This window comes from Verticiella alkaliphila, from assembly GCF_018904615.1.
Classification (GTDB): Bacteria; Pseudomonadota; Gammaproteobacteria; order Burkholderiales; family Burkholderiaceae_B; genus Verticiella; species Verticiella alkaliphila.
Window position 1 is genome coordinate 1 of sequence record NZ_JADCNH010000036.1, and the last position, 42,476, is coordinate 42,476.

The following is a 42,476-nucleotide window of genomic DNA, read 5'->3' on the forward strand; positions in this document are numbered from 1 at the left end:
GGCGCGGCGCCCAGGATCGCCACGCCGGGCGACGTGCCGCCCGAGTCCGTGGCCATCCGGTGCGGCACCGTGCAGGTGATGCCGCGACGTCAGGCCCGCGATGCCGACAGCGCGGCGGCCTGGCGGGCGGGCATCGCCGCCCGGGGCTGGCCACGCGCCTGGCTGCACCTCGTGGACGCAGCCGAGGCTGCGGCGCTCGCCGGGCAGCCGGTCGGGCGCGATGGCCTGTATTTTCCGGGTGGGTTGCAGGTGCTGCCCCCCGCGCTGTGTGCCTACCTGCTGGCGCACCCCGCCATTGAGCGGCAGACGGCCCAGGTGACGCGCCTCGTGGCGCACGGGGCGCGCTGGCAGGCCCACGACGCGGCCGGCGCCGTGCTGGGTGAAGCCGACATCGTCGTCCTGGCGGCAGCCGGCGCCGTGCCCGGGCTGCTCGCGGCCAGCGGGCTCGACTGGCCGCTGGGCGCCGGCTTGCAGCAGGTGGCCGGGCAAGTCTCGCTGCTGCCGGTGTCTGCCAGACTGCCGCCACGCTGCATCGTGGCGGGGGATGGTTATGTGCTGCCCGCCGTCGCGGGCCATGCCGTAGTGGGCAGCACCTACGATCACGTCACTCCGCCTGGCTCGGCGCCACCGGTCACGGCGGCCGGGCACGCGGTCAACCTCGCGCATTGGCAGACCCTGCTGCCCGCATCGAGCGTGGCGCAGTTGCCTGCGGGCACCGGCGGCTGGGCGGGATGGCGCGCGGTGCTGCCTGGGCGGCTGCCGGCGGTGGGCGCGCTGCCCGGTGCCGCCGGTATCTTTCTCACGGCGGCGCATGCCTCGCGCGGCATGAGCTGGAGCGCACTGGGGGGGCAGATGCTGGCCGATGCCTTGCAGGGCGCACCGGCAACTGTCGAGCGCGAGCTTGCCGCCTGTGTGGACCCGGCACGCGGGTCAGCCGGCGCCTGAGACGCCGCGTCCGGGCGTATCTCGGCCTAGCATAGGGGACAGTGGTTTATTTACGACGGCAAATCCGTCAAAATAGCGGTTTTACACGAATTGGCGGATATGCGCGACTCGACGAACTTCCAGCGATCCCGCTACCAGAATCTCGGGCCGCTCAGCCACACCAGCGCAACTTCCACCACGTTCGAGTTCACGACCGGCGCGGGTGGCACGCTGACCATCGAAGCGCATGCCCCTGGCGTGTTTCGCCTGCAGGTCGCTCACGGCCCGACGGCGGCGGATCGCGCGAGCGAGCTTGCCGCGCTGCTTGCGCGCGACGAGCCGGTGGGCGAGGGCGTGCTGGAAGTCGTCGAGGGTGGCTGGCGTATCCAGCAGGGCGACGACGTCCTCACGCTGAATGCCGATCCCGTGCGCCTGCGCCTGGAGCGCCATGGCCAGCTGCTGCTGGACACCGGCGAGCCGGCCGACGCCGGCCTGGGCATGGCCACCGCGCAGGACGACGCGGGCGCCTGGCTCTTTGCCGTGGCGCTGCACGAGGATGACGTCATTCACGGGCTTGGCGAAAGTCTGACCACCCTGGATCGTCGCGGCGAAACCCTGGTGTCCGACGATCCCGCCGCCCGCATGCTGCCGCTGGCCTGGAGCCCGCGCGGCTGGGGCGTGCACGTCAATGCCCTGGGGCGCATCGTGCACCGCGTCGATGCCGAGGCACTGCCCGGGCATCACGTTATCGAAGTCGCCGATCGCCGCCTGGACATCTTCTTCTACACCGGCGAGCCCGGCGAAATCCTGAGCCAGTACAGTCAGCTCACGGGCCGCGCGGGCCAGCCCCCGCTCTGGAGCCTGGGCCCCTGGCTGCGCCAGCCGCCGGAATCCTCCGCGGAAGCCCTGGTGAGTCTCGCTGCCGAGCTGCGCGAAGGCCAGTTCCCGATCGAAGTCATCAGCCTGGATGCCCCTATCGCCTGGGACATCCGCGGCAAACAGGCCTTCGAGTGGGATGCCGCGCGCTTTCCGGACGTGAAGGGCATGCTCGCCCATGGCAAGGCGACGGATCTGCGCATCTGCGCCCACGGCATGCGGCCGTGCTGCAATCGAGCCCCATGTTCGAGGAACTCGAAGACCGCGGCTGGCTGCTCGAAGCCGAAGCGGGCGGGGCGCACGTGTTCGACGGCGTGCCCGCCACGGGCGGCGCGGCCTTCGGTCTGCTCGATCTCACGCACAAGGACGTCTACAACTTCTGGTGCGAACGCAATCGCCAGCTCTTCGATGATGGCGTCGACGCCATCGCCTGCGATGCGCAGCTGGACATCCCCGATACGGTCAACGCGCGCAACGGCGCGAGCCATGCCCGTCTGCGCACGCTGTATCCGCTGCTCACGGCGCGCAATCTCTTCGAGGCCGCGGCCTGGAACAAGGTGCCGCCCGAGGGCGTGGTGCTGCATCGGGACACCTTCCCGGCCGGGCAGCGCCTGCCCTTCATGGCCGGCCCTGCCGTGCCCAACACCTGGGATGGCCTCGCGGCCACGCTGCGCGCCGCGCTCACCACCGGGTCGAGTGGGGTGCCGATCCTCTTTCACGAGCTCGGCAACCAGAACGCTCCCCTGGATGGCATGACGCCCGAGCTTTATCAGCGCTGGCTGATGCTCGGTGTCTTCAGTGCCAATGTGCGTCTGCAGGGCCTGCCGGCGCTGCTGCCGACGGCGCTGGACGAGGCTGCGCAAGCCCGCGCACGCACGTGGCTGCAGTGGCGCTATCGCCTCGTGCCCTATGTGCTGGGCGCGATCGAGGATTCCGCGCGCAACGGGCTGCCCGTGCAGCGCAGCATGGCGCTGGCCTTTCCGAACGATCCCGAGGCGCAAGCCTACGAGTCGCAGTATCTGCTGGGCCCGGCGCTGCTCGTGACCCCGTTGCTCGCCTCGGGCGATGAAGTCACGGTGTATTTCCCGGCGGGCGAAGCCTGGTGGGATCTGGCCACCGGCTGGCGCTACGAGGGCGGTACGGCCTGGACGTTCCCCTGCCCGAACGGCCACGTGCCAGTGTTCGGCCGCGAAGGCCACATCCTGTGCCTGGGCACGGGTGGGCGGCACACGGGCGAGTTCAATTCCGCGCGCCTGCTCGAAGAAGTCTGGCTCTTTGGCATGCCGCAGGTGAGCCCGACCGTGATGCGCAACAAGATCCGAGTCATGCAGATGCAGGGCTCGAGCTACATCAAGGGCCTCGAAGGCCTGCGCATCCTGCCCTCCGAAGGCCTCGAAGTGAAACGCCGCGGCGCTGAAGTGCGCATCTCGCGCGCGCGCTAGCGTCCACCAGGGCGGTGCATCTGGCCTGCGGGCCCGGTGCGCCGCCGGGAGATCCCGCATGAGCCCATCCCCAACGCCGCGCCGGCTGCTCGTCACCGGCCATCGCGGTTTCGTCGGCCAGAATCTGCAGGCCTGGCTACCCGCCTCGGCCTATGCCGATCATTACACCCTGGTCCTGCCCGAAGCGCCGTACGACGTCTGCGATGCCGAGGCCGTGTGCGCCATGGTACGCACCGCGCGCCCGGATGCCGTCCTGCACTTGGCGGCCCAGAGTTTCGTGCCGCAGGCGTTTCGCGATCCCGCAGGCACCTTCGCCGTGAACGTGGGCGGCACGCTGCATCTGCTGCAGGCGCTGCGTGACGAAGGCTTCGCTGGCCGGCTGCTGTACGTGAGCAGTGCGGACGTCTATGGTGCAGTCGAGCCCGAAGCACTGCCCGTCTCGGAGGCCCGCTTGCCCGCGCCGCGCAATCCGTACGCGGTAAGCAAGCTCGCGGCCGAGGCGCTGTGCCGCCAGTGGCATTTCACGGAAGGCCTGGATGTGGTGATCGCCCGCCCCTTCAACCACACGGGCCCTGGGCAGGACGAACGCTTTGCGGTGTCCGGTTTCGCCCGTCGGGTGGCTCGCATCATGATGGGCATGGAATCCCCGCGCCTGGTGACCGGCAATCTGGCTGTCACGCGCGACTTTACCGACGTGCGCGACGTGCTTGCGGCATACTTCTGCCTGTTTTCCGCCGGCCGGGCGGGCGAGATCTACAACGTCTGCTCGGGCGTGGAGACGCAGTTGTCGGATCTGCTCGCGCGCATGCTGGAGACGGTCGGGCTGCAAGTCACGCTCGAGACCGATCCGGCGTTGCTGCGCCCAAACGAGCAGGTGCGCATGGTAGGCAGCAGCGACAAGCTGCGTGCCGATACGGGCTGGACACCGGCCTGCGATTTTGACGAAACGCTGGCCACTCTCGTGGAGTGGTGGCGCCAACAGGAATACGCGATATGACCAAGAGCGCTTTGATCACCGGCATCAGCGGCCAGGACGGCGCCTATCTGGCGCGTCTGCTGCTCGACAAGGGCTATGACGTCTGGGGCTTTCAGCCGCGACGCTCCACGGACACCCTGTGGCGCCTGCGCGAGGTCCAGGCCGAAGACGACGTGCGCCTGATCAACGGCGACCTGACGGACTTGTCCTCGGTGCTGCGCGCCGTGGAGAAGAGTCGCCCGGACGAGGTGTACAACCTCGGCGCGCAGAGCTTCGTGGGCAGCTCGTGGGACCAGCCGCTGCTCACGGGGCAGGCCACGGGTATCGGTGCGGTCAACGTGCTCGAGGCCGTGCGACTGGCCGCCCCCGAGGCGCGCTTCTATCAGGCCTCCACGAGCGAGATGTTCGGCCTCATCCAGGCCGAGCGCCAGGACGAGAACACGCCGTTCTATCCGCGCAGCCCGTACGGCGTGGCCAAGCTCTATGCCCACTGGATGACGGTGAATTACCGCGAGAGCTTCGGTCTGCATACCTCCAGCGGCATTCTCTTCAATCATGAATCGCCGCTGCGCGGGCTCGAGTTCGTCACGCGCAAGGTGACCGACGCCGTGGCGCGCATCAAGCTCGGCCTGCAGAACGAACTTCGCCTGGGCAACCTGGACGCCCAGCGCGACTGGGGCTTTGCGGGGGACTACGTCGACGCGATGTGGCGCATGCTGCAACAGCCCCAGGGCGGCGACTACGTCATCGCCACGGGTCGCACCGTGAGCGTGCGCCGCTTCTGCGAGCTCGCCTTCAGCCATGTTGGGCTGAACTACGAGGATTACGTGAAGGTCGATCCGGCCTTCTATCGCCCGGCTGAAGTCGACATCCTGCTCGGCAATCCGGCCAAGGCGCAGCGCGTGCTGGGCTGGCAGGCCACGACAGCGCTCGAGGATCTTGTGGCCATGATGCTGGAAACCGACCTCGCCCGCGTCCAGCGTGGCGCCCGGAACTGATTTTTCCGAGACCCCGACGTGCATTCCTATCTGCTCGGCTTTGCGTTCGCCGTCCTGGGCGCCTGCCTTCTCACCGTCCTCGTGAGCGGCATCGTGCTGTTCTTCCTCAACTGGCGTCGCATCAACGAGGCATTCGCGCATCCGATGCTCAAGCAGCGCGCCTTCCAGCACCAGCCGTTCTCGATCCAGGCGGCGATCACGCTGGATTACTTCTTCCGCATGATCTTCACTGGCAGCAAGCGGCCCGGGTTGATCGGCAACGCGAACCGCCTGCTCGCGCACGTGGACCCCAAAACGCTGCCCCTGGGTGTGCGCTGGCCCGTGGCGGGCTTCTGGGGCGGCTGCTTCCTCGGCATCATCGCCATGGTGGTGGTGTGGGCTTTCGTGCTGCTGGGTATCTGACGGGTTATCCCCGCGCGCTGTGCACAGCCCTGGGGCCACCCTGGGGGTGAGTGCAAATCTGGCCTTCGAATCAAGACGTTACGCGTGCTGCTGAATTTTTCGGCAGCACGCGTTTTTCATGGGCTGGCGCGTGCCAGGGCGGGACACACGTCGAGTTGTCCCCAATGCCATCCACTGTTGCCGAGCCTAGCATCGAGTTTTCCCCGTCAGGTGTGCATATCCCTGGGGACACCCTGGGGGCTGCTCCGGTTTGTGCTGAAAAATCAAGTCTTTACTAGGGCTGATTAATCTTTCGGCAGAGCCTTGTGCGGCGGATAGTCAGGCGGTTTCGCACGTGCTGCGTCGTTGTCGATGGCAAGTTATCCCCCGTGGCTGTGAACAAGCTTGGGGACACCCTGGGGGTGAGTGCGAAACCCTTCGTCATATCAATGACTTGGCCGGGGTGACTACGAATTGGGCAGTCGACTACCTACTGCATGGCTTTATCCCCGCAAGCTGTGAACATCTCTGGGGAAAGCCTGGGGAGGCAATAAAAAACCCATGACGAATCATGGGTTTATGAGAGTTGCCCAGGAATTGGGCAGCCCGTGTCGCAGAGGGCTGCGCTCCTCGTTCAGGCGGCGCGTTCGTTGAGGCTGGCCTCTTTCGCCTCGAACACCACCAGACCGTCCACCAGCGTCGCGCGCACGCGTGCCGGCAGCTCGATGCCAAGGAAGGGCGTGTGCTTGCCCTGACTGTAGAGCTCGGATTCGCGCACCGTCCACATGGTATCGAGATCCACGATGGCGAGGTCGGCCGTGCCGCCCACTTCCAGTCGACCGCAGGAGGCGATCACACGATCGCCCAGCACCGTGGCCGGCGCGTGCGTGATCTTGCCCAGCGCCTGCACCAGCGGCACACCGCTCTGCTGCGCCCACTTCACCGTGAGCGAGAGCAACAGCTCCAGGCCTGTGGCGCCGGCTTCGGCCTCGCTGAAGGGCAGCAGCTTGTTGTCGTCGTCCACCGGGGTGTGGTCCGAGCAGATGGCGTCGATCGTGCCGTCCGCGAGCGCTGCCTGGATGGCATCGCGATCGCGTTGCCCGCGCAGCGGCGGGATGAGGCGGCAGTGCGAATCGAAGTGACCGATGTCCAGATCCGTGAGGTGCACGTGGTGCGCGCTCACGTCGCAGGTCACGGGCAGGCCTTCGGCACGCGCGGCGCGCACCAGCGCGAGCCCGGCCGCACTGGACAGGCGGCACAGGTGCACGCGAGCACCCGAGACGCGCTGCAACTCGAAGATCGTGTGCAGGGCGATCGTCTCGGCCTGCACCGAGACGCCGGAGAGCCCGAGTCGGCTGGCATACGAGCCGCTTGCCGCCACGCCGCCGCCCAGCCAGGGATCCTGGGGGCGCAGCCACAGGGCGTAGCCGAAGGTGCGGGCGTACTGCATGGCGCGCAGCAGCACATTGGTGTCGGTGATCGGGGTGTCGGCCTGCGAGAACGCCACGCAGCCGGCCGCGGTGAGCTGGCCCATTTCGGTGAGCTTCTCGCCCTTCAGACCCACCGTCATGGCGCCCAGCGGGTACAGCCGCGCCTGGTTGAGCAGGCGGGCGCGGTGCTTGAGCATCTCGACCAAGCCGGGCTCGTCCAGGGCAGGGTCCGTGTCCGGTGGCAGCACGAGGCTCGTGACGCCGCCGGCCAGGGCGGCCTGCATCTCGGATTCGAGCGTGGCACGGTATTCGAATCCCGGTTCGCGCAGGCGCGCGGCGAGATCCACCAGCCCGGGCAGCACGGCGAGGCCGCGCGCGTCGATGACGCGGTCGGCTGAAAAGTCGGCCGGGGCGTTGCCCAGGCCGACGATGCGGCTGCCGGCAATGAAGACGTCTTTCTGAGCATCCACGCCGTAGGCGGGATCGATGAGGCGTGCGCCTTGAATGTGTAGCTTCATGGTTGTCCTGGCTCAGTCGATGGCCGCGCCGGCCACGATGCTCATCACCGCCATGCGCACGGCAATGCCGAAGGTGACCTGGTTCAGGATCACGGCCTGGGGCCCGTCCGCGACCGACGATTCGATCTCCACGCCACGGTTCATGGGGCCCGGGTGCATGACGATGGCATCCGGCTTGGCGAGCGCGAGCTTGTCCTGGGTGAGACCGTAGTGCTTGTAGTACTCCTGCGGCGAGGGCAGCAGCGCGCCGCGCATGCGCTCGTTCTGCAGACGCAGCATGATCACCACGTCCACGTCCTTCAGGCCTTCGCGCATGTCGTGGAACACCCGCACGCCCATCTGTTCGAGGCCGCCCGGCAGCAGTGTCATCGGGCCGATCACGCGCACTTCGGCCGCCCCCAGCGTCGTGAGCGCATGGATGTCCGAGCGGGCCACGCGCGAGTGCATGACATCGCCCACGACGGCCACGCACAGGTTGGAGAAATCCTTCTTGTAGTGGCGGATGGTGAACATGTCGAGCAGCCCCTGCGTGGGGTGCGCATGCCAGCCATCGCCGGCGTTGACCACGTGCACGTGGGGCGCCACGTGCTGCGCGATCAGGTGCGGCGCGCCGCTCGCGGCATGGCGCACCACGAAGAGATCCGCCTGCATGGCCGACAGATTGCTGATGGTGTCCAGGAGCGACTCGCCCTTGCTCGTGGACGAAGCGTTGATGTTCAGGTTGTAGACGTCTGCCGAGAGCCGCTTGGCCGCGATCTCGAACGTGGTGCGCGTGCGCGTGGAGTTCTCGAAGAAGAGATTGAACACACTCTTGCCGCGCAAGAGCGGCACCTTCTTCACGTCGCGTTCGGCGAGCGGGATGAAGGCTTCGGCGGTGTCGAGGATGCGCGTGACGATGTCGCGCGGCAGACCATCGAGCGTGAGCAGGTGGGTGAGTTCACCATGCTTGTTCAACTGCGGATTACGCATTCGCGGCATCCTCCAGGGCGAGGGCAAAGCGGCCGTCGTCGCCGCGCGTGAGATTGATGCTGGCCGAATCCGGCACGTCGGTCAGACGTGCGGCGGCCAGCGCGGCGGCCACCGGCAGTTGGCGCCCGCCGCGGTCCACGAGCACGGCCAGCTGGATCGATGCGGGGCGGCCGTAGTCGAAGAGCTCGTTCATGGCGCCGCGAATCGTGCGGCCGGTGTAGAGCACGTCATCGACGAGGATGATGTGGCTGCCTTCGACGGCGAAGGGGATGTCCGTGGGCTGCACCTGGTGGTGCAGGCCGATGCGGTCGAAGTCGTCGCGATAGAAGCTGATGTTCAGGGCACCGTGGCGCTCAGGCAGGCCAAGGTCGGCGTGCAGGCGCTCAGCCAGCCACGCACCACCCGAATAGATGCCCACGAGATGGGCCGATCCGGGCGGCAGGGCGGCCACGGCTGCCTTCACCGCGTCGCGCAGCTCGGCGTACAACGCTTCTGCGTCGGGAAGGGATTTCATGGGCAGACGTCGCAGGAAAGAATGAGGGAATTCGCGCGCGGCAGAACACCGGCGCCCGTCTTATAACGCATCCAGATAGCGTTGCAAAATCACGGCGGCAGCCATCGCATCGTCGTCGCCGCCACGCCCCAGAATAGCCTGGGCCTCTAGGGAGGAGTCGCGCTCGTCCTGCAGGTGCACCACGACGCCGAAGCGTCCGCGCAACTGGTCGGCAAAGCGCCGACAGCGGCCGGTGGCGGGCTGCTCGCCGCCGTCGGCGGTGAGCGCCAGGCCCACCACGACGGTGCGGGCCTGCCATTCGGTGAGCAGGGCGTGGATCTGGGCAAAGCGCGGCGCCACGGGCTCGGCAGGGATGACGGCGAGCGGCCGGGCCATCCGCGTCACCGTGTTGGCCAACGCGACGCCGATACGTCGCGTGCCCACATCGAAGCCGAGAAGGGTCTGGTCAGCAGCCGGCTCAGGCATGCCCGGTTTCGCTCGCCAGCATGATCGGATCGATACCGAGCAGACGCAGTGCCGCCGGATAGCGCTCGGCGGGCGGCACGTCGAAGATGATGCGGGCGTCGGCCGACACCGTGAGCCAGGCGTTTTCGCCCATTTCGGATTCGAGTTGGCCAGCCTCCCACCCGGCATAGCCGAGGGTGACCAGCATGCGCTCCGGGCCATCGCCGGCGGCCACCGCCTGCAGCACGTCGCGCGAGGTGGTCAGGGTGAGCCCACCGACCTGAATGCTGGAGTTGTAGTCGCCCGTGGGCGCGTGCAGCACGAAGCCGCGGTCCGTCTGCACCGGCCCGCCAAAGAACACCGGGGAGTCCTTGATCGGCGCGATCTCCAGGTTCAGATCGATGCGCTCGAACAAGGAGCCCAGGGTGAGGTCGGTCGGACGGTTGATGACCAGTCCGAGCGCACCGCGCGCCGTGTGTTCGCACACGTAGATCACCGTTCCCGCAAAGCCGGATTCCCCCATCGACGGCATGGCGATGAGGAACTGGTTCGACAAGTCGAACGGCTGTTCAGCGGTCTCAGACATGGTGCTCTCCGATTGCTGACGCCGGCGTCAGATTTCCACCATCTCGAAGTCGTCCTTGCGGGCGCCACATTCGGGACAGACCCAATTGGGGGGGACATCTTCCCACTTCGTTCCGGGAGCGATGCCATCGTCCGGCGCGCCCGTCGATTCATCATAGATCCAGCCACAAATTAGACACATCCAGGTTCGCATGGTATTCCTGCTGACGTTTTACACTAGGGACTGTCGGCGCTCAGGCTGCACCGCTGTGCGGTCAAGCGCCGATCAGGACCTGTTTCCAGCATCTTACTAAATTGGCCGCCTTGACCTTCGCCAAGACCCCACCTCTTTTGCTCTGTTTCGCGCCGACCGACCCCAGCGGGGCCGCCGGCATCCAGGCCGACGTGCTCACCGGCGCCAGCCTGGGCTGTCATGTACTGAGTGTCCTCACCGGGCTGTCCATCCAGGACACGGCTGGCGTCGAAGACCTGCAGACGATGGCCCCGGAATTCATCGACGATCAGGCCCGGTGCCTGCTCGAGGACATGACGGTGCAGGCCTTCAAGGTCGGCAGCCTCTACAGTCCCGAGGCGGTGAGTGCGGTCGCCCAGGTCGTGGCCGACTATCCCGACGTGCCGCTCGTGGTGCATCTGGGCACCGAGGTCGTGGATGGCGACGAAGCCGCCCGCGAGGCCGCCGACGACACGGTCGCCGCCATCTTCGAATTGCTGCTGCCGCAGGCCGACGTGGTCGTGGTCGATCACCGGCGGCTTGAGCACTGGTTCGCCGAAGAGCTCCTGCCCAAGTCCGATGCCGAGAATGCCGTGCAGGCGCTGCTCGCCTGCGGGCCGCAGCACGCCTTCGTCACCGGGGTGCCCCATGCCGGCGGCGCGCCCGTGAACGTGCTGGCGGGCAGCGATCCGCAGGCGGAAGCCTGGTCCTGGCGCCGCCTGCCCGGCAGTTTCCACGGGGCCGGAAGCACGCTTGCGGCGGCGCTGGCCGCGCTGCTCGCGGGCGGCGCCGAGTTGCGCCAGGCCGTGATCGATGCGCAGCAGTTCACCCGGCGCTCGCTCGAGGCGGGCTTCCAGCCTGGCATGGGCCGCACGCTGCCAGACCGCATGTTCTGGACGCGCAGCGCCGGATCCGACGCGGGCGAGGACGCCGGCGAGCCGGACGGCGACGACGACGAGGCATGACGATCGCGCGCATACGTTGGGATTGCGTGGGGTGGCGGGCGTCTATGGTCTCACCCCGGAATGGGACGACACAGACCGTCTGCTCGACGCGCTGGCGCAGGCCGTGCGCGGGGGGCTGCAAGCCTTGCAGCTGCGCCGCAAGCTTGCCACGCCGGAGCTTCGGCTTGCCCAGGCCCGTGCGCTGCGCGAGGCCTGCCAGCGGCACGGCGTCACGTTCATCGTGAATGACGATGCCGACCTGGCGTTGTCGGTGGGCGCAGACGGCGTGCACCTGGGCCGCGACGATGGCGATGCCGCCACCGTTCGGCGTCTGGCCGACGCCGGGCTCCAGGTGGGCGTCTCCTGCTACGACGACCTCGACCGGGTGCGTGCGGCGCTCGACGCCGGTGCTGCCAGTGTGGCAATGGGCGCGGTCTATCCGTCGCCGACCAAACCTGCGGCCGTGCGCGTGCCCCTCGAGACGATCCGCGCCGCCCGCGCCTGTGCGAGAACGCCGGTGGCCCGTTGCGGGCGAGCGTGGTCGCCATCGGCGGCATCACGCCCGGCAATGCCGCGCCAGTGGCCGCCGCAGGCGCCGACGCCCTGGCGCTCATCAGCGGCCTCTTCGATGCTCATGACATCGAAGCCGCTGCCCGTGCCGTCACCCACGCCATGGCGCCGCGCTAGCGCGGCGTTGCGCAGCCGCCGCCCGGCCCGCGCCGGGGGCGCTGCTTTCTGAGCCTGATTTCGAGACGTCATGACATCCACCAACGCTGAACTTTTCGATCGCGCCTGCCGCACCATCCCCGGTGGCGTGAACTCCCCCGTGCGGGCCTTTCGCTCTGTAGGCGGCACGCCGCGCTTTCTGAAGCGCGCGAGCGGCCCCCATGTCTGGGATGCCGAAGGCACCCAGTACATCGACTACGTGGGCTCGTGGGGGCCGGCCATCCTCGGTCATGCGCATCCCGACGTGATCCGCGCCGTCCAGGAAGCGGCCGTGGACGGCCTCTCGTTTGGTGCGCCCACCGAAGCCGAGATCGAGCTGGCCGAGACGCTGGCCGCGCGCCTGCCCTCGATGGAGCAGGTGCGTCTGGTGAGCTCCGGCACGGAAGCCACCATGAGCGCCATCCGTCTCGCGCGTGGCTTCACGGGGCGGCCCAAGCTCATCAAGTTCGAAGGCTGCTATCACGGCCATGCGGACAGCCTTCTCGTGAAGGCCGGTTCCGGTCTGCTCACGCTGGGCAATCCGAACTCGGCCGGCGTGCCCCCGGAATTCGTGGCGCACACGCTGGTGCTGCCCTTCAACGACGTCGAGGCCGTGCGCCAGGCGTTCGCGCAATGGGGCCCGGAGATCGCCTGCGTGATCGTCGAGCCGGTGGCTGGCAACATGAACCTCATCCAGCCCGCGCCCGGCTTCCTGCAAGGGCTGCGCGAGGTGTGCACCGAATACGGCGCACTGCTGATCTTCGACGAAGTGATGACCGGCTTTCGGGTCGGCCCTCAGGGCGTGCAGGGCTTGACGGGCATTCGCCCGGATCTCACCACGCTCGGCAAGGTGATCGGCGGCGGCATGCCGGTGGGCGCCTTCGGCGGCCGGCGCGACGTCATGGCGCAGATCGCGCCCCTGGGTCCGGTCTACCAGGCCGGCACGCTCTCGGGCAACCCGGTGGCCATGGCTGCGGGCCTGGCTACGATGGCACTCATTGGCGCCCCGGGCTTCTACGAGCGCCTTGCCCAGCAGACGAACCGCCTGGTCGAAGGCCTGCGCGAACGCGCCGCGATGGCGGGCGTGCCTTTTGCGGCCGATGGCATCGGCGGGATGTTCGGCCTGTACTTCAGCGAGACGGTGCCGACGAGCTTTGCCGAAGTCACCGCGGGTGACGTGGGGGCCTTCAAGACGTTCTTCCAGGCCTGCCTGGCCCAGGGCGTGTATTTTGCGCCGTCGGCCTTCGAGGCAGGCTTCGTTTCGATCACGCATGACGACGCGGTGATCGACCGCACGCTGGACGTGGCCGAATCCGCGTTTCGCACGCTGGCCCAGAGCCGGTGAACGCGCGCTGGCGCGGCGCAACTGCGTGACGCGGGCGTGTCGCTGACGAGTTCCTCTTTTGCCTTCGGGCCGCCCAGCCGGCGGCCCTCCCTGATTCCTTCGACAAGGACGCTTCCATGGCTGTGAACCTGCATATTCCTGACGAGAGCGCGATCTTCCCCGTGGCGGGCGTGGACATCGGCGTGACCGAAGCCGGCATCCGCAAGGCCAATCGACGCGACCTGACCGTGTTCCGCTTTACCCCGGGCACCCGTGTGGCCGGCGTCTTCACGCGCAACCGCTTCAAGGCCGCGCCAGTGCTGGTGTGCGAAGAGCACCTGGCTGATGCCGAGCGCGGCATCCGCGCCCTGGTCATCAACACCGGCAATGCCAATGCCGGCACAGGGGCACAAGGCCTGGCCGATGCGCGCGCACGTGCGACGCGCTCGCCACGCTCCTGCTCACAGACGCCCGCCAGATCCTGCCGTTCTCCACCGGCGTCATCCTCGAGCCGCTGCCCGTGGACCGCATCGTGGCCGGCCTGCCGCAGGCGCTGGCCGATGCCCGCCCGGACAACTGGATGAATGCCGCCCACGGCATCATGACCACAGACACGCTGCCCAAGATCGCCTCGCTGCGCGTGCAGATCGAGGGCAAGCCCGTCACGCTTACCGGCATCAGCAAGGGCGCTGGCATGATCCGCCCGAACATGGCGACGATGCTGAGCTTCATCGCCACGGACGCCGGCATCGCCCAGCCCGTGCTCGAGCAGCTCGCGCGTGACGTCGCCGACCAGTCGTTCAACCGCATCACGGTCGACGGCGACACCTCCACCAACGATTCCTTCGTCGTGGCCGCCACCGGCAAGGCAGAGGTCGAGATCACGGGCCCCACACATCCGGGCTTCCTCGTGCTGCGCGCGGCGCTCATCGAGATCGCCAAGGAACTCGCGCAGAAGATCGTGCGCGATGCCGAGGGCGCGACCAAGTTCATCACCATCAGCGTGGAAGAAGCCGGCAACACCGAGGAGGCCCTGAAGGTGGCCTATGCCGTGGCGCACTCGCCGCTGGTCAAGACGGCCTTCTACGCCAGCGACCCCAACCTGGGCCGCATCCTCGCCGCCGTCGGCTACGCCGGCATCGAGGATCTGGATGTCTCGCGTGTGAACCTGTGGCTGGACGACGAGTGGGTGGCCCGCGACGGTGGCCGCAATCCGACCTACCGCGAGGAGGACGGCCAGCGCGTGATGAAGCAGGACGAGATCCGCGTGCGCATCGCCCTGGGCCGCGGCACCGCCAAGGACACCGTCTACACCTGCGATTTTTCGCACGATTACGTGAGCATCAACGCCGACTACCGCTCGTGAGCGCCGCGGCGAGGAATTCCGACGTGACCACTGCATCATCCCGCGCGGATGCCGCGCCCGATCTTCCTGCGCTGATGGCGCAGGCCGCCCGCGTGCTGGCCCAGCTCGAGGCCTGGCTGCCGCCGGCGCCCCCGCCCGTGGACTGGTCGGCCCACGCCTTTCGCTGGCGCCGTCGTGGCGCGAGCGGCTGGCTCGAGGCCGTCGCCCACGTAGCGCGCATCGATCTGACCGATTTGCAGCACATCGATCGGCAAAAGGGTGTGATCGAGCGCAACACGCTGCAGTTCCTCAAAGGGCGCCCGGCCAACAACGTGCTCATGACGGGGGCGCGCGGCACGGGCAAGAGTTCGCTCGTCAAAGCCATGCTGGCCGCCCACGGCAACGACGGCCTGCGCCTGATCGAAGTCGACAAGGAGGATCTGGCCGATCTGCCGGACATCGTGGCCCTCGTGGCCGCGCGGCCTGAACGCTTCCTGGTGTTCTGCGACGATCTGTCGTTCGAGGAAGGCGAGGCGGGCTACAAGGCGCTCAAGTCCGTGCTGGACGGCTCGATCGCGGCGACCAGCGGCAACGTGATCATCTACGCCACCTCCAATCGCCGTCACCTGATGCCGGAGTACATGAAGGAGAACTTGCAGGCGCGTCACCAGAGCGATGGCGAGATCCATCCCGGCGAGACTGTCGAGGAGAAGATTTCGCTCTCCGAGCGCTTCGGCATCTGGCTGTCGTTCTATCCTTTCCGGCAGGACGATTACCTGGACATCGTGCGTCACTGGCTGACCGAGCTCGGCTGCCCGGCTGACGAGATCGATCGGGCGCGCACCGAGGCGCTGCAGTGGACGATCGAGCGGGGGTCACGTTCGGGCCGCATCGCCTGGCAATTCGCCAAGGACTGGGCAGCACGTCATGGCGAATGAGGGCGAGGTGAAGTACCTGGAAGTGGCCGCGGGCGTCATCATCGACGCGCGCGGCCGCGTCTTGCTGGGTGATCGTCCCGAAGGCAAGCCCTATGCGGGGTGGTGGGAATTGCCTGGCGGCAAGCTCGAACCGGGCGAAACGGCCTTGCAGGCCCTGGCCCGGGAGCTCGACGAGGAGCTCGGCATCCGCGTGACCGAGGCGACACCCTGGGTGACGCATATCCACGCCTACACCCACGCCACGGTGCGGCTGGCCTTCTGCCGCGTCACTGCGTGGGAAGGTGAGCCCATCGGGCGGGAAGGTCAGCGGTTGACGTGGGTGGATCCGTGCATGCCCATCGATGCGCTGGAGGCCGGCTTGGGCGGCGGGCAGCTGCTGCCGGCCACGTTGCCGCCGATCGCCTGGCTGCAGGTGCCGCGCCGATATGCCATCGGGGGTATCGGTTCGCCACAGGGGCTGCCCGCGTATCTCGCACGCGTGCGGGCCGCGCTCGATCAAGGCGCCTGCCTCTTCCAGCTGCGCGAGCCGGACTGGCCCGATGGCCCTGAAGCCGACTCGCTGCACGCCGCCTTGCGGGCGTTGCTCGCTGAAACCCGCCCGCGCGGCGCGCGCGTGCTCGTGAACAGCCGGCATCCGGCGAGCTGGTGGGCCGAGGCGGACGGTGTGCACCTGCGCAGTACGGATCTCGGCACGGCGCCGACGAGTCTGCCAGAAGGCGCCTGGATCGGCGCTTCCACGCATACCGCGGGCGAGCTTGCGCGGGCAAAGGCCCTGGGTGCGCATTTCGCCGTACTGGGGCCCGTGCTTCCCACCGCCAGCCATCCAGGCGCGCCGGTGCTGGGTTGGTCCGGGTTCGCGGCTCTCGTCGATGGTGCAGGGCTTCCGGTTTTCGCTCTGGGCGGGTTGTCCATGGACGAGCTGCCGATGGCCGCCTTGCATGCCGCGCATGGCGTCGCTGGCGTGCGCAGCATCCTGCCACGCCAGGCGTGACGGCTGTCGTGCCGCGTGTCTGACGCGGCGCGGCATGGCGTCACGCGCGTGAGCGTTTGAAACCTCGTTCCTCTTGCCACTTGGTGCTTCAGCGGCCTGCGGCTCGACCGCCGCGTGGCCGGATGCCCATCGTCTGGCTGGCAGCGCCTGGCGCTGTCATGTAGGTGCCACGCCGGCCCGGGAAAATATGCCTGTTGCATAGGCCACCCGGCCTGGAGTCGATCGGCATGGTTTCATTGTTGCGCAATGCGAGCGTGCGTCGCGTCGTCGCCGTCACCCTCGCGGCCTTCGTGCTGCTCTTCGCAGTGGTCGGCGCGGGCGGGCTTGCCCTGCTGCAATCCACCCATCAGCGGCTGGACACGCTCGGCCACGTCAACATCGAGCAGGCCAACGCGCTCGCCGACGTGACGGCTGCGCTCCTGCGGGCACGGGTCGGCCTCACCGACGCCCGCGTCTTCATGGAAGGCGGCCAGGATGGCGAGCGCGATGCGGCGCTGGCCGAAGCCGATGCGCTGCTCGCGCGCGCCCGCGAACGTTTCGCCAGCCTGGTGAACGACCATGGAGACAGCCCACCGCCGGTGTTCAGAGAACTCGCGCTGGCCACCTCGGCCTGGATCGACCAGGGCCTGGTGCCCTGGTCGGCTGCCTGCAGGGGTGGAACGGGATTCTGGCGAGCCAGCTCGAGCGTGAGCGTGTCGGCCCGGATGGTGCTGTCTTCCTCGAGGCCGGCGAACGCTTCCAGGCCGCCTTGCGGGCGCAGGGTGAGCAGGCCGTGGCCCAGGGGACGGCCGCGGTGGGCGTGGCGCGCAGCGCCGTGGCCGCCGTGCTGGTGCTGGCGCTGCTGCTGGCGCTGTCGTGCCGCGCCTTCATCGCTCGTGTCGTGCTGCGGCCGCTGGATGCGGCGGGTGCACACGTCGGGCGCATCGCCCACGGAGATTTGTCAGGACAGATCGCGGCCGGCGCCCGCAACGAGATCGGCTGGCTGCAGGATCAGCTCGCCCACATGCAGCATCAATTGCGCGACATGGTGCGCACCGTGCGCAGCGGGGTGGCGGCAATCGACACGCACACGGCCGCGCTGGCGGCCGACAATGCCGAGCTTGCGGCCCGTACCCAGGCTCAGTCGGATGCCGTGCGCGAGACGACGTCCTCGATGGATGAGATCGCCATTTTCGTGCGCGAGAACGCCGATCACGCCGAGCATGCACGCGGCCAGGCGCAGGCGGCCGCCGAGGCCGCCCGGGCGTGCGGTCTTGGCATGCGCAGTCTGCTCGGCACGATCCAGCAGATCGCCGAGCGCTCGGCGCGCATCGAGGATGTGGTCAAGGTGATCGATGACATTGCCGTGCAGACCAATCTGCTGGCCCTGAATGCGGCGGTGGAGGCAGCACGTGCCGGCGCCCATGGCCGCGGTTTCGCGGTGGTGGCTGTGGAGGTGCGCGAACTCGCCCTGCGCAGCGCACAGTCTGCCGCCGAAGTGCGTCGTCTCATCAGCGAGGCTCAGCAGGGCGTGGCCCAGGGCACGCAGGCGGGCGTGCAGGCCGACCGCAGCATGACGGGCGTGGTGACGGCTGTCGAGTCGATGGCGCATTCGATGCAGGCGCTCGCCGATGGCGCAGCCCAGCAGTCGCACGGCCTTGCCGAAGTGCATGCGGCGATGGACCGCATCGATGACGTCGCGCAGAGCAATGCGGAGCAGGTGGCGCAGGCTGCTGGGGCCACGGGCCACCTGGCCAAGCAGGCTCAGACGCTGCGCGAGGCCGTCGCGGCATTCCATGGCGAGACGCGTGAGCGCCATATCGACGGTGACCCTGCATCGGGCGACTCAGCGCCTGTCGACGATGCCCGTCGTCCATCTCGCGCACGCGACTACAGACTGGTGCACAACACCATTCTGAATGGCACGTCGTAAGTGACGGGCTGGGGCTTGGACTGGCCGTCCTCGAGCGTGGCAAAGCGGATGGAGATCGAGTATTTGTTGGCGCTGATCTCGGGAAAGAGGCGGGTGTCGTCCGGCAGGCGCACCTGCAGCAGCTGATAGGCCTTCCCATTGGGCACCTGCTGGTACACCCCGCCAGGCGCCACGGTGGTCTCGGCCTCGCCGTTGCCGCGCAGCATTTCCAGCGTCAGGGAGAGTGCCTCGCGAAGAGGGGCAAGCGGGGCGCACCACTGCTCGAGATCGGCGAGGCGCTCGGCCACGGGGCGCTGCTGCCAGGCATAGTAGGACGGCATGTCGAATTCGCACACGCCACCCGGAATCACGAGGCGGCTGCGCAGGCTGCCCAGCCACTCGTGCTGGCGCATCGAATCCGCGGGCCGGGCCTGGCTCGACAGGTTGTTAACGACGTGCTGCAACCGATCCAGCATGGCGTCGAGCAGTCCGGGCTCGACCTGCGGGTGCTCCCGCAATGCCTGCAACGATTGTCGCTGCCGTTCGAGCTCGTGCAGGAGCTCGGAGCGCACATCGGAGCGGCCCGTGCCGCGCATCACCGCATCGGTGATCTCGAACAGCGTGCTCAGCGCCGCGTGATGCGCGCGCGGGTCTTCCTGCTCAAGGAAGAAGCCCAGCCGGTCCAGCTGGTCTTCGAGCCTGAGCAGGTTGCGCACGCGCTCATTGAACGGATATTCGTAAACAATCACGCCGGTCGTCGGTATCAGCAGTTGCCGGATTGTAGCCACCCACTCCGAGGATTACCGAAACAGGATACGACACGTTGGCACGCTGCGTTGTGTCTCTTGAGACGGGAATGTTGCTTGCTGTCCAGCTTGGTTTCTTTTGCTGCAGGGCCGCTCCAGCGTGGCCTGCCAACTCGGAGGATCAGGATGGACGGACCCAGACACGACGGCGCGATGCGCATACGGCGTGGCCCATGGATGGTCGTGGCAGCGAGCCTGCTGCTCGCAGGGTGCGCGGATACCGAGCCAGCACAACCAGGCGCTCAAGTCCGCCGGGTTGTCGTCGAGCCCGTGAGGGCTGCCCAGCCTGCGGCCGGGGAGCTCACGTTGGCCGGACGCGTCGCGAGCCCGCGGGCGAGCCAACTCGCTTTCGAGGTGGCAGGTCGGCTGCAGGAGATGGCGGTGGCCGAGGGCGAGCGCGTCCCGGCTGGCACCGTCCTGGCGCGGCTGGACCGCACAGACTACGCCCTGCACGTGCGAGATGCCGCCGCACAGGTTCGCATGCTCGAAGCCGATGCGACGCGCAAGCGCCGCCTGCGCGAGGCCGGTGTACTGTCCGCGGCGGCCCTGGACCCGGTGCAGGCCCAGCTCGAGTCGGCGCGTGTGGCGTTGGCCACGGCGCGCCGCCAGCTCGAGCAGACGGCCTTGACCGCGCCTTTCGCTGGGCGGGTGGCTCGGCGTCTGGTGCCCGAGGGCGCTGTCGTCCCGGCCGGCGAGCCGGTGTTCGTGCTGCAGCAGGACGAGGTGGTGGACGTCCAGGTCGATCTTCCCGAATGGGCAGCGCAGCGGCTGGCGCTCGGCCCGTCGCTGCGCGCCACGGGCGTTCCGGCATCGGCTGCCGGCACGACGCTCGCGCTTGCGTACCTCGAGCACGGTACGCAGCCCGATGAAGGAGCGCGCACGTATCCGCTGATGTTGCGCGGGCCGCAGCCCCAGGCGCTCAATCTGCTGCCCGGCATGGCAGTGCGCGTGCAGGTGCCTCTGCCGGCGCCATCCGCAGAGACGGCAGCCGTTGGACGCTTCGTCGTGCCGCTGCCCGCGATCGCCCGGGATCGTGACGAATCCGCCTATGTCTGGGTGCTCGACGCCGACAACCAGGTCCAGCGGGTGAATGTCGGCATCACCCGTGTGCAGGGTGAGCAGGCCTGGGTCGAGGGTGAGCTCCAGGCCGATGTCCCGTTGGTCGTTGCGGGCGTCGGTCGCCTGCATCCGGGTCAGACAGTCGAACCGCAGACCAGGAACTGAGCCGTGCCTCCTATTGCCGAGATCGTATTGCGGCGGCGCATGCACGCCTGGCTGCTGGCCCTCGTCTGTCTGGTGGGCGGTGCCGTCGCCTTCTTCTCCATCGGACAGCTCGAGGATCCTGAGTTCACCATCAAGGAAGCCATCGTCGTCACGCAGTATCCGGGCGCCTCTGCGAACGAGGTGGCGACTCAGGTCACCGAGGTGATCGAGAACGCCATCCAGCAGTTGCCACAGTCCGATGAAGTGGTGTCGCGCTCGTTGCCGGGGTACTCCGAAGTGCGCGTTCTCATCCGCGACGAGTTCCGTGGCGACGAACTCACGCAGATCTGGGACGAGCTGCGCCGACGCGTGGACGCCGTCATGGGCGATCTGCCGCCGGGCGCCGGCCCGCCTCAGGTCAACGACGACTTCGGCGATGTCTATGGCATGTATTACGTGCTCACGGGCGAGGGCCTCACGCTCGCCGAGATGCGCGAAGCCGCCAAGCAACTGCGCCGCGGCCTCTTGGCAGTGGACGGGGTGAGCAAGGTCGAGATCGCTGGCGCCACCGACGAGGAGATCGTCGTCGAGGTCGACGAAGCCCGGCTCGCCGCGTTGCGACTGTCCCCGGATGAGCTTGCCCAGGCCCTGGCCAATGCGGACAGCGCGGTGGAGTCCGGTTCCGTGCGGGCCGGCGCGCTGCGCCTGCGCGTCAGTCCGACCGGCGCCTTCGATTCCCTGGAGGCGTTGCGCGCACTGCCCGTTGGCGCTGGCGGGCAACGCCTCGCCCTGGGCGATTTCGCCACGGTCACGCGCGGCTATCCGGAGCAGCCCGCCCTCATCGTGCGCTATGACGGCCAGCCCGCGCTCACCCTCGGCGTGAGCGGCGTCTCGGGCGCCAACATCGTGGACGTGGGCGAGGCCGTCGATGCCGAGATCGACCGTCTGCTGCCGCGCTTGCCGCTCGGCGTTGAACTGCAGCCGCTCTATGCTCAGCACACCGTCGTCGCCGAGGCGACCGCAGGCTTCGTGCGGGACATGTTCATTGCGGTCGCCATCGTCGTCGTGACGTTGTGTCTGGCCATGGGGTGGCGGGCCGGGGTTGTCATCGGTGGCGTGCTCGTCTTCACGCTGGGCGGTACCTTTCTGCTCATGTTCATCGGCGGGATCGAGCTGCAGCGCGTGTCGCTGGGTGCCCTGGTCATCGCGATGACGATGATGGTCGACAACACCGTCGTGGTCTGCGATGGCATCCTCGTGCGGCTGCGCCAGGGCAAGCGCATGGGCGAGGCCTGCCAGGGCACTCTCGACCAGACGCTCTGGCCCCTCTTTGGCGCGACCCTGATCGGCATTCTTGCCTTCGCCGGCATCGGGCTGTCGCAGGACACCACGGGCGAGTTCCTCTTTTCGCTCTTCTGGGTGATCTGCTCGTCGCTGCTGCTGAGCTGGATCCTCGCCATGACCCTCGTACCGCTGCTCGCGTCCCATCTTTTCCGGCGCATGGAGCGCGAGGAGGCCGACGACGAAGCCGATCCGTACGACGGACCCTGGTATGCGCGCTTTCGCCGGCTGCTCCAGGGCGCGTTGCGTCGGCGTGGCTGGCTCGCCGCAGGCCTGGCCGTGCTGACGGCGGGCTGCGTCTTCCTGTTCGGCATGGTGCCGCAGAGCATGTTCCCGGCCTCGACGACGCCGCTCATGTACGTGGACATGACGCTGCATCGCGGCACGGACATTCGCGCCACCGAGGCGCGTGCGGCCGAGATGGCGACCTTCCTCGCCGAGCAGGACGGGGTCACGTCGGTGGCGACCTTCGTGGGCGCCGGCGCGACGCGGTTCATGCTCACCTATGCGCCGCAGCGGCCCGACCCGGCCTTCGCGCACTTCGTCGTGCAGGGCGAAGACTATGCCCGACTCGACGACCTGACCATCGAGCTGAACCAGCGCTTTCATGATCTGGCGCCGGATGCCTACGTGCACGCCACGCGGCCGCAGTTCGGGCCGAATCCGGATGCGCTGATCGAGGCGCGCTTCATTGGCGAATCGCCGTCCGTGCTGCGCGAGATCGCTGCCGAGGCCCGGCGCCGGCTGGACCGCGAGGCAGGCCTGCTCGCCGTGCGCGATGACTGGCGCGAGCCTGACATGGTGCTGCGCCCGCAGCTCGAGCTCACGCGCATGGCCGAGCTCGGCGTCACCCGTCAGGCCGTGGGTGCCGCCTTGCAGATGGCCACGGATGGCGCACCCCAATCGGTGTTCCGGGATGGCGACGAGCTCATCCCCATCATGCTGCGCACGCGCGGCGGGGAGGGCGCCGAGGACCTGCTGCAGCGCCAGGTGTGGAGCGCCACGCAGAACCGCTATGTGCCCCTGTCCCAGGTGGCCGATGCCGTGGTCACCGACTTCGAGGATGCGATCGTGCATCGGCGCGACCGTCTGCCGACCATCACCGTGCTGGGCGAGCCGCTGCCAGGCGAGCTGGCGAGTCAGGCACAGGCCCGGATCCAGCCTCTGATGGAGGCCATCCCGCTACCCGATGGCTATCGCCTCGAATGGGGCGGCGAGCATGAGGTGTCCTCCGATGCGAACGCCGCGCTCATGCAGACGTTGCTGCTGCCCTACCTCGGCATGTTCCTCATCACCGTGCTCCTGTATCCGGGATGGCGCCAGCCGGTCGTGATCTGGCTCGTGCTGCCCATGACGATCTGCGGCGTGAGCCTGGGGCTGCTTGCCTCGGGACTGCCCTTCGGCTTCATGGCGCTCCTGGGCCTGCTCGGCTTGACGGGCATGCTGCTCAAGAACGCGATCGTGCTGGTAGACGAGATCGATCGTCAGATCGACACTGGCAAACCGCGCCTGGCGGCGATCGTGGCGGCTGGCGCGAGCCGGCTGCGCCCGGTGCTCATGGTGGCCCTCACGACTATCCTTGGCGTGGTGCCGCTTCTTTTCGATCCGTTCTTCGCCAACATGGCGGTGACCATCATGGCCGGGCTCGCCTTTGCGACCTTGTTGATTCTCTTGGCGGTCCCCGTGTTCTACGCGATGCTCGCCCGTGTCGGAGCCGACGAATGCTGAAGACCTTTGTCTGTGCCAGGCGCGTGGCCGGGATCGCCGCCCTCGTGACGCTGGCGGCCTGCGGTACGCCGCAGCATCGGGACGCCCCGGCCGTGCCCGAGACCTACGTGGGCGCGCCAGTCGCCCAGCCCGTGGACGAAGCCGTGCTCGCCCGCTGGTGGACGGCGTTCGAGGATCCGGTGCTCGCAGAGCTGGTGCAGACGGCCCAGGTGCGCAATCGCGACGTTGGCCAGGCCATGGTGGCCGTCGCCAAGGCACGCGCACAGTTGCGAGGGGTGAGGGCTCAGCGCTATCCCACGCTCGATCTGGGGGGCGAGGCGGGCCGGCAGTTCACACGCAGCGAACGTCTTCGCCTGCAGGGTCCGCTGGCCGTGGATCTGGCGGATCTGGGCGACAGCGGCTCCACCCGGATCGACACCTGGAACAGTGCCGTGCAAGCCGGTTGGGAGCTCGACCTCTTCGGCGCCACGCGCGCCCGGGCCGAGGCGGGCGAGCGTCTGCTCGCGGCCTCCGAGGCCCAGGTGGGCGCCGCCCGGCTCGCGGTGGCTGCCAATGTCGGCAACGCGTACGTGGAGATCCGCGCGTTGCAGGCGCGCCGGGCCATGCTGGAGGACGCGGTCGCGATCGCCCGCGAGCTCGAGCGCATCGGCCAATTGCGCTTCGAGATCGGCGAGGTGACGCGGCTGGACGTCGAGGCGCAAGCCGCCGAGCGAGCGTCTGCTCAGGCCGACCTGGCCGAGCTCGACATCGCGCTGGCCGAAGCCCGGTTCGCGCTGGACACGCTGATGGCAGCGCCCCCCGGCTGGAGCGCCCAACGTCTGGCTGAGCCCGCCGACGTGCCAGTCGTCACGCGGGCGATTCCGCCGGGCCAGCCGACGACGCTGCTGGCGCGCCGGCCCGACGTGCTTGCCGAGTTCGCGCAGCTCGAAGCGGCGGAGTACCAGGCGTTGGGTGCGCGCCGTGATCTCTTTCCGCGCATCACCTTGTCGGCAGCATTGGGCGGGCAGGGCCTCGCGGTGGGTGGGCTGCTCTCGAGCGTATCGAGCTTCGCGCAGGTGGGGGCGATGTTCGCCTGGCCGTTGCTGGACGGCGGCCGCCGCCAGAGCGCCATCGATGACGCGCAGGCGGACGTCGATGCCGCCTATCTGTCACTGGCCCAGACCTTGGCTGAGGCGTTGCAGGACGTGGAGACCGCGCTGGCACAGATCGCCGGGCGTCAGCAGCAGGCGACTGCTCGCGGCGAAGCGCTGGCGCGCGCTGCCCGCGCGCACGAACTGGCGCGGCTGAGCTATGAGATCGGTGAGGTCGGGTTGGCCGAGGTGCTGGACGCCCAGCGCGCGTGGCTGCAGGCCCGCGAAGGCCTGTTGCAGACGCAGCGCGCGCTGGCGGGCGCGCAGGTGGCCTTGTTCACGGCGCTGGGCGGTGGCTGGGAGACGGATCCCGCCGCGCCGCCAGGGCCAGCCACGTCGCATGCATCGCATCCACGTGTTCGCGCAGGCGCTCAGGCGATGTGAGCCCGTCGTTGACGATCACGTCGTCGGCCACGGCCAGGCGCGCCTCGCGCGTGGCCTGGGCCTGCAGGATGCGCTCGACAGCCTCGGGGGCAAGGCCGCTGCGGATGCCCACGCGGGCGATCTGCGTGGCCGGATCGCAGTCCACCACGCAGATGCGGTCGACGCGGTCGCGCCAGCGCCCGGATTCCACCAGCAGCGGCACGACGAACACCTGATAACAGCCGCGCGCCGTGGCGGCCTCGCGATCGACCGCCGCGCCAATCATGGGATGCAGGATGCGTTCGAGACGGCCGCGGGCGGCGGGATCGCGAAAGACCCGATCGCGCATGGCGGCGCGATCCAGCGCGCCTTGTGCGTCGGCAATGGCGTCACCGAACTCGGCGCGCAGCGCCGGCATGGCGTCGCCGCCCGCCGCCGTCAACTGGTGGGCGATGACGTCGGTGTCGATGAGGGCGGCGCCGAGCTCGGCGAGACGATCCGCGACCCGGCTCTTGCCCGACCCGATGCCGCCGGTCAGGCCGATGCGATAGGGCGGCAAAGACGGCACGTGCGTGTCAGACATGGCAGGCCTCGCGCAAAAGCGGTGATTGTAGGGCAGGGGCACGACGTCGGCGCGTGCTCAGCGCCACCATTGCATCATGTCGGACCAGAAGAGCGCGGCCAGGCCCGCGCCCGCGAGACACGGCCCGAACGGCAGGGGCTCGTCCTTGGCGAGCCGGCCAGCCAGGCGCATGCCCAGCCCTCCCGCCACGCCCACGAGCGAGGCAGCCAGGACCACACCCGGCAGATTCTGCCACCCCAGCCACGCGCCCATGGCAGCAAGCAGCTTCATGTCGCCCTGGCCCATGCCTTCCTTGCCGGTGGCCAATCGAAAGGCGGTGCCCACGACCCAGAGGGCCGCGTAGCCTGCTGCGGCGCCGGCGACGGCGTCCGTCACGCTGATCCAGCCCCAGGGCGTGAGGGTCAGCACGAGCCCCGCCCAAAGCAAGGGCTGGGTCAGCGAATCCGGCAGAAGCATCGTGTCCAGATCGATCGCAGCCAGCGTGAGCAGGGCCGCGCTGTAGCCCATGGCGGCGATGGCCGCCACGCCAACGCCGAAGGTGCTGGCACAGGCCACGAAGAGCCCGGCCGTGGCGAGCTCCAGCGCCGGGTACCGCCAGGCGATGGCCGCCTGACAATGCCGGCAGCGGGCGCGCAGCCACAGCCAGCTCAGGACAGGCACCAGATCGCGGGCTTGGAGGACTTCACCGCAATGCGGGCAATGCGAACGCGGGACGGCGAGATTGAAGGTGGCCCGCTCGGGTGGGTCGCCCCCTTGCAGGATCGTGCAGTCGTCGTGCCACTCCCGTTCCATCATCACGGGCAGGCGCGCCACCACCACATTGAGAAAGCTGCCCGTCAGGAGACCGAGCACGGCCGCGGTGCAGAGCCACACGGCCGGGATTTGCAGTATCGCAAGGTATGATTCCATGACGGAACAATACTATGGAGCCGAGGCTATGCCCGCGTCGCTGTGTCGATTCATTCCCGCCGCGAGGCATGTTGCGGGTCTTGCCCTACTGGCCGTGCTTGCCGGCTGCCAGCATTACGCCCCCAACAGTGCCCCGGATCGCGACAGCACCGAGGCGCAGACCCGCGCCGAGATGCAGCGCCTGCAGGAGCGCAGTGCCAACCGCACCATGGCGCCCTCGCAGATCCGCATCGCCACGGGTGGCATCACCCAGCCAGACGGCGCGCTGTGCCGTGACTGGCTGGACGCCTGCTGGGAGCGGGGCGCAGGCGTAGCCCCCGCGGCGGCGGGCACTCCCGGCCTCGCGCGTCTGCCCCGCCCGGACGGCGCGCAGACCTTTCGCGGCGTCCTGCCCTGCGACGACGTGGCCATGGGCTGCCGAGGCCAGCGCGTGACGCTCACCCTCTTCGAGAACGAGACCTTCCGTGGGCACGTGGTCTATCTGAACAACGACGGCAGCGAGAGCCAGCCAGCGGCCCTGCAAGGCTGCTGGGCCCGCGACGCGGGTGAAGGCCGCCGTCTGCAGCTCACCCTGGGTAATGGCGCCTCGCTGGGCCACTACCTGGCCGAATCGGTCAACACGCTGGTCGTGTTGCCGCCGGACGATCGCCCCGGGAATCTGCGCGTGACGCTCACGCGCCAGCCGGATGCGGAACTCATGGGTGGCATGCCGCCCGCGGGCCGCTGCCGCACGTGATCGCGCCGCGCTGACGGCACGTCGAAGAACAACGGGCCGCTTGCGCGGCCCGTTGGCGTTTCCCGGCTGGCTGGCGTTCACGGCAACCGGGCCCGCCGGCATCACACGCAGCGGGGCGTGGCCGGCGAATCCGGCGTCTCCAGGCTCAGACGCGCTCGAAGATCGCCGCGATGCCCTGGCCGCCACCGATGCACATCGTGACCAGCGCGTAGCGGCCCTGGATGCGCTGTAGCTCGTACAAGGCCTTCACGGTGATGACGGTGCCCGTGGCGCCGATCGGGTGGCCGATCGAGATGCCGCTGCCGTTCGGATTGACCTTGGCCGGGTCCAGGCCCAGTTCCTTCGTCACTGCGCATGCCTGGGCGGCGAAGGCTTCGTTGGCTTCGATCACGTCCAGGTCGGACGCCCGCAGGCCGGCCTTCTCCAGCACCTTGCGGGTCGCCGGCACCGGACCGATGCCCATCAGCGTGGGCTCAACGCCCGCGTGGGCGTAGGCGACCAGGCGCGCGAGCGGCTTGGCGCCGCGCTTCTCGGCCGTCTGGCCGTCCATCAGCAGCACGGCCGCCGCCCCATCGTTGAGCCCCGAGGCGTTGCCGGCCGTGACCGTGCCGTTCTCCTTGGCGAATGCCGGCTTGAGCTTGGCCAGGGCCTCGAGCGAGATGTCGGCACGCACGTGTTCGTCCGTGTCGAAGATCGTCTCGCCCTTGCGGCTCTTCAACGTGACCGGCACGATCTGCGAGGCGAAGTGGCCGGCGGCCTGGGCGGCTGCCGCGCGCTGGTGCGAGATGAGGGCCAGTTGATCCTGGTCGTCGCGACTGATGCCGAATTCGCGCGCCACGTTCTCGGCCGTCACGCCCATGTGGATGGCATGGAAGGGGTCGTGCAGGGCGCCCAGCATCATGTCCGTGAGCTTGGCGTCGCCCATGCGCGCACCCCAGCGGGTGTTGAGCGACACATAGGGGGCGCGGCTCATGCTCTCGGCGCCCCCGCCCACGGCGATGTCCGCATCGCCCAGTCGGATCGCCTGCGCGGCCGAGACGATGGCCTGCAGGCCCGAGCCGCACAGGCGGTTCACCGTCATCGCGGGTGCGTCCTTGGTGACGCCGGCCTCGAGCGCCGCCACGCGGGCGAGGTACATGTCGCGCGGTTCGGTCTGGATGACGTTGCCGAAGACGACGTGCTGTACCTCGTCACCGGTGACGCCGGCGCGCGCCAGCGTTTCCTTCACGACGAGCGCGCCCAGCTGGGTGGGCGACAAATCCTTCAGGCTGCCGCCGAAATCCCCGACCGCGGTGCGGCTGCCGGCCACTACGTATACGTCGCGCATGATGTTCTCCGTGATTGTCTGTCTTTGCCCGCGTCCGGCGCGGGCTGAGGCTGCCGGCGGACTGGCCGGCTGCAGTGGCGGGCGATCAGTAGCGCTCGCCCGCCAGGTTCTCCTGCACGATCCGCAGATACAGGGCGTGCCGCTCGGCAGGGATCTCCCCGGCGGCGACGGCGGCGAGGATGGCGCAGCCGGGCTCGTGTTCGTGGGTGCAGTTGTAGAAGCGGCACTCGCCCGCGAAGGGGGCGAATTCGGCAAAGCCGCGCGCCACCTCCTCGCGGGAAAGGTGTTGCAGACCAAAGCCCTGGAAACCCGGGGAATCGATCAGGTAGGCGGGTGCGCCATCGCGCTCGAGCGCCTGCGGCAGATGATACAGCCGCGTGCTCGTGGTGGTGTGCCGCCCCGCGCCCAGCGCCACCGAGTGCTCGCGCGTGGCGGCGTCCGCGCCCGGGACCAGCGCGTTGAGCAGCGTGGATTTGCCCATGGCGCTCTGGCCCAGCAGCAGGCTCGTCTGGCCGGCCAGCAGCGGCGCCAGGCGCTCGGGTGTCTCCGGGTCTCGCGCCGACAGTTCCAGGATGTCCGCGCCGGCCCCGGCCAGGCTCGCCGCGCGCAGTCGCGCACGGGGCAGCAGCTCGGTGCGATCCGCCTTGTTGAGCAGGATGGTGGTCGGAATCCCTGCACTCGTCGCAGCCACCAGGGCGCGCCCGGCGAGATCCAGCGAAAAGTCAGGCTCGGTGGCGACGACCAGCAACAGCCGATCGACGTTGGCCGCAAACTGCTTGCTGCGCTGCTGATCGCTGCGAAAGAGGAGGTTGCGCCGCGGCAGGATCGCCTCGATCGCGCCCTCGGCAGCGCCTTGCAGGCTCACGGTGACCTGGTCACCCACGGTAGCCTGAGCCCGCTTGCCGCGTGGATAGCACTGCCGCGTGCTGCCGTCCGGCAGCTGCACGCTGTAGTGTCGTCCGTGGGCCGATACCACCAGTCCCGTGAGCGTGCCGGCCGCGGCGGCCGGTGCCGGGCGTGACCGGCTCATGACGCGATCGCGGCGAGGCGGCCGATGCGGATGGCCGCGGGTGGGTGGCTGTCGTAGAACGCCGAGTGCCTGGGATCCGGCGTGAGCGTGGCTGCGTTGTCGTCATAGAGCTTGACGAGCGCCGACACCAGGCGCGCAGGATCCGTCTGGCTCGCCGCGAAGCGGTCCGCCTCGAATTCGTCGCGTCGGGAGAACCAGCTCGAGAATGGCGTGAAGAGGAAGGTGAAGACCGGCATCACCAGGAAGAAGAGAATGAGTGCAATGGCGTGGTTCGGGCCAGAGAGGCTGGGCTCGACACCCAGGCCCGTGTAGAACCACGGGCGTTGCACCAGCCAGCCGAGCAGCGCCAGAAAGCCGAGCGATACCGCAAAGCTCACCACGATGCGACGCACGATGTGCTTGTGCTTGAAGTGCCCCAGCTCGTGGGCGAGTACCGCCTCGATCTCGTCGCCGTTCAGGCGCGAGAGCAGCGTGTCGAAGAAGACGATGCGCTTGGCCTTGCCAAAGCCCGTGAAGTACGCGTTGCCATGCGCCGAGCGCTTGGAGCCATCCATCACGAAGAGCCCGTCCAGCGCAAAGCCGCAGCGACGGGCGAGCGCGCCGATACGCTCGGCCAGATCCGCATCCGCGAGCGGGGTGAACTTGTTGAAGAGGGGGGCGATCACCGTGGGAAAGAGCCAGAGCACCGCCAGGTTGAAGAGCGCCCACACGGCCCACGCCCACAGCCACCACAGCTCGCCCGCGCTCTGCATGAGCCAGAGGATCACCGCCACCAGCGGCAAGCCGAGCACCGCGCCCACGACGATGCCCTTGACCATGTCCGCCACGAACAGCCTGGGCGTCATGCGATTGAAACCGAAGCGCGCCTCCAGGCCGAACTGGCGATACAGCGTGAAAGGCAGTCCGACGAGGCCCAGCACGATCACGACGGCAGCGACCAGGACGATCTGCTGCACGAGTGCGCCGCCGGGCAGGCCGGCACTGGCCACGGACAGCCACTGCAGCCCGCCCATGAGGGTGAGACCGATCAGCACGGCGGCGTCCACGACCGTCTCGATCATGCCCAGGCGGGCACGGGCCACGGTGTAGTCAGCCGCGCGCTGATGGCTGCGCAGGCTGATGCGGTGGGCGAAGACGTCGGGGACGGCGTCGCGGTGCTGGGCCACGTGGCGGATCTGTCGCGAGGACAGCCACAGGCGCACCAGCACGCCTACCGTCAGGACAGCGACGAACAACAAAGTGAATGCCATGAACGCTCGACTGGGAAACCGGCGGCGGTGTGCGAAAATCCGCGCTTTCACCCGCACGTCCGGAGTTCGATTATATGGTCCTCAACGAAAACCATCTGGTGTGGCTGGACATGGAAATGACCGGTCTGGACCCGGAGCGCGAACGCATCATCGAAGTCGCCGTCGTGGTCACCAACCCGCAGCTGGAAACGGTGGCCGAAGGCCCTGTGCTCGTCGTGCACCAGTCCGACGCGCTGCTCGACGCCATGGACAACTGGAACAAGTCCACGCACGCCAAGAGCGGCCTGATCGAGAAGGTCCGCGCGTCTACCGTGTCCGAGGCCGACGCCGAGGCGCAGCTGGTGGACTTCCTGCGCCAGTACGTGCCAGCAGGCAAGTCACCGCTGTGCGGCAACACGATCGGCCAGGATCGGCGCTTCATGGTGAAGTACATGCCGCAGCTCGAAGCCTTCTTCCACTACCGGAACCTGGACGTGAGCACGCTGAAGGAACTGTGTCGGCGCTGGAAGCCGGAGATCTACAAGAACTTCACGAAGCAGTCCAAGCACGAGGCGCTGTCGGACATCTACGACTCCATCGAGGAGTTGAAGTATTACCGGGAGCATTTCCTCAAGGTGTGAGGGGAGGCGTTTGAGTTCTTGAGGCGCCGCTGGCGCGGCGGTCGGGGACGGGGCCGGTCGCGCGGCCGGGCCTTCACGGCCCGGCTTCCCTTCGCGGTCAGGGTCTGGCCGGGCGGTCGGCGAACTCGGAGGGTGGACAGTCCCCCGGACTGTCCACACCCGCCTCCTCAGACATCGCCGCCCTTGCCTCCCGTCACGACACCCTGCGCTCGGCGCGCTCCAACGGCCCCGCCCAGCGCACCCGCCCCGACGGCGCTTTCAGTGCGGATCCCAGCCTCTGTTTCTTGTCCCCAAATTTCATGTTGTAGGCCGGAACGATCTCTCGCCTTTCATCGACGGAGGCCTCGTGCAGGGTCGCGGCCGTGGGGCCGTCGGAGTGCGCCGAGCGCAGGGTGTCAGGACGGGAGGCAAGGATGGCGATGTTTGAGGAGGCGGGTGTGGACAGTCCAGTGGACTGTCCACCCTCCGAGTTCGCCATCCGCCCGTCCTGATACCCGGAGCGAGAGGGTAGCCGGGCCGTCCAGGCCCGGCCGCACGACCGGCCCCACGGCCGCGACCCTGCGTGAGGCCGTACTTAAAAACACAGATGTCATCGCTGCAAGGTGCGAGTACCCCCCGCCTTACACCCAGTGCATAGGGTAATTCCCAACTACCCAACCTTGACGCACTATCCTGCATGCAGTATCGTTCACTTAATCCACCGCAGCATGCATTACGATTCATGTTCGGCCAACCAGGAGCCCGACACCCATGACCGATACTCAAGACCGCGTCGATTACCAGACCGACCCCTCCCGCTACAAGCACTGGAAGCTCGCCTTCAACGGTCCGGTGGCGACCTTGACGATGGACGTGGCCGAAGACGGTGGCCTGCGCCCCGGCTACAAGCTCAAGCTCAATTCGTACGATCTGGGCGTGGACATCGAACTGCACGATGCGCTGAATCGTGTGCGCTTCGAGCACCCGGAAGTGCGCACGGTCGTCATGACGAGCGGCAAGGACCGGATCTTCTGTTCGGGCGCCAACATCTTCATGCTGGGCCTCTCCTCGCATGCCTGGAAGGTCAACTTCTGCAAGTTCACCAACGAAACCCGTAACGGCATCGAAGATTCCAGCCGCCACAGCGGCTTGAAGTTCGTGGCGGCGCTGAACGGCGCTTGCGCCGGTGGCGGCTATGAGCTCGCGCTGGCCTGCGACGACATCGTGCTGGTGGACGATCGCTCCTCGGCCGTGTCGCTGCCGGAAGTGCCGCTGCTGGGCGTGCTGCCCGGGACGGGCGGCCTGACCCGCGTCACGGACAAGCGTCACGTGCGTCACGACCTCGCGGACATCTTCTGCACGACCACCGAAGGTGTGCGTGGCCAGCGTGCCGTGGACTGGCGCCTGGTGGACGTGGCCGTCAAGCCCGCGCAGTTCCAGCAAACGGTGCAGGAGCGCGCTGAAGCCCACGCGGCCAAGAGCGATCGCCCGGCCGACGGCAAGGGCGTGCAGCTGCCGCCCGTGGCGCGCACCATCGAAGCCGACGCACTGCGTTATCCCTTCGTCGAGGTCGTGATCGACCGCGCGCAACGCACCGCGCGTTTCATCGTCAAGGCGCCGCAGGGTCAGCAGCCCACCGATATCGCCGGTATCGAAGCCGCAGGCGCGGCCTGGTGGCCGCTGCAGATGGCGCGTGAGCTCGATGACGCCATCCTTGAGATGCGCACCAACGAACCGGAGATCGGCACCTGGCTGCTGACGACGCAAGGGGATCCGCAGGCCGTGCTGGCCGTGGACGCCACGCTGCGCGAGCATGCCAACCACTGGCTGGTGCGTGAGACCTCGGGTCTGCTGCGTCGCACACTGTCGCGCCTGGACGTGTCCTCGCGCACGCTCTTCGCGCTGATCGAGCCCGGCTCTTGCTTTGCCGGTACGCTGGCCGAGCTGGCCTTTGCCGCCGATCGCGCTTACATGGCCATCCTGCCGGATTCGCCCGAAACGCAGCCGCAGCTGGCGCTGGCTGAAGCGAACTTCGGTGCCTATCCGATGGCCAACGGCCAGTCGCGTCTGGCTCGTCGCTTCTACGAAGAAGCCGCGCCCCTGGACGCTGCCCGCGCTGCCATCGGCGAGCCGCTGGATGGCGACGCGGCGGCCAAGCTGGGCCTCGTGACCGCGGCATTGGACGATATCGACTGGGCCGACGAGATCCGTCTGGCCATCGAAGAGCGTGCCGCGATGTCGCCGGATTCGCTCACTGGCCTGGAAGCCAACCTGCGCTTTGCTTCCAAGGAAACCATGGAAACCCGGATCTTCGGGCGCCTCACTGCCTGGCAGAACTGGATCTTCCAACGCCCGAACGCGGTGGGCGAGAAGGGCGCGCTCAAGGTCTACGGCAAGGGCGAGAAAGCCGGCTTCGACTGGAACCGCGTGTGATTCTCCGGCGGCGCTCGAGCGCCGCCGTGCATACCTCATCAATGATGTATCGATAGCGGAGGACGACCATGTCCAGCATCAATTACAGCGAAAAGATCCCCAACAACGTCAACCTCGCCGAAGACCGCACGCTGCAGCGCGCGCTCGAACAGTGGCAGCCCAACTTTCTCAGCTGGTGGGGCGACGTGGGCCCGGAAGGTTCCAACAATTTCGACGTCTATCTCCGCACCGCGATCAGCGTGGATCCGCAGGGCTGGGCGCAGTTCGGCCACGTGAAGATGCCGGACTACCGCTGGGGCATCTTCCTGAACCCCAAGGAAGAAGGTCGCAAGATCCACTTCGGTGATCACCAGGGCGAAGCCGCCTGGCAGGACATCCCCGGCGAGCACCGGGCCAACCTGCGCCGCATCATCGTGACCCAGGGCGATACAGAGCCTGCGTCCGTCGAGCAGCAGCGCCACCTGGGCCTGACCGCGCCCTCCATGTATGACCTGCGTAACCTCTTCCAGGTGAACGTGGAAGAAGGCCGTCACCTGTGGGCCATGGTCTATCTGCTGCATCGCTACTTCGGCCGTGATGGCCGCGAGGAAGCCGAGGCCCTGCTCGAGCGCCGTTCCGGTGACGAGGACAATCCGCGCATCCTGGGTGCGTTCAACGAGAAGACGCCGGACTGGCTGGCCTTCTTCATGTTCACGTACTTCACGGACCGCGACGGCAAATTCCAGTTGAGCGCGCTGGCCGAGTCCGGCTTCGATCCGCTCGCCCGCACGACCAAGTTCATGCTGACCGAAGAAGCGCACCACATGTTCGTGGGTGAGTCCGGCGTGTCGCGCGTGATCCAGCGTACGTGTGACGTCATGAACCAGCTGAAGACGGACAATCCGGAGACGCTGCGTTCGGCTGGTGTGATCGATCTGCCCACGATCCAGCGCTACCTGAACTTCCACTACAGCGTCACGATCGACCTCTTCGGTGCGGACGAGTCCTCCAACGCCGCCATCTTCTACAGCTCGGGCCTGAAAGGTCGCTACGAAGAAGGCAAGCGCGTGGACGATCACCGCCTGAAGTCCGACGCGTACAAGGTGCTGGAAGTGCGCAACGGCAAGCTCGTGGAGAAGGAAGTCCCGATGCTCAACGCGCTGAACGAAGTGCTGCGCGATGACTACATCAAGGATTCGGTCTCGGGCGTGCAGCGCTGGAACCGCGTCATCGAGAAGGCCGGCATTCCGTTCAAGCTGTCGGTGCCGCACAAGGCGTTCAACCGCCAGATCGGGACGCTGTCGGGCGTGCGCGTCGCGCCGGACGGCACGGTGATCTCCGAAGAGCAATGGAAGGCCCACAAGGACACCTGGCTCGCCACGGACGAGGACCGCGCTTTCGTCGCCTCGCTGATGGGCCGCGTGGTGGAGCCGGGCAAGTTCGCCAACTGGATCGCGCCCCCCGTCATGGGGATCAACCGCCAGCCGGTGGATTTCGAATACATTCGCTTCAACTGAGAAGCCAAGGGCCCGCGCACGCGGGCCCCGGAGGGAACGTCATGGACATGTCGACGCCAATGGGCACCATCAAGCAGCACGTGATCGACCCGGAGATCTGCATTCGCTGCAATACCTGCGAATCGGTCTGCCCGATCGACGCGGTCACGCACGATGATCGCAACTACGTCGTCAAGGCTGACGTCTGTAACGGGTGCATGGCCTGTGTGCCGCCGTGCCCCACGGGAGCCATCGACAATTGGCGCATCGTGCCCAAGGCCCTGGCCTATCCCGTCGAGGAACAGCTGACCTGGGACGAGCTGCCTCCGGAACTCACCCCGGAGCAGCTGGCGGCCGAGGGTGTGGCCGGCGCGGATGTGGATGCCGCTCAGGTCATGGCCGAGGAAGCCGTGGAAGCGGCCGCCGCGAGCTCGCTGACCGAGGAGCCGCGCCTGGATGCGGCCACCTATGGCTCGACAGTGCCGCCATGGTCCGCCGCGCATGCTTACACGAATCTCTACGGCCCGAAATCGCCCACCACGGCCACCGTGGTCGGCAACTACCAGGTCAACGAGCCGGGCACCGAGAACGAAACGCACCACATCGTGCTGGATTTCGGCAAGCTGCCGTTCCCGGTGCTGGAGGGTCAGTCGGTAGCTATCGTGCCGCCAGGCGTGGATGCGCGTGGAAAAGCGCATCATGCGCGGCAGTACTCGATCGCCAGCCCGCGCAATGGCGAGCGGCCAGGCTACAACAACCTGTCGCTCACCGTGAAGCGGGTCAAGGCCAACCACGACGACAACCCCGTCGATGGCGTCTGTTCGAACTACCTCTGCAATCTGAAGGTGGGTGACACCGTCCAGGTGGTCGGGCCCTTCGGCAATTCCTTCCTGATGCCGAATCATCCGAAGTCCAACATCGTGATGATCTGCACGGGCACGGGTAGCGCGCCCATGCGCGGCATGACGGAGTGGCGTCGCCGCCTGCGGGCGAGCGGCAAGTTCGAGGGCGGCAAGCTCATGCTGTTCTTCGGTGCCCGCACCAAGGAAGAGCTGCCGTACTTTGGTCCGCTTTCGAAGCTGCCGAAGGATTTCATCGACATCAATCTCGCTTTCTCGCGCACGCCGGGCCAGCCCAAGCGCTACGTGCAGGATCTGATGCGCGAGCGCGCCGTGGATCTTGTGGAGATGTTGAAGGACGAGCACACGCACTTCTATGTGTGCGGCCTGAAGAGCATGGAAGAGGGCGTGCTGATCGCCTTGCGTGACGTGGCGCGCGATGCCGGCCTGGATTGGCACAGCCTGGGCGAATCGCTCAAGCGCGAAGGTCGTCTGCACCTGGAGACGTACTGATCCCTGCCTTCTACAATGTCGGGCTCCTCTCTTTCCTGGACACGACATGGATTGGCAGACCTTGGAAACGCGCCTGGTCGACGTGGCCAGCGCGTTCCTGGATGACGTGCTCGCCAAGAGCCGGCATCCGCTCTACGCCGCCGCATTTCACAGCAGTTACCGCGAGGAAGCCGGCGTGATCGATCTGCCAAGCTTCGCGGCGAACACGCTCGAGGCCTTGCGGGCGGACCATCCCGAGGATTGGGAGAAGCCGGGTTTCTGGACCGTGAAGTGGCGCCCGGTGGACTGGCGCTGGGACGACACGCTGACGGACGACGACGCGCTGCAGGCACTCAATGATGCGCTGAACAAGGCCGCCATCGCCACGAAGACGCGGGCGCAATGGCAGGCGGTGGAGCAGCGCTTCCTGCAGACGGTGACGGCGGCGGCTCGGCAGGTACACGAGCGATTCGCCAGGCACCCCAAGGTGCGCGACGACTTCGTCGTGATCTTCAGCGATGACGACGGCGGCGCGGAGCTGGCCGGCGCCAGCATGAGCCCCGAGCTCTTCAAGCACCACTTTCCCGAGCAGGCCGAGGCGGCCGCACTGCGCACGCGGCTGGCTGGTCTGCCCTTGGCAGAGCAAGCCGCGTACTACGCCGGTCGCCTGGACAGTGACGATTCGGAAACCATCGATGGGGAAGAGGCCGAGCGCTGGCTGATTGCCCACGGTGAAGCCGCCGCCCCTCTGATGATCACTCGCCTGGCTGACCCCGAGAAGGCCTGGGACGCCGCGTTGGTGCTCGGTCTGTCGGGCTGCGCGAGCGACGAGGTGCTGGCCGCGTTGCGCAAGGCGATGCTGGACACGGCCTATCCCGAAGACGCGCGCAACTGGGCAGCCAGCGCGCTCGGCCATCTGCGCGATCACGACTGGCTGTTGTCTCAGGCGGATGATGCGGCGCTGCTGCCATTCGTCATTCAGGGCTGCACCGCGCCTTTCTCAGGCTTTCGCGACCGCGCCGCGCAGCCGGCACCGCTAGACTACCGCCCACTGGAGCGCCTGCTGCAGTCGCATCCGGCAGCGTTGAAGCCCGTGGGCGAGGCCATGAAGCCCGGCACGGGCACTTGCGAAATCACGCCGGGCGAGGTGGCCGAAGCCCTGCGCGGCCTGCAATCTCCCCACGCGCCCGTGCGCTGGCACGCCGCCATCGTGCTGGGCGAGCCGTATCTGGGCGACGACGCCATCGCGCTGGCCAGGCCGGCCTTGAAGGCGGCATCGTTGAAGGATACGAACGGCAAGGTCGCCAAGATGGCGAAGGCGTCGTTGGCGCGCCTGGAGCAAGGCTGAGCGGCCAGGTTCGCACAGGGGCGCACCGCCATCCCGCGGACGGACGGTGCGCCCCGAACTGCGCTCAGGGCTGCGCAAGAAAGCGCTGGGCGAGCTGCACGAAGTACGCGGCACCGTCCGGGATCACGGCATCGTTGAAGTCGTAGGACGGGTTGTGCAGCAGGCAGGGGCCCGCGCCGTGGCCGGAGGCCCGGTGCGTGCCGTCGCCGATACCCAGCATCACGTAGCAGCCAGGCCTGGCCTCCAGCATGAAGGAGAAATCCTCCGAGCCCATCAGGCGCGCGATGTTCCCGTGCACACGCGCCTCGCCCACGGTGTCGCGCAGCACGTCCAACGCGAACGCCGTCTGACCCGGGTCGTTGACCAGACACGGATAGCAACGCTCGAAGGTGAGCGTGGCCTCGCAGCCGAAGGTGGCGCCCGCGCCCGCGACGATCTCGTTCATGCGGCGCTCGATCATGTCCAGCGTGCCAGCCTCGTGGGTGCGCACGGTGCCGCCCAGCCAGGCCTGCTCCGGGATCACGTTGACTGCCGCGCCGCCATGGATCTGTGTGACGGACAGCACGGCGGCGTCCTGCGGCTCGCGGTTACGCGAGATCACCGATTGCAGCGCGAGCAGGATGTGGCTTGCGCACACGAGCGGATCGATGCTCAGTTCGGGCTGCGATGCGTGCGCGCCCTTGCCGGTGACGTCGATGCGAAAGCGGTTGGATGAGCCCATGAAGGGCCCGGCGCGCACGCCGAACTCGCCAGCGGGCAGATCCGGCCAGTTGTGCAGACCGAACACCGCATCGCAGGGGAAGCGGGTGAAAAGGCCGTCCTCGATCATGGCGCGTGCACCCGCCTGGCCGCCTTCCTCGGCAGGCTGGAAGATGCAGTGGATGGTGCCGTCGAACTCGGCGTGGTGCGAGAGATACCATGCCGCAGCCAGCAGGATGGCCGTATGGCCATCGTGTCCGCACGCGTGCATCCGCCCGGCATGCCGGGAACGATGCGCGAAGGTGTTGACCTCGTCCATCGCGAGCGCGTCCATGTCGGCGCGCAGGCCGATGCTGCGCGTGCCGGCCCCCTTGGAGAGGGTGCCGACGACGCCCGTGCCGCCGATGCCGGTCGTCACCGTCCAGCCCCAGGCGCGCAGCTCCTCGGCCACGCGGGCGGCCGTGCGGTGTTCCTCGAATGCGATCTCGGGGTGGGCGTGGATGTCGCGCCGGATCTCCACGAAGCGAGGGTCCGCGGCGATGGCGCCGAGGATGGCGGAAGTGGGCGTCGAGGTCGTCATGCCAGTCCTAGGGTTGCAGTTGCAGGTTGAGGGCGCGCAGGCCGGCGACATCGGTGTCGATGCGCTCGGCAAAGCTCGCGCGATCGGGGGTCGTCACGGTCTCCATGCCCATGGACAGCACGCGCTTGCGGGCTTCGTCGCTGGCGAGCACTTGCGCGAAGGCGTCGCGCACGCGGTCCAGACGCTCCTGCGGGACGCCCTGCGGCGCGAGGATGCCGATCCAGCCCGGCATGTCGAAGTCCTTGACGGACTTGCCTTCGTTGACGGTCGGCATGTCGGGATATTCCGTCATGCGCTTGCTGCTCACCACGCCCAGCGATTTGAGGCGGCCCTGCTGCACGTGGGGCAGGGCGGTGGGCGGGGCCATCACCGCGATGTCGATCTGGCCGCCGAGCAAGTCGTTGATGAGGGGTGCCGCGCCTTTGTAGGGCACGTGCAGCATCTTGGTGTCGGTGCGCCGCTGCAGTTCCTCGACGATGACGTGCTGGAAGGTGCCGTGGCCCGGGCTGCCATAGCTCAGGCTGTCCGGGGCCTTGCGCAGTGCGTCGACCAGCTCGTCGAAGGTGTTCGCCGGCAGGCCTGGGCGCGCCACCAGGACGACCGGCGAGATCGCCACCAGGGTGATGGGCTCCAGGTCGCTCGTGCGGTAACGCAGGCCGGTGTTGAGCGTGGGCTGCATCACGATGTCGTTGATGCTGCCTGCCAGCAGCGTGTAGCCGTCCGGCGTGGCTTGGGCGACCTTGGCTGCTCCGATGGCCCCACCCGCACCACCGGCGTTCTCGATGAGGACGTTCTGTCCGAGCTTCGCGCCAATCGCGGGCGACAGGCCGCGCAGCAGGGCATCGATCGAGCCGCCCGCCGGGAATGGCACCACGATCGTGATGGGCCGCTCGGGAAAGGCGGCCTGAGCAGCCTGGGCAGCGGGCGTGAGACCCAGGCCGGCGCCGAGAGCGACGGCCAGCACCGCGGCGCGGCGAAGAGAGGTGAACATGGGACGGGACTCCGGCGGAAGGTCGGGCAGGAAAGATCGTATTGAGCGCCCAAAAGGTATGATCGAATAGTGAAATATTTGGCTGACCTATTCCAATCATGAATCTCAGTGAGCGTGCCGAATTGCACACGCGCACGCCGGCGGCGACTCTCTACAACCGTCTGCTCGCCCGCACGCGGCTACGGCAGCTGCAGGTGATCGTGCTGGTGGCTGAACTCGGCAGCGTGCATCACGCCGCGGCGGCAGCCGGGCTCACGCAGTCGGCAGCCACGAAGATGATTGCTGAAGTGGAGCGGGTGGCCGGCGTGGCCTTGTTCGAGCGGCATGCGCGCGGGATGCGGCTCACGTTTGCGGGTGCCGATGTGCTCCCGTTACTGCGCCGCATGCTGCACCTGGTCACCGGGTGCGCGGAATCGCTCGCCGCGGTGGGTGCCGGCATGGACGGCACGGTGCGTGTGGGTGCCATCACCGCTGGCGTGACCGGTCTGCTCAACCCGGCATTGCCGGCGTTCTTCGACAGCCAGCCGCAGGTGCATCTGGAATTGCTCGAAGATGCCTTGCCGGTGTTGCTGGCGCGCTATGCCGACGGCGAGCTCGACGTGCTCGTGGTGCGCGAGCCCGGCATGATCGCACCGGATTCGCAGTTCCAGCCGCTGCTCGCGGATCATTATGTGGTGGCAGGCGCGTGCGGGCATCCGCTGGCGGGCATGCGCGACGTCCAGGCGGCAGACATGCTGGACTATCCCTGGCTCACGGCGCCGCTGGACAGCCAGAGCCACCTGGCGTTCGAGGCGCTGTTCGCGGGGTGTCAACGTCTGCCGCCGCGTCAGTCCTTCAGTACGCGCTCGCTCGTGGCCATCGTGCATTATCTGCGCGAGAGCGATGCCTTGATGGTCGGGCCCTTGAGCCTCCTGAATGGTCTCATCGACAACGGCACGCTCGTGTGCCTGGACCACAAGCCTGCGCATCCACTGGCGGCGATGGGGCTGCTGCACCGATGGATGCCGCGCAATCGCGGCGTTGCGGCCTTCTGCGATCATCTGTTGCGAACGAGTCTTCACGGGGCGGATACGGCGTCGCCGCGCTGATCAAGCGCCGTATCGGCGATACTTACGATTCGGCCGCATCCTGCGGCCGGTGTCGAGCGGCTCTGCCGCGCGGCGCAAACGGAGAATTCCATGGCAATACCCCAGGAAAGCGTCAGCATGGCGCTGTTCTGCGATTTCGAGAACGTCGCGCTCGGTGTGCGTGACGCCAACTACGAAAAGTTCGACATCAAGCGTGTGCTGGAGCGCCTGCTGCTCAAGGGCAGCATCGTCGTGAAGAAGGCCTACTGCGACTGGGGCCGGTACAAGGACTACAAGGCCACGATGCACGAGGCGAGCTTCGAGCTCATCGACATCCCGCACGTGCGCCAGTCCGGCAAGAATTCAGCCGACATCCGGCTCGTGGTCGACGCGCTCGATCTCTGCTACACCAAGAGTCACGTCGACACTTTCGTCATCATCAGCGGCGACTCGGATTTCTCGCCGCTGGTGTCGAAGCTGCGTGAGAACAACAAGCAGGTGATCGGCGTAGGCGTGAAGCAGTCCACCTCGGACCTGCTGATCACCAACTGCGACGAATTCATCTTCTACGACGATCTCGTGCGGGAGAGCCAGCGCGCGGCCGCTCGTCGCGAGCAGCGGGCACCGCAGTCGGCGCCCGCCCAGGGCCAGAATGCGCGCCGCAGCGAGGACGACAAGCGCCGCAAGGACGATGTCGAGACGCGCCGCGCCAAGGCCATCGACTTGGCCGTCGAGACCTTCGACGCGCTGTCCACCGAACGCGGCGATGGCGGCAAGATCTGGGCCTCGATGCTCAAGGAAGCCATCAAGCGCCGCCGGCCGGATTTCAACGAGTCGTACTTCGGCTTCCGGGCCTTCGGCAATCTGCTCGAAGCGGCGCAGGAGCGCGGTCTGCTCGCCTTCGATCGCGACGAGAAATCCGGCACCTACGTGTATCGCCCGCACGGCGGCACCGAACTGCTGGAAGAGCCCGAGGCCCAACGCGAAACGCCCGTCGAGCGTGACGCGGCGGATGCTGCCGCGCCTGCGCCCGTGGCCGATGTCGAAGACACGGGACGCCGCGGTCGCGGTGGCCGTCGTGGTCGTGGCCAGGGCCGGGAAGACCGCGCGCGCGAGCCCGTGGTCCAGCCCCAGCCGGACG

35 protein-coding genes and 3 pseudogenes are annotated in these 42,476 nt (G+C 67.9%); 24 read left to right on the forward strand and 14 right to left on the reverse strand.

Annotated features, from left to right (window positions below; translation table 11 throughout):
* The 5 genes and pseudogenes from IMZ29_RS17915 to IMZ29_RS17935 all read left to right on the forward strand — a co-directional run.
* Positions 1–945 (forward strand): FAD-dependent oxidoreductase (locus tag IMZ29_RS17915; protein WP_216186631.1); only part of this gene is annotated, 945 nt, incomplete at its 5' end.
* A gap of 99 nt (positions 946–1,044) precedes the next feature.
* Positions 1,045–3,242, forward strand: a pseudogene (locus IMZ29_RS23490) (glycoside hydrolase family 31 protein).
* Positions 3,243–3,300: 58 nt separating this feature from the next.
* A complete protein-coding gene (locus IMZ29_RS17925; RefSeq protein ID WP_216186633.1) occupies positions 3,301–4,239 on the forward strand; it encodes a GDP-mannose 4,6-dehydratase in 939 nt (312 codons plus the stop codon).
* On the forward strand, positions 4,236–5,216 hold the full coding sequence (locus IMZ29_RS17930; RefSeq protein ID WP_216186636.1) for a GDP-mannose 4,6-dehydratase: 981 nt from the start codon (positions 4,236–4,238) through the stop codon (positions 5,214–5,216). The genes IMZ29_RS17925 and IMZ29_RS17930 overlap by 4 nt, the downstream gene beginning before the upstream one ends.
* 18 nt (positions 5,217–5,234) lie before the next feature.
* Positions 5,235–5,618: a hypothetical protein gene (locus IMZ29_RS17935; RefSeq protein ID WP_216186638.1), complete on the forward strand. Its 384-nt coding sequence runs from the start codon at positions 5,235–5,237 to the stop codon at positions 5,616–5,618.
* A gap of 613 nt (positions 5,619–6,231) precedes the next feature.
* On the opposite strand, the gene IMZ29_RS17940 is transcribed toward IMZ29_RS17935, so the two are convergent.
* The 6 genes from IMZ29_RS17940 to IMZ29_RS17965 are packed head-to-tail and all read right to left on the reverse strand — an operon-like array spanning position 6,232 to position 10,250.
* Positions 6,232–7,545 (reverse strand): dihydroorotase, encoded by a 1,314-nt coding sequence (locus tag IMZ29_RS17940; RefSeq protein ID WP_216186640.1) that lies wholly within the window; start codon positions 7,543–7,545, stop codon positions 6,232–6,234.
* 12 nt (positions 7,546–7,557) lie between these two features.
* A complete protein-coding gene (locus tag IMZ29_RS17945) occupies positions 7,558–8,523 on the reverse strand; it encodes an aspartate carbamoyltransferase catalytic subunit (RefSeq protein ID WP_216186642.1) in 966 nt (321 codons plus the stop codon).
* Positions 8,507–9,028 carry a bifunctional pyr operon transcriptional regulator/uracil phosphoribosyltransferase PyrR gene (pyrR, locus tag IMZ29_RS17950; RefSeq protein WP_216186644.1) on the reverse strand — a complete coding sequence of 174 codons (522 nt, stop codon included), beginning with the start codon at positions 9,026–9,028 and terminating at the stop codon, positions 8,507–8,509. The genes IMZ29_RS17945 and pyrR overlap by 17 nt, the downstream gene beginning before the upstream one ends.
* A gap of 60 nt (positions 9,029–9,088) precedes the next feature.
* Positions 9,089–9,493, reverse strand: coding sequence for a Holliday junction resolvase RuvX (ruvX, locus tag IMZ29_RS17955; RefSeq protein WP_216186646.1), 405 nt, complete (start codon positions 9,491–9,493; stop codon positions 9,089–9,091).
* Positions 9,486–10,058 (reverse strand): YqgE/AlgH family protein, encoded by a 573-nt coding sequence (locus tag IMZ29_RS17960; RefSeq protein ID WP_216186648.1) that lies wholly within the window; start codon positions 10,056–10,058, stop codon positions 9,486–9,488. Before IMZ29_RS17960 ends, ruvX begins: the two co-directional genes overlap by 8 nt.
* A gap of 27 nt (positions 10,059–10,085) precedes the next feature.
* Complete coding sequence (locus tag IMZ29_RS17965) at positions 10,086–10,250, reverse strand: rubredoxin (RefSeq protein WP_216186650.1); 165 nt, start codon at positions 10,248–10,250, stop codon at positions 10,086–10,088.
* Positions 10,251–10,351: 101 nt separating this feature from the next.
* Between IMZ29_RS17965 and thiD the strand changes: the two genes are divergently transcribed.
* From thiD to IMZ29_RS18000, 8 genes and pseudogenes are all read left to right on the forward strand, one after another.
* Complete coding sequence (gene thiD / locus IMZ29_RS22900) at positions 10,352–11,233, forward strand: bifunctional hydroxymethylpyrimidine kinase/phosphomethylpyrimidine kinase (RefSeq protein WP_253207234.1); 882 nt, start codon at positions 10,352–10,354, stop codon at positions 11,231–11,233.
* Between the two features lie 31 nt (positions 11,234–11,264).
* Positions 11,265–11,951 carry a thiamine phosphate synthase gene (locus IMZ29_RS23395; RefSeq protein ID WP_371820339.1) on the forward strand — a complete coding sequence of 229 codons (687 nt, stop codon included), beginning with the start codon at positions 11,265–11,267 and terminating at the stop codon, positions 11,949–11,951.
* 18 nt (positions 11,952–11,969) lie between these two features.
* The gene (hemL, locus tag IMZ29_RS17975) at positions 11,970–13,262 is read left to right on the forward strand and encodes a glutamate-1-semialdehyde 2,1-aminomutase (RefSeq protein WP_216186652.1); all 1,293 of its coding nucleotides are present in this window, start codon (positions 11,970–11,972) and stop codon (positions 13,260–13,262) included.
* 116 nt (positions 13,263–13,378) lie between these two features.
* A pseudogene (gene argJ, locus IMZ29_RS17980) lies at positions 13,379–14,607 on the forward strand (bifunctional glutamate N-acetyltransferase/amino-acid acetyltransferase ArgJ).
* A gap of 74 nt (positions 14,608–14,681) precedes the next feature.
* On the forward strand, positions 14,682–15,524 hold the full coding sequence (locus tag IMZ29_RS17985) for an ATP-binding protein (RefSeq protein ID WP_216186690.1): 843 nt from the start codon (positions 14,682–14,684) through the stop codon (positions 15,522–15,524).
* Positions 15,514–16,515, forward strand: a complete 1,002-nt coding sequence (locus tag IMZ29_RS17990; RefSeq protein ID WP_216186654.1) for a Nudix family hydrolase — start codon at positions 15,514–15,516, stop codon at positions 16,513–16,515. The genes IMZ29_RS17985 and IMZ29_RS17990 overlap by 11 nt, the downstream gene beginning before the upstream one ends.
* A 227-nt stretch (positions 16,516–16,742) precedes the next feature.
* A pseudogene (locus tag IMZ29_RS23400) lies at positions 16,743–17,000 on the forward strand (Tar ligand binding domain-containing protein); the annotation flags it as partial.
* Positions 17,001–17,287: 287 nt separating this feature from the next.
* Positions 17,288–18,427, forward strand: a complete 1,140-nt coding sequence (locus IMZ29_RS18000; RefSeq protein WP_216186656.1) for a methyl-accepting chemotaxis protein — start codon at positions 17,288–17,290, stop codon at positions 18,425–18,427.
* Here IMZ29_RS18000 and zapD read toward each other — a convergent pair.
* Positions 18,385–19,155 (reverse strand): cell division protein ZapD, encoded by a 771-nt coding sequence (zapD, locus tag IMZ29_RS18005; protein WP_216186658.1) that lies wholly within the window; start codon positions 19,153–19,155, stop codon positions 18,385–18,387. The genes IMZ29_RS18000 and zapD overlap by 43 nt on opposite strands.
* A 183-nt stretch (positions 19,156–19,338) precedes the next feature.
* Between zapD and IMZ29_RS18010 the strand changes: the two genes are divergently transcribed.
* Genes IMZ29_RS18010 through IMZ29_RS18020 form a run of 3 tightly spaced genes read left to right on the forward strand, consistent with a single transcriptional unit; the run spans position 19,339 to position 24,998 of the window.
* Positions 19,339–20,436, forward strand: a complete 1,098-nt coding sequence (locus IMZ29_RS18010) for an efflux RND transporter periplasmic adaptor subunit (RefSeq protein WP_216186659.1) — start codon at positions 19,339–19,341, stop codon at positions 20,434–20,436.
* 3 nt (positions 20,437–20,439) lie between these two features.
* Positions 20,440–23,484: an efflux RND transporter permease subunit gene (locus tag IMZ29_RS18015; protein WP_216186661.1), complete on the forward strand. Its 3,045-nt coding sequence runs from the start codon at positions 20,440–20,442 to the stop codon at positions 23,482–23,484.
* Positions 23,478–24,998, forward strand: coding sequence for an efflux transporter outer membrane subunit (locus tag IMZ29_RS18020; protein ID WP_216186663.1), 1,521 nt, complete (start codon positions 23,478–23,480; stop codon positions 24,996–24,998). The genes IMZ29_RS18015 and IMZ29_RS18020 overlap by 7 nt, the downstream gene beginning before the upstream one ends.
* Here IMZ29_RS18020 and coaE read toward each other — a convergent pair.
* Both coaE and IMZ29_RS18030 read right to left on the reverse strand, forming a co-directional pair.
* The gene (gene coaE / locus IMZ29_RS18025) at positions 24,892–25,560 is read right to left on the reverse strand and encodes a dephospho-CoA kinase (protein ID WP_216186665.1); all 669 of its coding nucleotides are present in this window, start codon (positions 25,558–25,560) and stop codon (positions 24,892–24,894) included. The genes IMZ29_RS18020 and coaE overlap by 107 nt on opposite strands.
* A 57-nt stretch (positions 25,561–25,617) precedes the next feature.
* The gene (locus IMZ29_RS18030) at positions 25,618–26,469 is read right to left on the reverse strand and encodes a prepilin peptidase (RefSeq protein WP_216186667.1); all 852 of its coding nucleotides are present in this window, start codon (positions 26,467–26,469) and stop codon (positions 25,618–25,620) included.
* Between IMZ29_RS18030 and IMZ29_RS18035 the strand changes: the two genes are divergently transcribed.
* Positions 26,468–27,205, forward strand: a complete 738-nt coding sequence (locus IMZ29_RS18035; RefSeq protein ID WP_216186669.1) for a copper resistance protein NlpE N-terminal domain-containing protein — start codon at positions 26,468–26,470, stop codon at positions 27,203–27,205. The genes IMZ29_RS18030 and IMZ29_RS18035 overlap by 2 nt on opposite strands.
* Before the next feature lie 145 nt (positions 27,206–27,350).
* On the opposite strand, the gene bktB is transcribed toward IMZ29_RS18035, so the two are convergent.
* From bktB to IMZ29_RS18050, 3 genes are all read right to left on the reverse strand, one after another.
* Positions 27,351–28,535 (reverse strand): beta-ketothiolase BktB, encoded by a 1,185-nt coding sequence (gene bktB / locus IMZ29_RS18040; RefSeq protein WP_216186692.1) that lies wholly within the window; start codon positions 28,533–28,535, stop codon positions 27,351–27,353.
* An 82-nt stretch (positions 28,536–28,617) separates the two neighbouring features.
* Complete coding sequence (gene rsgA / locus IMZ29_RS18045) at positions 28,618–29,562, reverse strand: ribosome small subunit-dependent GTPase A (RefSeq protein WP_216186671.1); 945 nt, start codon at positions 29,560–29,562, stop codon at positions 28,618–28,620.
* A complete protein-coding gene (locus IMZ29_RS18050; protein WP_216186673.1) occupies positions 29,559–30,812 on the reverse strand; it encodes a M48 family metallopeptidase in 1,254 nt (417 codons plus the stop codon). Before IMZ29_RS18050 ends, rsgA begins: the two co-directional genes overlap by 4 nt.
* 74 nt (positions 30,813–30,886) lie before the next feature.
* Between IMZ29_RS18050 and orn the strand changes: the two genes are divergently transcribed.
* The 5 genes from orn to IMZ29_RS18075 all read left to right on the forward strand — a co-directional run bounded on the left by orn (position 30,887) and on the right by IMZ29_RS18075 (position 37,998).
* Positions 30,887–31,432 carry an oligoribonuclease gene (gene orn / locus IMZ29_RS18055; protein ID WP_216186675.1) on the forward strand — a complete coding sequence of 182 codons (546 nt, stop codon included), beginning with the start codon at positions 30,887–30,889 and terminating at the stop codon, positions 31,430–31,432.
* Between the two features lie 750 nt (positions 31,433–32,182).
* The gene (gene boxC, locus IMZ29_RS18060) at positions 32,183–33,844 is read left to right on the forward strand and encodes a 2,3-epoxybenzoyl-CoA dihydrolase (protein ID WP_216186677.1); all 1,662 of its coding nucleotides are present in this window, start codon (positions 32,183–32,185) and stop codon (positions 33,842–33,844) included.
* Between the two features lie 68 nt (positions 33,845–33,912).
* A complete protein-coding gene (gene boxB, locus IMZ29_RS18065; RefSeq protein ID WP_216186679.1) occupies positions 33,913–35,340 on the forward strand; it encodes a benzoyl-CoA 2,3-epoxidase subunit BoxB in 1,428 nt (475 codons plus the stop codon).
* Between the two features lie 41 nt (positions 35,341–35,381).
* The gene (gene boxA / locus IMZ29_RS18070) at positions 35,382–36,671 is read left to right on the forward strand and encodes a benzoyl-CoA 2,3-epoxidase subunit BoxA (protein ID WP_216186681.1); all 1,290 of its coding nucleotides are present in this window, start codon (positions 35,382–35,384) and stop codon (positions 36,669–36,671) included.
* 46 nt (positions 36,672–36,717) lie between these two features.
* On the forward strand, positions 36,718–37,998 hold the full coding sequence (locus tag IMZ29_RS18075; RefSeq protein WP_216186683.1) for a DUF4303 domain-containing protein: 1,281 nt from the start codon (positions 36,718–36,720) through the stop codon (positions 37,996–37,998).
* Between the two features lie 64 nt (positions 37,999–38,062).
* On the opposite strand, the gene IMZ29_RS18080 is transcribed toward IMZ29_RS18075, so the two are convergent.
* A complete protein-coding gene (locus tag IMZ29_RS18080; protein ID WP_216186685.1) occupies positions 38,063–39,277 on the reverse strand; it encodes a M20 aminoacylase family protein in 1,215 nt (404 codons plus the stop codon).
* Between the two features lie 7 nt (positions 39,278–39,284).
* Positions 39,285–40,268, reverse strand: a complete 984-nt coding sequence (locus IMZ29_RS18085; RefSeq protein ID WP_216186687.1) for a tripartite tricarboxylate transporter substrate binding protein — start codon at positions 40,266–40,268, stop codon at positions 39,285–39,287.
* A gap of 98 nt (positions 40,269–40,366) precedes the next feature.
* On the opposite strand from IMZ29_RS18085, the gene IMZ29_RS18090 reads away from it, so the two are divergent.
* Together IMZ29_RS18090 and IMZ29_RS18095 are read left to right on the forward strand one after the other, a co-directional pair.
* A complete protein-coding gene (locus tag IMZ29_RS18090; protein WP_216186689.1) occupies positions 40,367–41,356 on the forward strand; it encodes a LysR family transcriptional regulator in 990 nt (329 codons plus the stop codon).
* 90 nt (positions 41,357–41,446) lie between these two features.
* Positions 41,447–42,476, forward strand: a 1,030-nt coding sequence (locus tag IMZ29_RS18095; protein ID WP_253207238.1) for an NYN domain-containing protein, incomplete at its 3' end; no start/stop codon positions are given.

Excerpts from the sequence above, each read along its gene's own strand:
- IMZ29_RS17925 (WP_216186633.1), top strand. The coding sequence starts at position 3,301 with ATGAGCCCATCCCCAACGCCGCGCCGGCTGCTCGTCACCGGCCATCGC.
- IMZ29_RS17930 (WP_216186636.1), top strand. The coding sequence starts at position 4,236 with ATGACCAAGAGCGCTTTGATCACCGGCATCAGCGGCCAGGACGGCGCC.
- IMZ29_RS17940 (WP_216186640.1), bottom strand. The coding sequence starts at position 7,545 with ATGAAGCTACACATTCAAGGCGCACGCCTCATCGATCCCGCCTACGGC.
- IMZ29_RS17945 (WP_216186642.1), bottom strand. The coding sequence starts at position 8,523 with ATGCCGCGAATGCGTAATCCGCAGTTGAACAAGCATGGTGAACTCACC.
- pyrR (WP_216186644.1), bottom strand. The coding sequence starts at position 9,028 with ATGAAATCCCTTCCCGACGCAGAAGCGTTGTACGCCGAGCTGCGCGAC.
- ruvX (WP_216186646.1), bottom strand. The coding sequence starts at position 9,493 with ATGCCTGAGCCGGCTGCTGACCAGACCCTTCTCGGCTTCGATGTGGGC.
- IMZ29_RS17960 (WP_216186648.1), bottom strand. The coding sequence starts at position 10,058 with ATGTCTGAGACCGCTGAACAGCCGTTCGACTTGTCGAACCAGTTCCTC.
- IMZ29_RS17965 (WP_216186650.1), bottom strand. The coding sequence starts at position 10,250 with ATGCGAACCTGGATGTGTCTAATTTGTGGCTGGATCTATGATGAATCG.
- hemL (WP_216186652.1), top strand. The coding sequence starts at position 11,970 with ATGACATCCACCAACGCTGAACTTTTCGATCGCGCCTGCCGCACCATC.
- IMZ29_RS17985 (WP_216186690.1), top strand. The coding sequence starts at position 14,682 with ATGGCGCAGGCCGCCCGCGTGCTGGCCCAGCTCGAGGCCTGGCTGCCG.
- IMZ29_RS17990 (WP_216186654.1), top strand. The coding sequence starts at position 15,514 with ATGGCGAATGAGGGCGAGGTGAAGTACCTGGAAGTGGCCGCGGGCGTC.
- IMZ29_RS18010 (WP_216186659.1), top strand. The coding sequence starts at position 19,339 with ATGGACGGACCCAGACACGACGGCGCGATGCGCATACGGCGTGGCCCA.
- IMZ29_RS18020 (WP_216186663.1), top strand. The coding sequence starts at position 23,478 with ATGCTGAAGACCTTTGTCTGTGCCAGGCGCGTGGCCGGGATCGCCGCC.
- coaE (WP_216186665.1), bottom strand. The coding sequence starts at position 25,560 with ATGTCTGACACGCACGTGCCGTCTTTGCCGCCCTATCGCATCGGCCTG.
- IMZ29_RS18035 (WP_216186669.1), top strand. The coding sequence starts at position 26,468 with ATGACGGAACAATACTATGGAGCCGAGGCTATGCCCGCGTCGCTGTGT.
- IMZ29_RS18030 (WP_216186667.1), bottom strand. The coding sequence starts at position 26,469 with ATGGAATCATACCTTGCGATACTGCAAATCCCGGCCGTGTGGCTCTGC.
- rsgA (WP_216186671.1), bottom strand. The coding sequence starts at position 29,562 with ATGAGCCGGTCACGCCCGGCACCGGCCGCCGCGGCCGGCACGCTCACG.
- IMZ29_RS18050 (WP_216186673.1), bottom strand. The coding sequence starts at position 30,812 with ATGGCATTCACTTTGTTGTTCGTCGCTGTCCTGACGGTAGGCGTGCTG.
- orn (WP_216186675.1), top strand. The coding sequence starts at position 30,887 with ATGGTCCTCAACGAAAACCATCTGGTGTGGCTGGACATGGAAATGACC.
- boxC (WP_216186677.1), top strand. The coding sequence starts at position 32,183 with ATGACCGATACTCAAGACCGCGTCGATTACCAGACCGACCCCTCCCGC.
- boxB (WP_216186679.1), top strand. The coding sequence starts at position 33,913 with ATGTCCAGCATCAATTACAGCGAAAAGATCCCCAACAACGTCAACCTC.
- boxA (WP_216186681.1), top strand. The coding sequence starts at position 35,382 with ATGGACATGTCGACGCCAATGGGCACCATCAAGCAGCACGTGATCGAC.
- IMZ29_RS18075 (WP_216186683.1), top strand. The coding sequence starts at position 36,718 with ATGGATTGGCAGACCTTGGAAACGCGCCTGGTCGACGTGGCCAGCGCG.
- IMZ29_RS18080 (WP_216186685.1), bottom strand. The coding sequence starts at position 39,277 with ATGACGACCTCGACGCCCACTTCCGCCATCCTCGGCGCCATCGCCGCG.
- IMZ29_RS18085 (WP_216186687.1), bottom strand. The coding sequence starts at position 40,268 with ATGTTCACCTCTCTTCGCCGCGCCGCGGTGCTGGCCGTCGCTCTCGGC.
- IMZ29_RS18090 (WP_216186689.1), top strand. The coding sequence starts at position 40,367 with ATGAATCTCAGTGAGCGTGCCGAATTGCACACGCGCACGCCGGCGGCG.